Genomic DNA, 55,985 nt, shown 5'->3' with positions numbered 1-55,985 from the left:
GTGGACCGGTTCCCCGAGCCGTCCGTGCGCGCGCATGTCGCCTCGCTGCGGCCGAGGCGGCAGAGCGAGCCCACCGAGTCGCAACGGTTGCTCGGCGAGGCGATCGACGTGCGCTACAGCGACCGGATGCCGATGGATCCGCCCCCGGACTGGCCGGTGACGCGCGAGATCCTGGAGTTCCTCTGCGCTCGCACCGGCACCACGGTGAGCTTCCTTGATCCGACTGAATCCGTTGCACTGCAACATATCTCGGCGGTAGCCGCACGCCTGCGCCACTACGATCCGAAGTACCAGGCCGAACTCACCTGGTGGACCGCGGGTCCGGACACGGACGGTACTGGTGTGCCCGCGACCACTCTGCCGTCGATCTCCGATCGCCCTCGCGTTCCGGTCGGTCGTGAGTTCCCTTCGGGCAGTGCCGAAGGCGCGGGCGAGGCAGACGACGAAGCGATGGTCGCGGTGCTGTCCACCGACGGTGATGCGGCGGCCGACCTGCTCGACGGCGGTAGCGCGCTCTCGGCGGTGCTGCTCGAGTGTACGGTCCACGGCCTGTCCACCTGCACCGTCTCCCACGTCGTCGAGATCCCGGCGGCCCGCGCCGCCGTCGCCGACCTCGTGGCCCACCGGCACCCCCAGGTCCTGATCCGGATCGGTGCCGCCAGGTGCGAACCACCGCCACGGACGCCCCGGCGTCCGGTCGACAGCTTCCTGGAGATCTGAATTCCTTCGCTTTCCCTTATTCGGGGAATTCTCAGACCGGACGGTGCCGGAAACGGAGTGCCAGCACGCAGACAGAGATCCCGAGGACGCCGAAAATCGGCTGTAGCCAAAGGAACCGTCCGATGATCAACGGCTGGATCGTGACCCAGCCGACCAAGAGCACACCGGCGGCGAACGCGAGGTCGGCGGCATACCGGTCCGTCCGCAGGGTCGCGGCCGCCGTGGCCGCCATCGGCAGACCGACGACGAGAGCGAGCAGGCAACCTGCCAACAGCGGACTGTCGAACGGCAGCCGGCTCGTCACGTCGGCGCCCAGATCGGCGCCGCCGCCGGCGAGGCCGGCCGCGCCGGCGAAGGCCCACAGCGCGACGAACCCGGAGGTGCCGATCAGCGAAGCCCGCACCGCTCGATCCGATCGGCGTTCGTGCGATGTCGACATGATGTCCTCCGGCTGTCCTGGATCTCCGAGTGTCGTCGCCGAATCCGCGTCGGTCGAGGGCCTGAAAGCCGTTCTTCAGGTGACCGAGGTTGTGCGGGATTCGAGTGGAGCGCCGCCACGAACGGAGCGAATTCGCGCTCGGGACTTGCCTTTCGGCCGCAGGCGCGCGACCTCGAGGCGCACGTCGATGGTGAAGGTGGTGGCGACGGAAATCGTCTGCGGCGCGGGAAGCGCAGCAGCTACCGATCGTTCCTGCGCGCCGCGACATAGGCCGCGACGACAGCGGCCAGCACGACGATCTCCGCGCCGAGCACCAGGGTGAGCGGCCAGTTCATGATGTCCTTCCGGCGTGGGAACCCGTCGGTCAGGGATGGATGGTGCTGGCGGGCGCCCGTGGCAGGTCGAGCACGCGCGCGATCCTGCTCGACCAGGCGCGCACGGCCTGCCAGTCGCGCAGATCGCCATAGCGGGCGCCCCCGAGGAGCCGGTACATGGCGCGGGCCTGCCACGAGACGCCGGCACGTTCGTACTTCCCGGCGAAGGCGGTGTAGTTGCGGGGGCGCACGGCGTGGACGATGTCGGCGATCTTGCGGGGGATCCGGCGCCCGATCCTGCGACCGATCGGCCCGCGCAGCGCGGGGCCCAAGCCCACACTGAACAGCCAGACATCCTTGTCCGTCAGTGTGTTCAGGTTGTGGCGGATATACGCCGAGGCTTCGGGCAGCAGATCCATGTCGTGGATCGCGCTGCCGAGGACGACGGTGTCGAAACCGGTCAGCTCGGGTGCGTGTGCGATGTCGTGGAGTTCGGTGTGGGCGCCACGGGCGAGCAGGTCGTCGGCGATGAACTCGGCGATGTCGCGGGTCGAGCCCTGCGCGGTGGCGTACAGAACGGCGATGCGGTGGGAAGGGTTCGAAGTCATGGTCTCAGCGTCGCTCGAGCCGTGGCGGGTGGAGCAGAGCCGAGATACCCGCACCTCGGGGACCAAAGACACCGCAGCCGCGCAGGTGACCATCGCTGGTCGCGCCGGGACTTTCGGCTCTGCATTCCACATCCGCCACGATCGACGATTGAGCTATGACCAGTGATAACGTCTCCGCCATCGTCGTCGCGGGCCTGACGAAACGTTTCGGCCGCACCATCGCGCTGGACCAGCTGGACCTGACCGTGCGGACGGGCGAAGTCCATGGCTTCCTCGGCCCCAACGGCGCGGGCAAGACCACGGCGATCCGCGTCCTGCTCGGGCTGTTGCGCGCCGACGCGGGCACGGTGCGCCTGCTGGGCGCGGACCCGTGGTCGGATGCGGTCGCGGTGCACGCCAGGCTGGCCTATGTTCCGGGCGAGGTCACCCTCTGGCCTGGCCTGACCGGGGGCGAGACGATCGATCTGCTCGGCACGCTGCGCGGCGGCATCGACCGGCGTCGCCGCGCCGAGCTGCTGGAGCGGTTCGATCTCGACCCGACGGTGAAGGGTCGCGCCTACTCCAAGGGCAACCGGCAAAAGGTGGCGCTGGTCGCCGCGCTGGCCTCCGACGCCGAACTGTTCCTGTTCGACGAGCCGACCGTCGGCCTCGATCCGCTCAAGGAGGTCGAATTCCAGCGGTGTGTGCGTGAGCTCGTCGACGACGGCCGCACCGTGCTGTTGTCGAGCCATATCCTCGCCGAAGTGGAGGCCCTGTGTGACCGGGTGAGCATCATCCGGCACGGCCGCGCGGTGGACAGCGGCACGCTCGCCGAACTGCGACAGTTGCGCGCAACCACGATCAGTGTCGAAACCGCGCGCCCGGCCGACGGGCTCGCCGCGGTACCCGGCGTACACAATCTGACCATCGAAGGTCGTCGGGCCAGGTTCGACATCGAGACCGACCGCTTCGACGAGGTACTGCGTGCGATGTCGGGCCTGGGTGTGGTCGAGATGACCAGTACCAGACCGACCTTGGAAGACATCTTCCTGCGTCACTATGCGAGCGGGCCGGTGTCGGTGGCGGTGGGATCATGACCACCGGGACCGACACTCCGACCGACACCGGCGTAGCGGGTGCCGCGACGCTGGTGCGCTTCGCGATCCGCCGCGAACGCTGGACCGTGCCGTGGTGGCTGCTCGGCATCGGCACCCTGATGGCGGTGCAGTCGGTCAGCAGCCAGGGTTTCTACGACTCGCCCGCGAAGCTGGCCCAGCTGCGTGCCACCATGAGTGCCAATGCCGCAGCGGTCGCGATGGGCGGACCCACCAGGCTGCTCGATACGATCGGCGGCGAGATCGTCTTCGAGATCTTCGCCTATCTCGCGATCGTCGCCGCGCTGATGAACATGTTCCTGATCGGCCGCAATACCCGGTCCGACGAGGAATCCGGGCGCGCGGAGCTGATCAGGTCCGCCCGCGTCGGACGGCGCGCGCCGCTGGCCGCCGCGCTGGGCACAGCGCTGATCGCCGATGTCGTCGTCGCGGTCGTCGCCGGCGGCGCGGCGGCGGTCACCGGCCTTCCGGTCGGGGGGTCGATCCTGCTCGGCGTCGCGATCGGCGGCGTCGGGTTCACCTTCGCCGCCATGACGGCGGTCGCCGCGCAGGTGTTCGAGAATCCGCGCACGGTCTACGGTTCGGTCACCGCGCTCGTCGCGCTGGCTTACATCCTGCGCGCTGTCGGCGATGTCGGACCCGAGTACGTGTCGTGGCTGTCGCCCATCGGGTGGGGGCAGCGGACCTTTCCCTATGTCGACGATCGGTGGTGGCCGATCGTGCTGTACGTGGCAGCGGCGGCGTCGCTGATCGCGGTGGCGTTCGTGCTCGCCGAACACCGAGACTTCGGGGCAGGCCTGCTGCGGTACCGCGCCGGACGGGCCACGGCGTCGCGGCTGCTCGCCTCACCCCTCGGACTCATCTGGCGGCTGCAACGAGCCTCCGTGCTGGCTTGGTGCGTCGGGGTTTTCGTGCTCGGCGTCGCCTACGGCTCCTTCGCCGACAGCATCGAGCAATACCTTCGCGACAATCCCGAGATCGCGGCGTACCTGGCCGGGAACGCGCAGGACGCGGTGAATTCCTATCTGGCACTGACCCTGTCGATCCTGGCGCTGCCGACCGCGGCCTACGGGACCGCCGCGGTACTGCGGGCCAGGGCCGAGGAATCGGCGGGCCGGACTTCGGTGATCCTGGCCCAACCCGTCGGCCGGGCGCGATGGCTGCTCGGCTATCTGGTGGTGGCGATGACCGGCAGCGCGCTGGTGCTGATCGCCGGAGGGTTCGGCGAAGGCCTGGCTTACGGGGTGACCGTGCACGATCTGGCCCAAGCGCCGCGGATGGCGCTCGCCGCCGCCGCGTACGTGCCCGCCGTCTGGGTGATGGTGGCGGTCGGGGCCGCCGCCGTCGGTTGGTGGCCGGGGGTGGCCACGACGGTGGCCTGGGTCTACTTCGGCTACGTCGTGGTGGCGACGATCTTCGCCGACGCGTTCGACCTGCCCGACTGGTTCGGTGCGGCGTCGCCGTTGCGCCACAGCCCGTTGGTGCCGCTCGACGCGGTCGATCCGCGTGCCCTGGCCGCCACCCTGGCCGCCGCCGCGGTGATCGCGACGATCGGCGTCGCCGGATTCCGCCGCCGCGACATCGGGGGCTGACCATGCGTTCCGCCCCGCCTGACGAAACGCCCCCAGCCGGTGCACCGAGGAGAGTGATCACCATGACCGCGACCACGTTTCATATCGACGCCGTGGCGACGCGCACGGCGCGGCTGTGGCGATGCCGGCCGTGGAACACCAACCCGCTCATGCGCTGGCCCGACCGGCTGCTGGCGGTGGCCCGAGTGTGCGCGGTCGCGCTGCTGCTGGTGGCTGTGCCGGTAGCCGGCGCGGTCGGGACCATCACCTATTCCGATGACGCCGCCGACATCCAGGCCGAACGTGCCGGCGTCGACGTCGTGCAGGGGCTGGTACTGGACCGTCCAGAACGGACCTCGGGCCACCTCTATCAGGCACGGGTGAGCTGGCCCGGCACCTCCGGGCCGGTCGTCGCGACGGTGACCGTCTCCCGCAAAACCACCGAGGGCCAGGTGATTCCGGTATGGCTGAACGACGCCGGTGTCCCGGTCCGCGAACCCAGGACCACCGACGCGGCCGTGGTGAACGGTATCGGTGCCGCGGTGGTGATCCTGGTGACCGCCGGGCTCGTCGCCTGGGCCATGACTTACGGCACCGCGTTCGTCGTCGCCCGCTGTCGTTCCGCGGCGTGGGATCACCACCTCTCGGCCCTGAACGGCTGACGAGCCCGGTCGGACTACGACCAGCTCACGTCAGGTGACGGGCGAAGAAATGGTTCCCGGCGTCTGCCTCGAATCGCGGTACTCCGGTGTGCCCACCCATGTTCGCGTGCAGCGTCTTCTGTTCGGACCCGAACGCGTCGAACAGGTCGAGGGCCTGCTGCCGGTCGTTGCCCTCGTCGTCCCATTGCAGCAGGACCTGCAGCGGAATGGTGAGCTGTCGGGCTTCCTCGAACATGGTGCGGGGCACGAAACTACCGGCGAACAGCAGCGCGGCGGCGATGCGGGGCTCGACGAGCGCCAGCCGGATGCCGAGGGAGATCACCCCGCCCGAATAGCCGACCGGGCCGCCGAGTTCGGGCAGCGCGAGGAGAGCGTCCAGGGCTGTCCGCCATTCCGGGACCGCCTTGTCGACCAGCGGGAGGACGAGCCGGTCGACGATGTCGTCATCGACCGGCTCACCGGCATCCAGTGCCCTGTGCAGGTCGACGCGTGCTTGCTCGGTGACAGCGCAGCGGGGACGTTCACCGCCGCCGGGGAGTTCGATGGTGGCCGAGGCGAAGCCCGCCGCCGCGGCGTGCTGGGCGCGGGCCGCCAATCGGGGGTACATCGCGGGCAGTCCGCCCGGGTGGCCGACCAGGATCAACGGTGCCGGTGCGGATACGGATGCGGGTGTCCACAGGATGCCGGGGATCTCGTCGAGGGTGAAGTGTCGTTCGAGGACGCCGTCGTCGAGGCGGCGTGCGGAGGTGACGTGCATGGTCGTGCCTTTCGGGAGTGCTCGTGCGGCGCTCCCGGACGACCTATCGCCCGACCGTGACCCCGAAGGGGAGCACCCGTATCGATACTGCGTTCACAGGTACCACCTCCTCGTTGTCTCACACGGTCTCCGGAAAGGTAGCAGCGGCCGCCATGGTCCGCCAACAGGTTTTCTCGCGAGGGCTGCCGCGCGGTTCAGCGCAGGTAGGCCGTGAGGTGGGGGACCGCGTCGGCGACGTGCTGGGCGGTGAGCGGTTCGGCGATGTAGGTGAAGGTCCATTCGTGGTCGGTCCGGCGGAGGACGCCCAGGACGAGGCCGGTGTGGGAGTGCGCGGAGGCCAGGTCGATGCGGGCGATCTCGGTGCCGGTGACGCTGTCGAGGAGTCGGCAGAAGCCGTTCTCGATCCGGTCGAAGGGCTGACCGGTATAGCAGGTGATGAGGAAGACGACGGTGGTGACGGCGGGGTTCAGCCGGGTCAGGTCGGTGACGATGAGTTCGTCGTCACCGTCACCGACGCCGTCGACACTGTCGCCGAGGTGCCGGATGGCGCCGTCGCTCGAGGTCAGCTGTTCGTGATAGGCGATGTCGACGAAGTCGGTTCCGCTGAACGCCAACGCGGCCGCGTTCAGGTCGATGTCCTTGGCGCGCCGCCGGAACTTGCCCGAGCGCGCAGGATCCCAGCCCAGTCCCAGGGTGACGTGAGTGAGGGTGGTGCGGGGGACTGCTCCGGGCATAAGACGCTCCTGGTCGATTGGCTTCGGCCGGTTGCCGTTCGGATCCCCCGGCGCGATTCCCCGCAAACATGCCCCACGGATCCGGCCCCCGCAATCCAGGCGACGGATGCGGGGGCCGGGAGGCGATGCGCGACAGAGCGACTCGTCCCGCCCGGTCACACCTCGACCGGGAACTGCGCCTCGGTGGCCGGGCGACCAGCGCGCAGACGGGTGACCTCCGAGCGGGCGAACTCGACCCGCGGCGTCTCGGCGCCGCGCTCCGCGGCCAGCGCGTCGGCCAGGTCGAAAATCGCTTCGAGGACACGGTGGTTGCGGGCGCGTCCGGCCCGGCCGGTGCCGGTCTTGCGGAATGCCCCACGCCGCGGTGCAACGCGATCACATCACCCGTGACGGTGACGTCCTTCTCCGGGATCGCCGCATTGACCTGCGGCAGCAGTACCCCTTGCACAAAGGCCAGGGCGAACACGCTCGGCGCGGGCACGATGGTGCGCGTGTCCATGCCGAGCCACCGGCGGTCCACCGGGACACAGCGGTCGCTCGGTCTGCGGCGAGAGGGTCAGGCAGCGGGAGCGGTCGCGGGCTCGATGCTGTGCCGCTTGACGAGCAGCACGATCGCCAGCACCGGGTAGACCAGGATCGGCAGCAGGGTGCCCGGGTAGATGGCCTGATCGGCCAGGATGACGGTGCCGGTGAGCAGGGTGAAGTCGAACAGCCCATGCAGGACGGAGTTGACCGTGTTGCCGCGGCTGACCCGGCGGGTCAGGTAGAAGAAGTAGCCGGCCAGGCTGACGACGACGGCCTGCGGCAGCGCGCTGACGCCGTGCGTTATTCCGTTGGTCAAGTGCACAGCGCCGAACACGATGCTCGACCACAACGCGACCCGGCCCTCGGTCAGCCCATGATCCCGCAACACCAGCACACCGATGCCGCGGAACATGCCCTCCTCACCCCAGCCCACGAACTGGGTGGCGATCAACAGCACCAGCACATAGAGCAGGCCCTTGTCGGCCAACGCGCTGTAGTTGATACCGAAGACGATCGCGACGACGAAAACGATCGGCACGATCCGGACCCAGGACCGGGTGGGCCGGTCGTCGTGCAGGACCGGCCGCAACCAGCCCAGGTAGGTGATCACGCCGTAGGTGAAGGCCAAGGCCACACCCAGCGGGATGATCATGCCGAAGAACACCGCGCGCGTGGACAGGAAGTCGTCGGAGTCGGTGAGGGCCGCCATCAGCAGACCGCCGAGCTGGATGATCGCCAGGTAGACGATCACGATCAGCGCGAACATCGGATAGGTCAGGCGGCGACCGGGCCGCGTGACCGGCAACGCGGATTCTGGCGTGCTCATGTCGGTCAAGATATCGGTTCGGGTCCGGGCATGGTGCCGCTGGAAGGATTCCCGGCACGCCGGTGTCGATCGCCGTGGCGATCAGCCAGCTAATCGGGGGACAGCGGGCGCCTTCGGCGGGCCGAGTCCGATGTCGGAGACCGGTGCGGTGATGAAAGTTCCCGCTCGACAGCATTGTTCGCCAGCACGTGCCGATTCGCATCATGTCCGTGAGGCTTCGCGACGAACTGATCGAGCCAGTGCCTTTCCGGGGTGGGCAACATCTGGCGCCTCCGGCCGATACCCAACCGCAACCCGGCCCGGGTGAGCGACTCCCTAGGGGAGCGGACCCACCGGCTCCGGCGACGAGCCCCATCAGCACGGGCACGGCTACGGCCAACAATTCCGGCCAGGCAGCACGAACGGTACGGATGTACCACCGCCCCTAGTTTTCGAGAGGTTCTGTCGCAGTTACGTTACGTTGGCTGCGATCAAACGGAAACGGAAATACTCCGAGGTGTTCAGCCGGGAGTTGCGGCACTGACCCCCGATAATGTTCACTTATCGGGGGTCAGATGTGCGGTAAGCGGATTTGAGCCCCGAAGTGGCGACACGGTTTTCGTTTCGTCTAATTCGTAAAGAATTGACGAAACCAACGTTACGATTCTCCTGTGTCGAGCGTCTGCAACTATCCCGGCTGTGCCCGCCCCATCACCCGCGGCGGCGGTCCGGGTCGTCCCTCCGAATACTGCGACCACCCGGACCACACCCGATGGCGGGCATGGCGGGAAAGGCAACGCCTACAGCAGGAGTCGGAGGGTGGGGTCGAAAACGTCACTGTGACGACTCAAGGTCCGGTGACCGTGGCGAGGCTGCGTGCGGATGAGCTGCTCGGCCAGTTCCGGGGACTGGCCGAGCAATTGGGCACGACGCTGAACGCCGCCGTCGCGGAATTGTCGACGCTGGGCGACCCCTCGGTGGCCGAGGCCCAGGTCCAGGCCGTGCAGGCCGATGCCGCCCGACGGATCGCGGAAGCCGACATGAAGGCGGTCGCCGCCGAACAAGCCCGCCGGGAGGCGGAGGAAGCCCGGGCCAACGCCGAATCGGCGGCCGAGGACGCCGCAGGCGCTGCCGAGGACGCCGAGCAGCTGATCGCTGCCGCGCGCGCGGCGCGCGACGAGGCCTTGGCCGAGGTCGAGCGCCTGACGAAACAGGCCGCCGACGAGGTGTTCGCGGCGCGCAGCGCGGCCGAGGCCGAAGTCCGTGCCGCGCAACGAGACGCTGCCGAGGAGATCGAACGGATCCGGCAGGAAGCCGCCGACCAGACCGCGCGCGCCGAACAGCGCGCCGACACCGAGATCGCCCAGGTCCGTCGCGAGGCCGAAGCCAGGGTCAACGCGGCACAGGCCGAACGTGACCTGGCGGTGCAGCGGGCCGCCGACGCCGACCGGGCGACCGAACGGGCCGAGGCCGCGGCCGCCGAACGAGTGGAAGCCGCCAGCGAAGCGCGCGAGGAATGGCGCAGGGCCCGAAGCGAACTGGAGGCGACCCGGACCGAACTCGATCGCACGCGCGCCGAACTCGCCGACCTGCGCCGCACCGCCATCACCGACGCCGAAACCTGGCGCACCGAATCGGCCGCCGCGCTGGAACGGGTCAGGGCCGAGACCTCCGAACGGCTCGCCGCGCTCGACGATGCCCGCACCCAGACCCTCGCCCGTGCCGAACGCGCCGAACGCCAACTCGACGAACTGCTGGCCGCGACCCGATCACCCGCCGAGGCGAACGCGCTAACCGGCGCGGCGCGCGGCGCACTGGACTAGCGTCAGCGCCATGACCGACCAGCCCGGACCACTGGAGTCCACACGCGAGTTCGCCGCCGTCGACCTCGCCGCGATGCTGCACGAGGACGAGGACACCTACACGGGTCCCTCACCGAAGGTCCGGCTGATTGCGATCCTGGTGGTGGCGGCGCTGGTCCTCGGTGCGGGCGCCACCACCCTCGCGATCCTGCTGTCCTGACCCTAGGCCGGGCGGGCGAGCGGCGTGTCGGGGTCGCCGGAGTTGCGCAGCGCGACGATCTGGTCGGGAACCCAGTAGATGCGGCCGAACTCGAACTCCTGGTACCTGCCGTCGTCGTGGGTGATCTCGTCGGAGGCCGGCCAGCCCAGCTGACCGTTCTCGAATCCGGACGCCGACCAGCGCGCGCCGATCGCGCCGTGCACGCGATAGGCGGGCTGACCGGCCCGCCGATAGACGGTGCCGCCCTGGAAGGCCTGGGCGAGGCCGGGGCCCGTGCCGCGCGGGTCGGGCAACTCGGCGTGCTCGGCGATCGGGTAGCCCAGGGGACCTGCCTCCCAGCCGAGCTCGGCGTACTTGGTCATGATCGCGGTGGGGATGGCGTGGGCGTCGGTGGCCGGGTGCCAGTAGACATAGCCGTGCTCGAACTCGGCGAAGCGGCCCACTCCATCCGGGGTGGCGATCTCGCCGATGGTGCGGCGCGCGCCCAGCCACGGCGACGCCGCGGCGCGTGCGTCGATGGCGTTCGGCGCGGTGCCGGCGAATTCGGCGACGTGCGCGGCGAAGACGTCCCACGGAAAGTTCGGGCCGACATCGGTGTGACTGCCGATGCCGAGCGCCCTGGTCACGTAGTTGTGGTCGGTGATGCCGTCGGCGACGTGATAGTCGGGGGCGATGACCTCGGTCGGGTACCCGTGTCGATGTGCGCTGCGGACCGCGACATAGGCGGCGATGCGCAGATCCTCGTCGATGGACAGCCAGTCCTGGCGTGACCAGGCGACCCGGCTGCCCGCGAAGCACAGATTGACGGTGAACGGGTTGGCCGACAGCACCGACCAGGAGGCGAGTTCTTCGGACACGACCCGCACCAGCACCGCGTCGCGCAGCGTGTAGTGGTAGGAGACGCCGTTGGCCGGATTGTTCAGGTAGGCCGCCAACGATTCCGCGGTGCCGTTGCCCTCCTGGGTGTGCAGGATGAAGTTGGTGACCCGGGCGCCGTCGCGGGAGGAGTGCGAGGGACCGAGCCGGTCGAGTTCGGTGAACGCGGGAATCACCACGGAGCGGTCGATGCTCCACTGACCGAAGTCGGGGGCCAGGATGTCGTTCACATCGACGTGCGTGCCGTCGATGACGGGCCCCGGGTTGCTCGGTGTGTCGATCACCCGCTGGTAGAGCACGGCGCGTGGTTCGCGCTCGGTGCCCGACCAGGCGCGGGTCTGCCAGACCCAGCTGAATCCGCCGCGACCACCGACCACACCATCCTCGATCGCCCAGGCGCACACCCGGGAATGCCCGTAGATGCCGGTCCATTCGGTGCCGAGGACGGCGTTCACGCCGCGGAAGAACTCGACTGCGGTGCTGTTCCACTGGGACAGGGAGAGGTCCTCGTCGACGGCGAAGAAGATCGGTGCCCGGCGCGGTGCGCCGAGACTCAGATGGGTGGCCAGTGCCTGTTCGGCCATGCGCCTGCCGCCGTCGAACCCGGTGGTCCAATCCGACGGGGTGGAATCGCCGGGTTTGCCGAACTGCCAGATCGACACGATGTCCAGGCCGGCGGACTCCAGCGCGCGGGCATAGTCGACGGTGATCGGTTTGGCACCGAAGTTCGCGCCGGGCCTGCTGGGAGAGACATAGGCGAGAACCGCCGAGTGCCCGGCCGCGGCGATGGCGGCCGGATCGATGAGACGGGCGGCGAAATCGACAGCTGTGGACATGGTTGACCCCCTGCATGACTACATATCCGATGGCATGGCTCACGCTCGTACCCCGCGCGACGGCTGCAGGGTTACGCTGGTACCCGAGAATCGGTACCGGGGTGCCCGAGGATCTCACCCTGCACCCATTCTAAGCGAAACACTCAGCACCGCACCGGGATTCGCTGACGATCGGGACAGTACCCGACCGCGCCGACCGGCAAACGCGGGCGGAATCGGGCCGTACGCGGGGGCGGTGCGGAACAGCGGTTTTCGATGCGACTCGCGCGGGCTCGGCGCGTTGCGGCGCACCGGCGCGGCGTGTCGCGAATCGGGTTGCGGCGCAATGGTAGCGGCCCGGCGGCGCGGGCTGTTCACTGGTAGCCATGGCTTCCACCGCTCGACCCAGCAGGCAGCGCCGACCAGGGGTGCCCGGCCCCGCGGTGGCCCCTGTCGAACTGGTCGTTCTCACCACGGCCACCGGTACCGAGATCACGCCGATCGCGCTGCGGGAGAGCCGGTCCGTGCGGGCCCGGGTCGACGAACTGCTGCCCGCCGACACCCACCTGGTGCCGATCTTCGGACCGGATAATCGGCTGGCCGCGCGTTTGGCCGATACCTCGCAAGCATCGGTGGCGGGGGAGTACCTGCGCTACTACACGGTGCGCGGGCAGGTCGGCGACCTGGCCGCGCTCGCGGATCGACTGCGGCGAGACGACACCGTCGCCGCGGCCTACGTGAAACCGGCCGCCGAGCCGCCACTCGCACCGCTGGCGCACAACACCGTCGCGCCGGACGCGCCCGCGGTCACTCCCGACTTCCGGACCAGACAGGGCTATCTCGACGCCGCGCCGGCCGGGATCGACGCGGCCTGGGCGCACACCCGGCCGGGTGGGCTCGGGACCGGCGTGCGGGTGATCGATGTGGAGGGCGCCTGGCGATTCACCCACGAGGACCTGCGGCAGAACCAGGGCGGAGTCATCGGCGGCACGTCCTCGGCCGAACTCGGGTGGCGCAATCACGGCACCGCCGTCGCCGGGGAGATCAGCGGCGATCTCAATGCCTACGGTGTCACCGGCATCGCGCCCGAGGCGCACATCCGGGCGATCTCGATCTTCGGGGTCGGCTCGGCCGCCGCGATCCGGTCCGCGGCCGACGCGCTCGACCCCGGTGACGTCCTGCTCATCGAATTGCATCGTCCCGGACCTCGATTCGACTATCGCGGCCAGCCCGACCAGCGCGGCTACATCGCCGTCGAATGGTGGCCCGACGACTTCGCCGCCATCCGCTACGCCGTCGGGCGCGGCATCGTCGTGGTGGAGGCCGCGGGCAACGGCAACGAGAACCTCGACGACCCCGTCTACGACGCGCGCCCCGGCGACTTCCCCACCGGCTGGCACAACCCGTTCCGCGGTGGCGACGCCGATTCCGGCGCCGTTCTGGTCGGCGCGGGCGCGCCGCCGCCCGGGCTGCACGGCCGCGACCACGGCCCCGCGCGTTCCCGGCTCCCGTTCTCCAACTACGGCGTCCGCCTCGATGCCCAGGGCTGGGGCCGCGAGGTCACCACCACCGGCTACGGCGACCTCCAGGGCGGCGCCGACGAAGACTTCTGGTATACCGACGAATTCAGCGGCACTTCGAGCGCGTCCCCGATCGTCGTGGGCGCCGTCGCCGCGTACCAGGGCATGCGCGCCATCGGTCCGGGCCGGGCGACCCCGGATCAGGTCCGGGCACTGCTGCGTGCCACCGGCTCACCCCAAACCGATGCGCCGGGCCGGCCGGTGACCCAGCGCATCGGCGCCCTGCCGGACCTGCGAGCGATGACGGCACACGGGTAGCCTGCGGCATGGCTGTCATCCACCGCACCACGCTGGTTCCCAGCAAGCTCGCGTTGATCGAGACGATGTTGCCCCGGCGACCGTGGTACCGGGGCCGGGTGCCGCGCCTGCGCAAGGTCGGTGGGTTTCGGATCGACGATCCCGCGGGGGCGGTCGGCATCGAATTCGTGCTGGTCGTCGACGATTCCGCCGCCCGTCCGGTGGTGTACAACGTGCCACTGACCTATCGCGGCGCCGCACTGGCCGATGCCGAGAGCGCGCTCTTGGGAACCGCCGAGCACGGGGTGCTCGGTCGACGGTGGATCTACGACGGCGCCGCCGATCCGATCGCCGTCGCCGCGATACTGGAACTGCTGAGCGGGCGAGTGGCGGCGCAGGCACAGAATCGCAGCGACACACCCGACCCGTCGGTGTCGGTCGTGCCGACCGGGACCGTCACCGCGCAAGCCCACATCGGTACCCCTGTCGACGGCGACACGGCGACCGAGGTACCGATCGGGACCGCGGGCATCCTGCGATTTCACCGTTCACCCGCGGGGCGACCCTCCGGTGCGCCGGGAACCCTCGCCGCGCCCTACGAGCTGGACGGTCCAACGCGCCATCCGGTCGAACTGGTGAGCCTGCTTTCGCGGTAGCCCTGGAAAATGAGATGTGCGGTGCCGTGCCGCCGTGGGAGGGTACGGAGATGGCATCGGCGAAGAGCATCACCGTGCGGTCGGCTAGCAGCGTGGACGCGGACGCGATCACCGGATTGCAGGAGACCGGATTCGGGATGCGGTACGGGTCCGACGAACTCCCGTACCGGTGGGAACTGTTCCCGGTCGAGCGGTCACTGGTCGCGGTCGACGGTGACCGGGTCGTCGGGCACACCGTCGACCGGACGATGACGGTGACCGTGCCGGGGGCACGGCAGGTCCAGGCCTGTGGTGTCTCGGGCGTCGCGGTCGCGCCGACGCATCGGCGGCGTGGCATCCTGCGTGAGCTGTACACCGCGCAGCACGAGCGCACCGAAGCCGACGGGCTGCCGCTGACGATCTTCACCGCCAGCGAGGCCACGATCTACGGCCGGTTCGGCTACGACCCGGCGATCCTGTCGACCACGATCTCCATCGACCGCCGTCGAGCCGAGTTCCGCTCGACCACGCCCGATCCCGGCGGCGTGGAGCTGGCCACCCTGGCCGAGGCGGCGCCGCACATCCGGGCGATCTACGAGCGCTGGCAGCCGACGGTGCCGGGCGCGCAGGTGCGGCCCGACGCCAAATGGGATCTGTTCTTCGCCGACGTGGAACGCCACCGCGACGGCGCCACGACGCTGTTCGCCCTGGTCCACCCCGACGGTTACGCCCTGTATCGGCGGCGTTGGCGCGACGGACATTCCACCGCGTCGGTATGGGAGTACCGGGCGCTCACCCCGGACGCGCACGCCGCGCTGTGGCGGGTGCTGCTCGGGCTGGATCTGGTCGAGACGATCGACGTCGAGATCGCCGACGACGATCCGCTGCCGTACCTGCTCACCGATTCCCGGGCGGCCCGCGTGCTCGATCGCGGTGACTCGCTGTGGGCGCGGCTGATGGATGTGCCCACCGCGCTCACCGCCCGCGGCTACCGGCACGACCTCGACACGGTCCTGGCTGTGCACGACCCGTTCCGTTCCGCCGGTGGCACCTTCGCGCTGCGCGTGCGCGACGGCGTCGCCGAATGCGCACCCACCACCCGAACCGCCGCGCTCGGTCTGGATATCAATGTGCTGGGCGCGTTGTATTTCGGTGCGCACCGCGCCCGGGGCCTGGCCGCCGCGCACCGGATCCGGGTCGACGACGCGGCCGCGCTGCGCGATCTCGACGCGGCCTTCACCGCTGAGCGCGCGCCGGAGCTGGGCTGGTTCTTCTAGCGCATACCCGGATTCCCGGACCGGTCGCGTAGTCTGGGTAGCTGTGGATTCGCACGAGGTCGATCCTTCGGTTCGGGTGCGCGGCGCTCGGGTCCACAATCTGCGTGACGTCGACGCGGACATGCCACGAAACGCCCTGGTCGCGTTTACCGGGGTCTCGGGTTCGGGCAAGTCGTCGCTGGCCTTCGGCACGTTGTACGCGGAGTCGCAACGCCGCTACCTGGAGTCGGTGGCACCGTATGCCAGACGATTGCTGCATCAGGTGGAGGCGCCCGACGTCGACGAGGTGACCGGTCTACCGCCGACGGTGGCGCTGGCGCAACGACGATCCTCGCCCTCGTCGCGGTCGACGGTCGGGACGGTCACCGCCATCTCGAACTCGCTGCGGCTGCTCATGTCGCGCGAAGGCGACTATCCGACGGGCCCGGCCCGCACGGGACCCGGTCACTATCCGGCGGGCACGAATCGGCTGTACTCGGACGCGTTCTCGCCCAACACCGTCGAGGGCGCGTGCCCCCGCTGCCACGGTCAGGGCGTCGTCCACGAGGCGACCGAGGCATCGATGGTGCCCGACCCGTCGCTGAGCATTCGCGACGGCGCGATCGCGTCCTGGCCCGGCGCGTGGCAGGGCAAGAACCTGCGCGACGTGCTGGCCGCGCTCGGCTACGACATCGATCGGCCGTGGCGGCAACTGTCGCCGCAGGCGCGCGAATGGATCCTGTTCACCGACGAGAAGCCGGTGGTCACCGTGGAACCCGAGCGCGAAGCCCACCGGATCCATCGCCCGTATCAGGGCACCTACACCAGCGCCGAACGGCTGCTGCTGCGCGCGCACGCCGAGTCCAAGAGCGAGGCCACCCGCAAGCGTGCGGCGGAGTACCTGCACACGGCGACCTGCCCGCTGTGCGACGGGCGCAGGCTCAAACCCGAAGCGCTGGCGGTGACGTTCGCGGGCCACAACATCACCGAACTGGCCGACATGCCGCTCAGCGACCTGGTCGCGGTGCTGCGCCCGCACACCGAAGGCACGGGTGCGGCCGCCGTGCTCACCCAGGACCTGATCTCCCGCATCGAGGTCCTCATCGAGCTCGGTCTCGGCTACCTCAGCGTCGACAGGGAGAGCCCGACCCTGTCCGGCGGCGAGTTGCAGCGGCTGCGGCTGGCGGGTCAGTTGCGCTCGGGACTGTTCGGCGTCGTCTACATTCTCGACGAGCCCTCGGCGGGGTTGCACCCGGCCGACACCGCCGCACTGACAACGGTGCTGGGCCGGCTCAAGCGATCCGGCAACAGTGTGTTCCTCGTCGAGCACGACCTCGACGTCGTGCGCCACGCCGACTGGTTGATCGATATCGGCCCCGGCGCCGGAGTACACGGCGGGCGCGTCCTCTACTGCGGTGAGGTCGACGGGCTGCGAACCGTCACCGAGTCGGTCACCCGCCCCTACCTGTTCGACGAGGTCACTCGCGCGCCACGCGCCGACCGCACCCCCAACGGCACCCTCGACCTGCGCGCGATCACCAGCCACAACCTGCGCGAGCTCGACGCCGACATTCCGCTCGGGGTGTTCACCGCGATCACCGGCGTCTCCGGTTCGGGGAAATCGAGCCTGCTGCACGCGATCTCGACCACCGCCACCGCCGACCCGAAGATCGTGCGGGTGGTCGAGGTCGATCAGGCGCCGATCGGGCGGACGCCGCGCTCCAATCTGGCCACCTACACCGGCCTGTTCGACACCGTCCGCAAGCTGTTCGCCGACACCGACGACGCGCGGGCCCGCGGCTACGGCGTCGGCCGCTTCTCGTTCAATGTCGCCGAAGGCCGGTGTCCCGCCTGCCAGGGCGAGGGGTACATCACGGTGGAGCTGCTGTTCTTGCCCAGCACCTACACCCCGTGCCCGGATTGCCATGGTGCCCGCTACAACCCGCGCACCCTCGAGATCCGCTACCGCGACGCCACCATCGCCGAGGTGCTGGAGATGTCGGTGGATCGGGCCGCACGATTCCTCGCCGACGTCCCGGTGGTCGCGCGGGCGCTGCGGGCCCTGACCGAGGTGGGGCTCGGTTACCTGCGGTTGGGTCAGCCCGCCACCGAACTGTCCGGCGGCGAGGCACAACGGGTGAAGCTGGCCACCGAACTGCAACGGGCCCGGCGCGCGGGCACCGTCTACCTGCTCGACGAGCCCACGACCGGGCTGCACCCCGCCGACACCGACATCCTGCTGACCCAGCTGAATTCACTCGTCGACTCCGGCGCCGGGGTGATCGTGGTCGAGCACGACATGACCGTGGTCGCGCAGGCCGATCACGTCATCGACATGGGGCCGGGCGGCGGGGCACAAGGGGGACGGATCGTGGCGCAGGGGACACCGGAGCAGGTCGCGGCAGACCCGGTCAGCCGGACCGCGCCCTACCTGCGGGAGCGGTTGACATGACCGCGGCGACGACGATCGCGGCGCGCCCGGGCAAATCTACGGCTATCGGTCGGCGAGGGCCTATCGTGGGGCAATGCCCGTGACTGACGGGGAGGGGAATCCGGCGCAGGACCGAACCCGGCAGGCGATGCTGATCGCCGGCGGGTGCTCGTTCGTTCTCGGCGTCGCGACACTGGTGTGGCCCGGCCGCAGCGACGCCACGCTGGCTCTGCTGTTCGGCGTCGCGCTGCTGCTGAGTGCCGGAATCCAGGCCTATCTCGCGGTGGCGGCGCACATGGCGTTTCCGCTGCGGGTGCTGGTGCTGGTGAGCGCGGTGCTGACCGTCATCCTGGCGGCGCTGGCTTTCAGCGGCGGCAATATCGAGCTGCTGGCCCTGTGGATCGGGATCGGGTGGTCGGTGCGCGGCATCGTGCAGGCGCTGGTCGCGGCCTGGGACGACGGCGTCGTCGACGGCTGGCTGCACGAGATCTGCGGTCTGTGCACCACCGCGGTGGGGATTACCGTCATCGCGATGAAATTCGAGACCGTCACGGGGCTGGCGACGGTCGCCGGCAGTGCGCTGGTGGTGATCGGCGTGCTGGAACAGCTCGCGGGTGGGATGCTGCGTACGGTACTGCGCGGTGCGCGGCGCTCGCAGCCGGACCCCACCACCGTCCGCGGATCGGCCGCCGCCGGGCAATAGTAGTGAATCCCACACTCGCAGAGCGTGTTTCGATGTTTACGCGAACACCCGGACAACGCGACATTGCGGGCAGCGGAGCGAGTGCTGAACACTGCGTGCCCGGCCGCTCACCGCTGGGGTAACTGTGCTGCGCGCCGGTAGCGTGGCCCGCGGCGTGCGCACGGGAGGGCCCGGTCGACGCGCGCCGTCGTCCGCAGCCCGATGTGAGCCCAGGAGAAATGTGGTGTCGCGCGTAACCCCCGGCGAAGCCGCCGATACCGTCCAGCGTGAAGAGCTGGCCATGCGGCGCATGACCGAGAGTCTGGTCGAAGACCTGTCCGAGAACGTCCCCGCAGACCAGGTGACCTCGGCGGTGGGCGCCGCGCACCATCGTTTCGCGGGCAAGCCGATCCGGGAGTTCGTGCCCATTCTGGTCGAGCGGATCGTGCGCACCGAACTGGCCGACCCCGACCCGACCGTGCGGGTGCCCGCTCCGGCGGCCGCCGGCCGTGCCGTCGCCCCCGAACCGGTTCGCGCCGCCGAGGACGAGAGTTCGACTGCCGAACGGGCCCGGCACCTGGTGAGCAGGCGCGGCGTATTGCCCCTGTCGATCGGTGCGGTCACCGTCGTCGCCGCCGTCGCGGCCGCGGTGATCCTGCTCCCCGGCGGCGGCGAGACCCCGGCCGCGGCACCGACCGGGGCGCCGGTGACCGTCGTGCGTGGTGTCGTCGGGTCCGAGAAGGTGTCGTTCTTCCAGGACGAGCAGGTCGTGCGGGTGCTCGCCGACAACGGAATCCGGGTGGAGGTCGAGCCGGCCGGGTCACGGCAGATCGCGACCACCGTCGACCTGGACCGCTACGACTTCGCGTTCCCGTCCAGCATTCCCGCCGCCGAACGGATCCAGCGCCAGCGCAATGTCACCGCGAAATACACACCGTTCGCCTCGCCGATCGCCATCGCCACCTATCGGCCGATCGCGGATCTGCTCACCACGGCGGGCGTGATCAAGCCGGGCCCGGTCGCGACCTTCGACATGAACCGGTACCTGGAGCTGGCCGGTACCGGCGTCCAATGGGACGACCTACCCGACAACACCACCTACCCCGTCGAGAAGAACATCTTGGTCTCGACCACCGATCCGCGCAGCTCCAACTCCGCGGCCATGTACCTGTCGATCGCGAGCTACGTCGCCAACGACCACACCATCGTGCGCGGCGCCACCGCCGAACAGCACGTGCTGCCCGCGCTGTCGAAACTGTTCCTCGCCCAGGGCTACACCGACAACAGCAGCGAAGGCCCGTTCACGCAGTACCTGACCAACGGCATGGGCCCGACCCCGCTGGTGTGCATCTACGAGGCGCAGTTCGTCGAGGCGGCGGGCAAGGGCAAGATCAAGCCGGACATGGTGCTGACCTACCCGACCCCGACCGTCCTGTCCAGCCACACCCTGGTCCCGCTGACCGGCACCGGCGACAAGGTCGGCAAGCTGCTCACCGAGAACCCGGAACTGCGTCGCCTCGCGGCCCTGCACGGGTTCCGCACCGGCGACAACGCCCAGTTCACCGCCGTCGCCGCCGAGCGCGATGTGCCGGTGCCCGCCGACCTGATCGATGTCGTCGACGCCCCCGCCTACGACACCCTCGAGCACCTGCTCGACGGTGTCGCGAAGTCCTACAACTGACCTCGTCATCACCGCGAGTGCCGTGCAGCCGGGCCGCTGCGCGGCACTCGCGCGCTGTGATCGGGCCGAACGCGTCAAGCCGAGCACCGCGTTCCGCCCCGAACGCACCTGCCTGAATGCGTCGCCGGTTCGCCGCGATCGAATGGCGGTGGGCGAAGGCGCGTGGTCGAGGTCGCAGCATCGTCCGACGGTCGGATTTGCCGTTCCAGCAAGGAATCTGGTCATCCTCTCGCCGTGGTGGTGATACTCGGGCGCTGCACCGAGGAGGCTGATTCATGCTGGACAATCCCATCCGCACCCACGTCACGGCCGGTGTCGTCCGCCCATGGACCGTACTGGCCGTGTGTTCGCTGAGCCTGTTCGTCGTCGGGCTCGATGCCACCATCGTCACCGTGGCACTGCCGTCGATCGGGGCCGGTGTACAGGTCGGCACGCAGGGGCTGGAGTGGATCGTCGACGCCTACACGCTGGCGTTGGCGAGCTTCCTCATCACCTCCGGCGCGCTCGCCGACCGGTTCGGCAGGCGGCGGGTGTTCCGGCTCGGGCTCGTCGTTTTCGGAGTCGCGTCGGCGGTGTGCGCGGTCGCGCCCACGGTCGAGGTGCTGATTCTCGCGCGGGTCGCGCAGGGGATCGGCGGGTCGATGCTCAGTCCGGTGGCGTTGGCGATCGTGGTCGCCGCGATCACCGATGCCCGGCAGCGGGCCAGGGCGATCGGAGTGTGGGCGGCGGTGTTCGGGCTGAGCATGGCGGTCGGGCCGACGCTCGGTGGCGCGCTGGTGGATTGGTTCGGGTGGCGGTCGGTGTTCTGGATCGCGGTGCCGGTGGTGGTCGTGGCGCTGGGGTTGACAGGGCTGTTCGTGCCGGAGTCGCAGGGGCGGCCGCGTCGGATCGACCTCGTGGGTCAGGTACTGCTGGTCGTCGTGGTCGGTGGGGTGATCGCGGTGTTGATCGAGGGCCAGCGGATCGGGTGGACCTCGCCCCTCGCGGTCTCGGCTTACCTCGGAATCACGCTCGCCGTCGTCGGATTCGTCCGGGTCGAGGGCCGGGTGGCCGCGCCGCTGATGGACCTGCGACTGTTCCGGCGGCCGCCGTTCACCGCCGCCGTCTCCGGGGCTGTCGTGGTGTTCGTCGCCTTGACGACGACGCTGCTTCTCAGTACCTGGCATCTGCAACACGAACGGGGGATGAGCGCGGTCACCGCCGGTGCGTTCACACTGCCACTGGCTGTCGGCGCGACACTGTGCGCGCCGCTGTCGGGAGTGCTGGTCGGGCGGATCGGGGCCAGGGCGCCGCTGCTGTTGGCCGGTGGCTTCCTCGCCGTCGGCGGCCTGGCCCTCGTGGTCGCCGGGGCCGAGGCGGAGACCACGGTGCTGCTGATCGCGTTCGCGTCGATCGGCATCGGGTTCGGTTTCGCCAACGCGCCGATCACGAATACCGCGGTGAGCGGGCTGCCCGCCGACCGCGCCGGTGTCGCGGGCGGTATCGCCTCCACCGCCCGGCAGGTGGGCGCGGCGGTCGGGATCGCCGTCGCCGGTGGGCTGATCGCCGGTGACCATCCGGCGCGGATCGGGTGGTCGGTGGTGTGCGGCTGCGGCCTGCTGGTGTTGGCCTCGGCCCGGTTCGCGCCGACGAAACCATCCTGACCTGCGGGAGGATCTGGCGCGAAAAAGATTTCGGGCGCAGCGATGAGTTCGCCGGCTCGGCCCCGTCTCAACGAGTGCTACCTGTAGCCGAGATCCGGGAGGGTCGTATGACCGCCAGTTCCGCCGTCACCACCGGCACCCTTGTGGTGCCCGACGCCCGCCTGTACTACGAGGTCCGCGGGTCGGGGCCACTGCTCGTGCTCGTCGGCGCGCCGATGAACGCCGCCTCGTTCGCGCCCGCGGCCGAACAGCTCGCCGCCACCAATACCGTGCTCACCACCGACCCACGCGGCCATTTCGCCAGCCCCCTCGACGATCCGCGCCAGGACTCGACCGTCTCGGCCCGCGCCGACGACCTCGCCCGGCTGATCGCCCACCTCGACGCCGGTCCCGCCGTGGTCTTCGGCTCCAGCGGCGGCGCGGTCAGTGCGTTGGCCCTCGCTCAGACCAATCCCGATCGGGTCACCACTGTCGTCGCCCACGAACCGCCCCTGCGGGAACTGCTGCCCGACGCCGCCGAGCAGCGGGCCGTCACCGAGGAGATCATCGCCACCTACGATCGCGGTGACGTGGTCGGCGCGTGGCGGAAGTTCTTCGCCCAGGCCGCTCTGCCGATCCCGGACGAGATGGTCGAGCACCTGTTCGGCGGCGAGCGCGACCCCCAGCAGGTCGCCAGTGAACGCCACTGGTTCGACCACGAACTGCGCGCCACCACCGGGTGGGTTCCCGACCCGCCCTTGCTGCGCGCCGTGCCCACCCGGGTGATGGTCGGCATCGGCGCCGACTCGGCAGGCCAGTTCTGCGACCGGACCGCGCGCGCCCTGGCCGCCGAGCTGCGGACGGAGCCGGTGCTGTTCCCCGGCGATCACACCGGATTCGTCGGCGATCCCGCGGCTTTCGCGCTCCGGCTGCAGGAAGTCATCGACGAGCCGTGACCCGAGCCATCGATTCGGCAGTCGATGCAACTACGCATCAGGTGCGGCGGGAAGGGCGTCGCGGCAGCGCGCGCTCACACGCTCCAACGCAGCGAGGAGTTCGGGTGGGCCGGTGACGGTGAAATCGGTGTCGAGGCCGGTGATCATCCACGCCAGTGAAGCGGGGGAGTCGGCGCCCAGGTGTAGCAGACAGCTGACGTCGTCGACCGCTTCGAGAACCCCGGTGCCCGGCCAGAGCCGCTCGGCGACCACGGTGGCCGAACAGTGCAGGGTGACCACCGTGCGCCATGGCCATGAGGCCACCGACAGCCTGCGCGAGAGGTATGCGGCCGCGTCACCGTCGGGCGGCGGGCGCGGAGTGAAGCGCGGACCGGTCGGGACGCGCGGAACCAGCCGGTCGACCCGGAACGAGCGCCAATCCGCGCGATCGACATCCCAGGCCACCAGATACCAATGCCTGCTGACATTGACCAGCGAATCGGGTTCGGCAGCACGGCGCGAGACACGACCCGCGTGATCGGTGTAGTCGAAGCGCAGACGCTCGTGCCGGCGGCACGCCTCCGCGATCGCCAGCAGCGTCGCGGGACTCACCCGGGGCGCCTCGGCGGCGACCCGCACCATCGCCTGTTGCAAGGTGGTCAGCCGGTGCCGCAGCCGGGAGGGCAGCACCTGGTCCAGCTTGGCCAGCGCGCGCAGCGACGCGTCCTCGATCCCGGTGACCGTGCCACCCGAGGTGGTCCGCAGACCGACCGCCACAGCGACCGCCTCCTCGTCGTCGAGCAGCAGGGGCGGCATCGACGCGCCCGCACCCAGCCGGTATCCCGCCGCCCCCTGCAGCGCCTGCACCGGATAGCCCAGGCCGCGCAGTCGCTCGATGTCGCGCCGTACCGTGCGCGCGGTGACGTCGAGCTCGGCGGCGAGTTCGGCACCGGACCACGAGCGATGGGTCTGCAACAGCGACAGCAGCCGGAGCAAGCGGGCAGAGGTCTCGGACATGCCTCCAGAATGCCCGCGACTTAGGACCGATTTCGACCTAAGCGCTTCGTAGCGTGGTGGACATGAACGACATCCACCCCTTCCGGATCGACATTCCGCAGTCCGACCTCGACGATCTGCACGAGCGTCTCGCCCGCACCCGCTGGACCGACGATCTACCAGGCACCGGCTGGACCTATGGCCTGCCCACCGCCTACCTGCACGGTCTGGCCGACTATTGGCGCACCGGCTTCGACTGGCGCGCCGCCGAAGCCGCACGCAACGCACGACCGCAGTTCGTCACCGAACTCGACGGTCAACGCCTGCATTTCACCCACGTGCGTTCGCCGGAACCCGGCGCGCTGCCGCTGGTGCTGGTCCACGGGTGGCCGTTCACCGACTTCGGTGCCACCCTCGGACCCCTGACGGATCCCGCCGCCCACGGCGGCGACCCGCGCGACGCATTCGACGTGGTCGTCCCGAGCCTGCCCGGCTTCGGCTTCTCCGGTCCCACCCGGGAGGCCGGCCAGGCCGCGACCGAACAGTCCGCCGTCCTGATCGCCGAACTGATGCGCCGCCTCGGCTACCAGCGCTACGGCGCCCAAGGGGGTGACGCGGGCTCGTTCATCGCCCCGCACCTGGGCCGGATCGACACCGAGCGGGTCGCCGGCGTCCACCTCAACGCCGCCATCACCATTCCCGCCTGGGACGACGACGGCGCGGGCTACTCCGCGCGGGACCAGGAGAAGCTGGCCGCTCTGCAGGACTGGAACAGCAACCAGACCTCCTCGTACGCGAGTGTGCACAGCACTCGCCCCCAGAGCTTGGCCCACGCGCTCACCGACTCACCCGCGGGTCTGCTCGGCTGGGTCGTCGACGTCGTCAACACCTACAAGGATCCCGCCGCCGCGCTGCCCGAGGACTCCCTCGACCGCGACGCGCTGCTCGCCGAGATCGCCGTCCTCTGGTTCACCCGCACCGCGGGCTCCTCGATGCGCCTGTACAAGGAGTCCCAGCAGTGGGGCGCCGAGTTGCCCAGCTCCGGGGTCCCGACCGGTATCGCGGTCTTCCCCGGCGACACCACGATTCGCGGCATCGCCGAGAAGCAGAACAACCTCGTGCGCTGGACCGAATTCGACCGGGGCGGGCACTTCGCGGCGATGGAGACACCCGACCTGCTCGTCGACGATCTCCGGGAGTTCTTCCGGCCGCTGCGCTGACGGCGGCCCGGATCGCGGACCGTGTGTCGCCCGACGTGGTGCGCAGCAGGCCGGCCTGGGACGAGTCCCTCTGCACGATCGGTGGCGCGCTGCACTGCGGCGTGCTGATGTCGCTGGCCGACGCCACCGGCGCGGTCTGCGCCTTCCTCGATGTGGAGACCGAGATCCACGACGACGCGGGCGAACTCGTCGGCAAGACCACCCGGACGCAGGCCGTGCTGTAGGCCGGTCTACGCGTCGACGAACACGGCGCCGACCTCGGTCATCCGCTGTGCGGCGTAGCCGGGGTCGATCAAGGCCTCCGGGGTGTAGGTGCCCGGGCCGACCGGCTCGCCGCGCAGACCCAGCAGCCGCTCGACGCCGAGGACGATTCCGAGGGCGGTGAGCGGTCGCTGACCCGCGGGATGGACCAGGTGGCGGCTGCGGCGCAGCGTCGCGCCCGCAACGTCGACACCGTCGAGGTCGATGCCGATCTCGATCGAGGCCGCCACACCCCGGCGCCGGCCAGGCGACTCGCCGACCGCGAGATCCACCCGCACATCCGGTGCTCCGGTCGCCAGCGCCAGGCTCGCCACGTCGAGGATGGGAATGCTCTGCCCAGGCAGCCGGGTGCCGTCGACAGCGCGCACCTCGGCCTGCGCGTTCTCGGCGGCCACCCAGGTGAAGACGCCGTCGCGTCGCACCAGACCCGCCGAGGTCACCGCCGACCACCGTTCCAGATCGGCGATCCCGGCGGGGCCACCGGTGTCCGTCTCGTCCAGGATCGCCCCGAGCCGGACGCTGTCGACCCAGGCGAACTCGCGCGCGGTCGCCAGCGCCGCGAGCGTGGCGAGTCCGGCCAGGAAATGACTCGCCACCAGAATCGGTGCGGCGCTGGCCCGCCGGGCGCCCGCGACGACCTCGGGCCCGATATCGAGCAGCCCGCTCGAGATGCTCAGATACGGCACCGCGTGATCCTGGGCGTAGTGGAGTCCGTGGAGCCGGTCGTCCCAGAGGGTGGCGACCACCGCCGAGAAGACGACGCCGTCGGGCAGGCCGAGATCGCGGCGGCGCAGGTCGATCGTGATCGCGGTGGCCGTGCCGAGGCTGTCGGCGACTCGCTGCGCTCGGTCGAGGTCGCGGCCCGCGATCGTCAGCGGCAGGGTCGGATACCAGCGGCGCAGCAGGGCCGCCGTGTCGGAGCCTGCCTGGCCGGAACCGCCCAGGATCAGGACGGATGGTGTGTGGGCCATGGTCGTTCCTCTCGCCAGCTAAGCTACAGTTTGTAACCTACTCTTTGTAGCTAAACTGGTGACATGACGCAAGGCAGGACGGCCCGCATGCCCAAGGCGGCCCGGCGCGAGCAGCTGCTCGACACCGCGCTGGCGATGGTGCGTGACCACGGCACCGACGGGCTCACGCTCGTCACTCTCGCCGAGGCCGCGGGCGTGAGCAGGCCGATCGTCTACGACCATTTCGGCACGCGCCCCGATCTGCTGCTGGCCCTGTACCGGCGCCTCGACGAACGGCATCGGCTCGCCGCCGAGCAGGCCGTCCGTGCGGCCGTGCCGACCGCGACGGAGATCGCGCACGTGATGAGTGCCGCCTACTTCGCCTGCGCCACCGACATGCCCGAATTCGACGCGATCTCGGCCGCGCTGAAGGGCAATCCCGAGGTCCTGGCGATCCAGCAGCGGATGCTCGACAGCTATCGCGACTGGATGGCCGCCACCCTGCTACCGTTCTCCGATCTCGGAGCGGCCGCGCTGCGGCTGCGCTGCGTCGCCGTCCTCGGCGCCGCGGAAACCCTGGGTGCCGAACTGAATCGAGGAACCATCGACGCGGGGGAGGCGGTCGAGGCACTCGCCGATCTCATCGTCGGCAGCATCGGTGCCGAGCGTCGGCGGTGACCGTGGGGCGGCCGTTGGCGCCGCGCCGCTCGGTAGGATGCGGCGCGTGCCAGATACTTCCGACATAGCTCGCCTCTTCGACCGGCGACCGCGCCAGTGGGGTTCACCCGCGGATCCGATCGTGTGGGACGCAGTGCGGGACAAGGTATGTGCGGCCACGGTGCCGGCCACCGCGACGGACTTCGCGGCGTTGCTGCGGCGCGAGTTCGCCCTCGTGACCGGCGTCGACATCGACGATGCTGACGCGACCGCCCAGCCGTCCTTCGTCGTCGAGGGCCGTGCCGAGGCGGTGCACCTGCCGACCTGGCGCACCATCCTGCTGCCCCTGCTGACCACCCGTGCCCGCCAGCTCTACGGCGAGATACCCACCGAACGCCCCTGATCGGGGGTCGGGGAACATCGGCGGGTTCGGCAGGCGAGACGGGTCGGGATGCTGCCGCGGCCGGTCACCGGTGTGCGGAACGAGTGCCGTGGCATCTGCTCGACGAATCCTCCACTCGCGCCGAGGAAGTGCTGCTGCTCGACGTTCCCGACCTCGTCACCACCGACCGGTGCGCGGTGGGGTGACCCGCAGGGGCGGTGCCCGCGAGCTCATCGCATGGCAGACCGGCACGGCCCGGTTGCCGTCCAGGGTACTGGCCGGCCGCAAGTCCGGACCGGTGCTCGTTCCCTACACCGCCGGTAGTGGAATGGACTTCCGCCTCGGCGACCGGCCGACGTGCGCGGCCCCCGGGGCGGGCACGTCTCAGGCGTGGGTCGGCAGGAGTTCGGCGAGCAGGGCTTGCACGCGGACCTTGATCTCGTCGCGGATCGGACGGACGGACTCGACGCCCTTGCCCGCCGGGTCTTCCAGCACCCAGTCGCGGTAGCTGACACCGGGGAACGACGGGCAGGTGTCGCCACAGCCCATCGTGATGACCACGTCGGAGGTTTCCACGGCGTCGTAGGTGAGGATCTTCGGGGTCTGATCGGAGATGTCGATGCCGAGCTCGGCCATCGCCGCGACCGCGGCGGGGTTGATCTGATCGGCCGGAGCGCTGCCCGCGGAGCGGACCTCGATCGCGTCGCCGGCGAAATGGGTGAGGAATCCGGCGGCCATCTGGGAACGTCCGGCGTTGTGGACGCAGACGAACAGCACGCTGGGCTTGGAAGTCATGGGGCGTAGTGCCTTTCAGTGGGCGGGCAGGTCGAGTTCGGCGAGCAGGTGGCGAACGCGGGTTTCGATCTCGTCGCGGATCGGTCGGATCGCGGCCACGTCGAGGTGAGCGGGGTCGTCGAGGTCCCATTCTTCGTAGCGGCGCCCCGGATAGAGCGGGCAGGCGTCGCCGCAGCCCATGGTGATGACCACGTCGGCGGCCTGGATGATCTCCTCGGTCCAGGGCTTGGGGAACTCGGCGGTGATGTCGATACCGACCTCGGCCATCGCCGCGATCGTGGCGGGGTTGATCGCGTCGCCGGGTTCGCTGCCACCGGACCACGCCACCGCGCGGTCACCGGCGAGGTGGGTGAAGAACCCGAGCGCCATCTGGGAGCGACCTGCGTTGTGGGTGCACAGGAACAGCACGGTCGGAGTGCCGGTGTGGGCCTTGCCCTCGACGCGGGCCAGCGCGTGCAGCCGTTGGCGGGCGAAGCGTTCGGCCAGCAGCGGCAGGAAGTTGATCACTGTCGCGCGGCCGGCGAACCGGTCGTAGGAGGAGTGCAGGAACCGTTCGATCGTCTCGACTCCGAAGGTGCCGTCGAACTCGCGTTGCAAATGCGTCGCCGCGGCCGCGAGCGCGAGTTGCTGGTCGATGGTCAGGTCGTGGCGGGTGTAAGTGGGCGCGAGGGGGCTGTCGCTCATGAGGGTTTCCGTTGCTCGGCGGGTGTGGTGAGCTCGGTGAGCAGGTCGTTCACGCGGGCGGCGATGTCGTCGCGGACCAGGCGCATGCGCTCGATGCCGTCGATGCCGCGCTCGGATGGTTCGTCGGTGTCCCAGTTGATGATTCGCATCCCGGCGACGGGCTCGATGTAGGCTTCACGGCCGAGGGTGACGACCAGGCCGACGTCACTGAGCAGGGCGGGGTCGATCGGCTTCGGGGTCTCGGCGCTGATGTCGATGCCGAGTTCGCGCAGCGATTCGGCAGACAGGGCGTTGATCGCGGTACCCGGCCGGGTGCCTGCGGAGTGGACCTGCACGCGGTCGCCGGCGGCGGCGCGCATCAGACCGGCCGCCAGCTGGGATTTGCCGCCGTTCCTCACGCATACGAACAGCACCGATGGCGTCGTGCTCACCGCGCTGCCACCCCTTCGGAGGCCGTGGCCGCGGTGAACCGCTTGCGCAGGGCCAGCGATACGTACACCAGCGCGACCAGGACGGGGACCTCGATCAGCGGGCCGACGACACCGGCCAGTGCCTGGCCGGAGGTGGCGCCATAGGTGGCGATGGCCACGGCGATGGCGAGTTCGAAGTTGTTGCCCGCCGCGGTGAACGCCAGCGTGGTCGTACGCTCATAGCCCAGGCCGAGCAGCGCACCGAGGGCGTAACCGCCACCCCACATGATCGCGAAGTAGGCCAGCAGCGGGATCGCGATCCGGACCACGTCGAGCGGGTGAGAAGTGATCTGCTCGCCTTGCAGAGCGAACAGGATCACGATGGTGAACAGCAGCCCGTAGAGCGCCCACGGCCCGATCCGGGGCAGGAACGTCGTCTCGTACCAGTCGCGGCCCTTGGCGCGTTCACCGAAGCGGCGGGTGAGGAACCCCGCAAGGAGGGGAATGCCGAGGAAGATCAGTACCGACTTGGCGATCTGCCACGGCGAGGTATCGATGGCGGTCTGTTCCAGGCCGAGCCAGCCGGGCAGGACCGAGAGGTAGAACCAGCCCAGGACGGCGAACATGATCACCTGGAACAGCGAGTTCAGGGCGACCAGCACGGCGGCGGCTTCGCGGTCGCCGCAGGCGAGGTCGTTCCAGATGATGACCATCGCGATGCAGCGGGCCAGGCCCACGATGATCAGCCCGGTCCGGTACTCGGGCAGGTCCGGCAGTAGCAGCCACGCCAGCGCGAACATCAACGCGGGCCCCAGGACCCAGTTCAGGACCAGGGAGCTGAGAAGGAGTTTGCGGTCGCCGGTCACGGTGTCGAGTCGGTCGTAGCGGACCTTAGCCAGCACCGGGTACATCATGATCAGCAGCCCGATCGCGATCGGCAGCGAGATGCCGTCGATCTCCACGGCCGACAATGCGTCGCCGAGGCCGGGGATCATGCGCCCGAGTAGCAGTCCCGCGGCCATCGCCACGCCGATCCAGACCGGCAGGAACCGGTCCAGCGTCGAAAGCTTGCCCACCACCGCCGGGGCTTCGGTCGTGGCGCTCACGCGGTGACCACCGCTCCGGCCTCGATGGCGAGAACATCCGACAGGCGCGCCAGCGCCTGCGGCACGACTCGGTAGTACACCCAGGATGCCCGGCGTTCGCTGGTCAGCAACCCGGCCTCACGCAGCACCTTGAGATGGTGGGAGATGGTCGGCTGAGTGACCTCGATACCGGTCGACAGGTCGCACACGCACGCCTCGCCGTCGGCGCGTGAGGCGATCGTCGAGAGCAGCCGCAACCGGACCGGATCGGCCAAGGCCTTGAACAGCACGGCCAACTCCGCCGCGCTCTCGGCGTTCATCGGCGGGCGCGTGCGCGGCGTGGCCTCACACGAGGGTGCGGCCACGCTCAACGGCAACTCTTGATTCGACATATGTCGATATTGACCGATGTCTAATCAAGAAGGCAAGCGAACAACGGGTGAACTCGTCCGCAACCGGGTCGGGCCGGTTCAGCCGCAGCAGCTCGCCCCGGAGGCGACGGCCTTCTCCTTGGCCTCGGCGCCACAGCACGCACCCTCGGCCTCGGCTTCGGCGGCCGTGCCGCAGCACACGCTGGTGCCCTCGGCGTTCGCGAGCCCGAGGTCCGGTGCGGTACCGAAGGTCTCACTGTCGGCCAGCACGGTGTAAACCTCCCACCGCTCGCCGCCGGGACCGGTTACCCACACCTTGTCCTGGGTGGCGAAGCAACACGTGGTCGCGATCTGTTCCTCGGTGAACAGACCCGCCTCCGACAGGCGCGCGATTTCGCCGTGGACCTGGTCGGAGGACTCGACCTCGACACCGAGGTGGTTGATCGAGCCGCCCTGGCCGGCGTTCTCGATCAGCACCAGCTTCAGCGGCGGCTGGGTGATCGCGAAGTTGGCGTAGCCGGGCTTGCGCTTGGCCGGCTCGGTGTTGAACAGGGTTGAGTAGAACGCCACGGCGGTGTCGAGGTCGTCGACAGTGAGGGCAAGCTGGACGCGGGACATGGTGAACCTCCACTTGTGAGACATATGTCGAAGATGTGCTGTCGCCGAGTCTGCTCACCTTTTCGACATATGTCAATACCGCGCGTAGAGTCGGTGCCATGCCCAAGGCGCTACCCGTGATCGACATGTCCGCCCCCGTCTGCTGCGCGCCGGTCGCGGCAGGTCCGGTCGACGACGACGCCGCACTCGAGGTGGCCTTGCGACTCAAGGCCATCGCCGACCCGGTCCGGGTGAAACTGATGTCACTGCTGCTGACCACCCCGCTCGGCGAACAGAACGGCGGTGAACTCGCCGCCGCGGTCGGCCTCAGCGAGTCCACGGTCTCCCATCACCTCGGCCAGCTGCGCAACGCCGGTCTGGTCGAGTCGCAGCGGCGCGGGATGAACACCTTCCACAGCGCCCGCCGTGACGCGCTCTCGGCTCTGTGCACGGTCCTGGACCCCAACTGCTGCACCTGAAACCGAAAGCCCGTCCGCGTCCGAGCAGGTCGGTGGGCGAAATCGGTGGCCGCCCGGCGCGCGACGGTCCATCGGCTCGGCGCGACATCGACGGCTTCCATCGACAGCGAGACATCCAGGACCCACACCGCCATCGCGGGACAGATCTCACCGGCCACCGGCTGTGGGTTTCCCTGGAACGGAGCGCCCGCAGGTCGCGGCGAGGACACCGACGCCGATCAGCAAGGCGGCCAAGGCGATTCGAATCGTGGGGCGTCGCGGCGCGCCGTCACGCTACCTGCGGTGGACGGTGGCCAGCCAAGCGGGAATCGACTCGCTGAAGCGGGTGCGCAGACTCTCCTGGTCGATGGCGGCGATGTCCCACTCGACCGGATCGAAGGCCGCGGTCAGTGCCGCTCGGCTGACCGGGTGCGGACCGGGATCGTCGCCGAAGTCACCGAAGCACAGGATGTACAGGGTGCCACCCTGGGCGACGACCGCGCCCAGACTCACCGCGTAGACGGCCTGTTCGGCGCGGTCGAAGGTGTGGAACAGGCCGCTGTCGAGCACCGTCCGGAACCGGCGCTCCAGCCGTTCGAGGTGCAGGGCGTCGGCGACCCCGAAGGTGGCTGTCAGACCGCGGTTCTCGGCATGCTCGCGCGCTGTGGCCACGGCTGTCTCGGCCACGTCCACACCGTGCACCGGGAACCCGAGCGAGGCCAGATACAGCGCGTTGTCGCCGGTGCCGCACCCCGCGTCGAGGACGTCGCCGACGAAACCGCCCGCCTCGGCCAGCCGCACCATGGCCGGTTGCGGCTGGCCGATGTCCCACGGCGCGGGACCGTCACGGTAGGACGCGTCCCACGGCTGGCCGGACCGCTGCTCGTGGCTGGTGGGTGGCCGATCGCGGAGCGGCTCGTCGGCGGGCGGCACGGTCAGCGGATGAACGTGGCCGCGCGCTCGGCCAGGTCGAGGAGCGGCTGCGGGAAAACACCGAGGATGAGCGTGGCGCCCGCGCTGAACGCCACCACCAGGGTCGTCGCGAACGGGGCGGTGACGGTCGGGGCGTCGGCGGGCGGGTCGGTGAAGAACATCAGCACGATCACCCGGATGTAGAAGAACGCCGCGATCGCGCTGCAGATCACGCCGACGATGACCAGGAACGTGTAACCCGCGCCCGAGGCTGCGGCGAACACCGCGAACTTGCTGACGAAACCACTGGTCAGCGGCAGGCCGGCGAACGAGAGCAGCAGCAGCGCGAAAACCGAGGCCAGCCACGGGGATCGGCGGCCCAACCCCGCCCACTGCGGCAGCGCGGTCGCCTCGTCACCGGAGGAATCCCGCACCAGGCTGACGACCGCGAACGCGCCGACCGTCCCGAGCCCGTAGGCCAGCAGATAGAACAGGACCGCGGCCACACCGGCATCATCGGCGGCGACGAGCCCGACCAGCAGGAAACCGGCGTGCGCGATCGAGGAGTACGCCAGCATTCGCTTCACATCGGTCTGGGTGATCGCCATGACCGCGCCGACGACCATCGTCGCGACCGCGATCGCGGCCAGGACCGGACGCCAATCGTCGCGCAGCGCACCGACGGCCACCATCAGCACCCGCATGGTCGCGCCGACCGCGGCGATCTTGGTGGCCGCGGCCATGAACGCGGTGATCGGCGTCGGGGCGCCCTGATAGACATCGGGCACCCAGGCCTGGAACGGCACCGCGCCGACCTTGAACAGCAGGCCGACGGCCAGCATCCCGATACCGAGCAGGGCCAGCGTCGCGTTCTCGGGCTGCTTGTCCAGCGCCGCACCGATTCCTGGCAGCGACACGGTCCCGGTCTGCCCGTACAGCAGGGCGACGCCGTAGAGGAAGAACGCGGAGGAGAACGCGCCGAGCAGGAAGTACTTGAGCGCCGCCTCCTGCGAGAGCAGGCGCCTGCGCCGCGCCAGCCCGCACAGCAGATACAGCGGCAGCGACAGCACTTCCAGCGCGACGAACATCGTCAGCAGATCGTTGGACGCGGGGAACAGCAGCAGACCACCGAGCGCGAGCATGGTCAGCGGGAACACCTCGGTGGTCGACACCCCGGACCGCACGGCGGCGAGCTCGTGCGCACTGCCCGGCACCGCGGAGGCCTGCGGGGTGAACGCGTCGACGCCGCGATCGAGCACCGCGGCCGCCCGGCTCCAGGTGCCCGGTCCGCTGCGGGCCCGCGGCACCGCGCCCCGTTCGGCGATCAGCAGCAGACCCAGCAGCGCGACCGACAGGATCGTGCCCTGCAGGAACAGCGTCACCCCGTCGACGGCCACCGCGCCGACCACGGCCGTGCCCGTCGTGCCCGCGAGCCCGACGACCGCGACCAGCGCGCCGACCACGCCGCCGATCCCGAGAATCAGCTGCGTGAGGTACCGATACGGCCGTGGCACGAACGCCTCGACCAGCACCCCGACGACGCCGACCGCGAACACGATCAGCATCGGTGCGAGCAGGTGGTATTCGATGCTCGGTGCGGGCAGGGTGGCCGCGAGCTCGTTGATGGTCACGGAGTCCGTCCTCATTTGTGTCCGCCGGCGGGCGGGGTGGCCGAACCTGCTTCGGGAGCGGGAACCGTCGGAGCGGGGTCGTGCTTACCGATCGTCGAGAGGGTGTGCCCGACGGCGGGATCCACCAGATCGAGGATCGGTTTCGGATAGAAGCCGAGCACCAGCAGCGCGGCCAGCAGCGGGACCACCACCGCGAGCTCACGCGGCACCAGGTCGCGCAGGTGCTCGTTGCCCTGCTTCACCGGACCGGTCATCATCCGCTGGTACAGCCACAGCACATAGAGCGCGGCCAGCACCAGCGCACCGGTCGCGACGACCGCCGCCACCTTGTACTTGCCGAAAGTGCCGACGAGGACGAGGAATTCGCTGACGAATGGCGCGAGGCCGGGCAGCGACAGCGTGGCCAGACCGGCGATGAAGAAGGTACCGGCCAGGATCGGCGCGACCTTCTGCACGCCGCCGAACTCCGCGATCATCCTGGTGCCGCGCCGCGAGACGAGGAATCCGGCGATGAGGAACAGCGCGGCCGTGGACAGTCCGTGATTGACCATGTAGAGCGTCGCCCCGGATTGCGCCTGGGTGGTCATCGCGAAGATGCCGAGGATGATGAACCCGAAGTGCGAGATCGAGGTGTAGGCGATCAGCCGCATCACATCGGTTTGACCGATGGCGAGTAGTGCACCGTAGAGGATGCCGATCACCGCGAGGGTGATCACCAACGGCGCGAACGTGTCGGAAGCCAGCGGGAACAGCAGCAGGCAGTATCGGAGCATGCCGAACGTGCCGACCTTGTCGACCACCGCCATCATCAGCACCGCGCTCGAGGGGGTGGCCGAGACCGCGGCGTCGGGCAGCCAGGTGTGCAGCGGCCACAGTGGCGCCTTCACCGCGAAGGCGAACATGAACCCGAGGAACAGCGCGTTGACGACCGCGGTGCTGCCGCCGAGCTGCCCGTTGTTGGCCGCAGCGACGACGGTCCGCAGATCGAAGGTGCCCGCGGTGCCCTCGCCCAGCCCCGCCTGCGCGGTGAGCACGTACAGCCCGATGACCGCCGCCAGCATGATCAGGCCGCCGAACAGGTTGTACAGCAGGAACTTCACCGCCGCCCGCGAGCGCTGGGCGCGTATGGCGGCGTCGCTGGTGCGTGGTCCGAAGCCGCCGATGAGGAAGTACATCGGAATGAGCATGGCCTCGAAGAACACGTAGAACAGCAGGATGTCGAGGGCGAGGAAGGAGATCAGCACCATCGACTCGACCAACAGCATCAACGCCATGTAGATGTGCGCGGTCTTGCGGCCGTCACCGGCCGCGGAGTCGTCGTGCCAGCCGGCCAGGATCAGCAGCGGCATCAGCACCGCGGTCAACAGCACGAGCACGGTGGCGATGCCGTCGAGGCCGAGGGTGTAGCCGACGCCGAACGCCGGAATCCACTCGTGCGCTTCGACGAACTGGTACTGGTCCCCGCTGGGACGGAACCGCAGCGCCAGGCTCACCGCCAGCGCGAGCACACCGATCGACACCGCGAACGCCAGTGCGCGCGCCACATTCCGGCGCGCGGCGGGCACGGCGAGCACCACCGCCGCGCCGACCGCGGGGGCGAGCCAGAGCGTCGTCAGCCAGGGAAACGAGTTCACCAGTACCTCACCGCCAGCAGGGCAGCGGCCACCAGGGCCGCGCCGGTGAACATGGACAGGGCGTAGGAGCGCACGAAGCCGGTCTGGATCCGCCGGACCCGCGCCGAGAGACCGCCGATCCCGGCCGCCGTGCCGTTGACGATCCCGTCGACACCACGCGCGTCGAGGAACACCAGCGCGCGGGTGAGGTGACGACCTGGCCGCTCGAAGGCGGCCTCGTTGATCGCGTCGCCGTAGAGGTCCTTGCGCGCGGCTGTCGTGAACACCGTGACCGGCTCGGGCGCGGTCTCGGGGACCGGACTCTCGGCGTACTTGCGGTAGGCGATCGCGACACCGATGGCGACCGAGGTCAGGGCCAGTCCGGTGACCACGCCCGCGGGCACGACGGGTTCGCCGTGATGGGAGCCGACGACCGGGGCGAGCCAGTTCTGCAGCGCCGAACCCCACACGAACAGGCCGCCCGCGAACACCGAGCCGAACGCGAGCAGGATCATCGGCCCGGTCATCACCGCGGGAGCTTCGTGCGGGTGGGTGTCGGGCTTCCAGCGGCGTTCACCGAAGAACGTCATCAGCATGACGCGGGTCATGTAGAACGCGGTGAGTCCGGCACCGACCAGAGTGACCACCCCGAGCAGGATTCCCGTCGTCCCCCCGTGGTCGAACGCCGCCTCGATGATCTTGTCCTTGGAGAAGAACCCCGAGAACGGTGGCACCCCGATGATGGCGAGATAGCCGAGACCGAAGGTGGCGAAGGTGATCGGCAGCAGGGTGCGCAGACCGCCGTAGCGGCGCATGTCGGTCTCGTCGTCCATCGCGTGCATCACCGAACCGGCGCCGAGGAACAGCCCGGCCTTGAAGAACCCGTGGGTGAGCAGGTGCATGATTGCGATCGCGTAGCCGGCCGGCCCGAGCCCGACGGCCAGGATCATGTAGCCGATCTGGCTCATCGTCGAGGCGGCGAGCGCCTTCTTGATGTCGTCCTTGGCACAGCCGACGATCGCGCCGAACAGCAGTGTCACCGCGCCGACGGCGATCACCGCGGTTCGCGCGTCGGGGGCGAGATCGTAGATGGGGTTGGAGCGGGCGATCAGGTAGACGCCCGCGGTGACCATGGTGGCCGCGTGGATCAGTGCCGAGACCGGGGTGGGGCCCTCCATCGCGTCACCGAGCCAGGACTGCAGCGGTACCTGGGCCGACTTGCCGCACGCGGCCAGCAACAACAGCAGGCCGATCGCGGTGAGCGTGCCCTCGCTCGCACCCGGCGTCGCCGCGAACACCGTGCGGAAATCGAAGGAGCCGAAGGCGGCGAACATCGTCATCATGGCGATGGCCAGGCCCATGTCACCGACCCGGTTGACCAGGAATGCCTTCTTGGCCGCCGTTGCGGCCGAGGGCTTCTCGTACCAGAACCCGATCAGCAGGTAGGACGCCAGGCCGACGCCTTCCCAACCGAGGTAGAGCACCAGGTAGTTGTCGGCCAGGACCAGCACCAGCATGGCGGCCAGAAACAGGTTGAGGTAGCCGAAGAATCGGCGTTTGCCCGGATCGTGGCTCATGTAGCCGATCGAGTAGACGTGGATCAGCGAGCCGACGCCGGTGATGAGCAGCGCGAAGCACACCGAGAGCTGATCGAGTTGCAGCCCGAACCCGACCCGCAGGTCACCCACCGCCACCCACTCGAACAGCTGCTCGTGGATGGCGCGGTCGGCGTCGGAGCGGCCGAGCATGCCGAAGAAGGCGACCACGGCGACGACGAACGAGGCCACCGCGGCGCCGGTGCCCAGGTAGATACCCCACCGGTCGGCGAACCGGCCGAGCAGGAGCAGCAGGATCGCGCCGGCGAGCGGGAAGGCGGGCAGCAGCCACAACGTTGCGGTGCCCATGTCAGAACTTCAGCAGGTTGGCGGCGTCGACCGAGGTCGACCGGCGGGCACGGAAGATCGTCATGATGATGGCCAGACCGACGACGACCTCGGCGGCGGCCACGACCATGGTGAAGAACGCGATCACCTGGCCGTCGAGATTGCCGTGCAGGCGGGCGAAGGTGACGAAGGCCAGGTTCACCGCGTTGAGCATCAGTTCGATGCACATGAACACCACGATGGCGTTGCGGCGCAACAGCACTCCCGCGGCGCCGATAGTGAACAGCAGGGCGGACAGGAACAGGTAGTTCTGGGGGTTCACCGGTTGCCTTCCTCGTCGGCCGTCGGGGTGACGTCGCTGCCGGCGCCGACCGAGAGCGCGGCGGCCTCGGTGTGCGCGCGGGTGCGGCGGTGACGCAGGATCGTGCTCACCGAGAGTTCGGCGAAGCTGCCGTCGGGGAGTTGGGCCGGGCTGTCCACGGCGTTGTGCCTGGCGTAGACGCCTGGAGTCGGGAGCGGAGTGGCGCGTTCGCCCGCGGTGCGGAAGCGGTCGCGCGACATCTCACGCTGCCCCCGCCGTGGCGTGAAGTGTTCGCGATGCGCGAGCACCATCGCGCCGATGGTCGCCGTGATCAGCAGCGCGCCGGTCAGCTCGAACGCCCACACGTAGCGCAGGAAGATCAGCTCGGCCAGTTCGGCGATCACGTCGCGACCACCGAAACCGCGGCCGGGGAAGGTGATTCCGCTGCCGCGCAGCGCCGCGCCGATCCCGCCGATCAGCAGGAACCCGAACCCGACGCCGACGACGGCGGCCGCGATCCGCTGGCCGCGCAAGGTCTCCCGCAGGGACTCGGCCGAGTCGACGCCGACGAGCATGAGCACGAACAGGAACAGCATCATCACCGCGCCGGTGTAGACCACGATCTGCACGACGCCGAGGAACAGCGCGCCCTGGGCGATGTAGAACACCGCCAGCGCGATCATGGTGGCGGCCAGGCACAGTGCCGAGTGCACGGCCTTGGCTGCGGTCACCATGCCGAGCGCGCCGAGCACCGCGATCGGGGCGAGCACCCAGAACAGCACCGCCTCCCCGGTGGAGGTGGACGCGACTTCGGCGGCCAGGAGTGCGGTGGTCATCGCAGTACCTCTTCCGACGTGGTGGGACGGACCCGGCCCAGGTAGTAGTCGGCCTCGTCGGTGCCGGGCGCCATGGCGTGCGGCGGGGCGACCATGCCGTCCTGCAGCGGCGCCAGCAGGCGGTCCTTCTCGTAGATGAGGTCGGCGCGATTGTCGTCGGTGAGTTCGTACTCGTTGGTCATCGTCAAGGCGCGGGTCGGACACGCCTCGATGCACAGTCCGCAGCCGATGCAGCGCAGGTAGTTGATCTGGTAGACGCGGCCGTAGCGTTCCCCGGGGGAGAAGCGTTCGTCCTCGGTGTTGTCGGCGCCTTCGACGTAGATGGCGTCGGCGGGGCAGGCCCAGGCGCACAGTTCGCAGCCGATGCACTTCTCCAGGCCGTCGTCGTACCGGTTGAGCTGGTGGCGGCCGTGGTAGCGCGGCGCGGTCGGCACCTTCTGCTCGGGATAGGACTCGGTATTGGGCTTCTTGAACATCGTCGCCGCGGTGACCGCGAACCCGGCGAGCGGCTCGAACAGGCCGATCTCGGGCTGATCACCGGCGGGGCGCGGTGGCATCGGCGGAACCGGGAAGCCGAGGAACACCGGCGATTTCGTGGGCTCCTCGGGCAGCGGCGGCAGGCCTTCGGCGCGGCCGGCCCGCAGGAACATCGCGATCATCGCGGCGGTGATGACGAGGCCGACGGTCACCAGGATCGGGGTCTGACCGGTGACGCCCTCGAGGTCGAGGACCCGGGCGGTCGCCACGATCATCACCCACACCAGCGAGGTCGGGATGAGCAGCTTCCAGCCGAGGTTCATGAACTGGTCGTAGCGCAGACGCGGCAGGGTGCCTCGCAGCCAGACGAAGACGAACAGGAACGTCCACACCTTGAGGGTGAACCACAGCAGCGGCCACCAGCCGGAGTTCGCGCCCTCCCAGAGGCTGATCGGGAACGGAGCCCGCCAGCCACCGAGGAACAGCGTGGTCGCCAGCGCCGACACCGTGGCCATGTTGACGTACTCGGCGAGCATGAACATGGCGAACTTGAGCGAGGAGTACTCGGTGTGGAAGCCACCGACGAGCTCGCCTTCGGCTTCGGGCAGGTCGAACGGCGCGCGGTTGGTCTCGCCGACCATGGACACGCAGTAGATGAGGAACGAGGGCAGCAGCAGGAAGACGTACCAGGTGCCCTCCTGCGCGGTGACGATCCCGGAGGTGGCCATGGTGCCCGAGAGCAGGAACACCGTCGCGAAGGTCAGCGCCATCGCGATCTCGTAGGAGATCACCTGCGCGGTCGAGCGCAGGCCGCCGAGCAGCGGATACGTCGAGCCCGACGACCAGCCGGCGAGCACGATGCCGTAGACGCCGATGGAGGTGATGGCCAGGATGTAGAGAACACCGACGGGCATATCGGTCAGCTGCAGGGCGGTGCGCTGGCCGAAGATCGACACCTCGGGGCCGAACGGGATCACGGCGAACGCCATGAACGCCGGGATGACCGAGATGATCGGGGCGAGCACGAAGATCGGCTTGTCCACGATGGCCGGGATGATGTCTTCCTTGAGCGCCATCTTCACGCCGTCGGCGATGGACTGGAACATGCCGCCGGGACCGATCCGGTTGGGGCCGACGCGCATCTGCATCCACGCGACGACTTTGCGTTCGGCGTAGACCGCGATGAGCGGCACCAGCATCAGGTAGACGAACACACCCAGTGCCTTGACGAGCACCAGCCAGAGCGGGTCGGTGCCGAAGACAGGTGCGGCGTCTGCTGCCAGGTGCAGCACGGGATCACTCATGACGGTGTTCCTTCATCCTGTCGTCGGCGCGGCGCAGGCGCACCACGGCGCCGGGTGTCACGCCGAGCGTGGCGGCGACCGTCGAGCCGGGGGAGTGCAGCGGCAGCCACACCACCCGGTCGGGCAGGTCGGTGATCATCAGCGGCACGGTGATCTCACCGCGATCGGTGTAGACGATGACGTGATCGGCCTCGGCCGCTTCGATCTCGGCGGCCGTCGCCGCCGAGAGCCGCGCGACCGGCGGGCGGGCGACGCCGGCGAGGTTCGCTTCCCCGTCCTGCATCCGGCCCGCGTCGAGCAGCATCCGCCAGCCGGCCAGGACCGCGGTGCCGACGCCGGGCGCCGGGCGGGTCTGGCTGGTCAGCTCCGGCGCGGAGATCGGTGTTCCGTTCCAGGTGCCCAGGACGTCGAGTTCGCGACGCGCGGAAGCGATGTCGGGCAGGTTGATCGGCGTGCCCATCTCGGCGGCGAGCGAGTGCAGCACCCGCAGGTCCGACAGCGGTGCGGCGACGCGACGGGTGGTGTCCAGCGGCGCGGCGGCGAACGGGCGCGGCCTGCCCTCCCAAGTGCGGAAGGTGCCGGACTTTTCCATGACGGGCGCGATCGGGAAGACCACGTCGGCGCGCTCGGTGACGGCGCTGTGCCGCAACTCCAGGCTGACGACGAACCGCGCGGCATCGATGGCGGCCAGCGCGGCCGCCGGGTCGGGCAGGTCGTCGGGGTCCACACCACCGACGACCAGCGCACCGAGCTGCGACGCGCTCGCCAGGATGCCAGCGGTGTCGCGGCCGAGCGTGACGGGCAATTCCTCGGCCTGCCAGCGGTGCCGAACCTGTTGCCGCGCGGCGGGATCGACCACCGGTCTGCCGCCCGGCAGCAAGCTGGGCAGGGCGCCCGCTTCGAGCGCACCGCGTTCCCCGGCCCGGCGCGGCACCCAGGCGAGTCCGGCGCCGGTGGCATCGACGAGGCGGACCACGGCCGAGAGCGCGCCGGGGCTGCCCGCCAGCCGTTCACCCGCCAGCACGACCGCGCCCGGGCTGCGCAGCAGCGCCATCAGCTCGGCCGCGTCCGCCGACGTCTCGGCGGCGATCGCGTCGAGGACATCGGCTTCACCGCACGGCGGGGTCTGGATCAGTGCGCCCGACATCCGTTCGAGCCCGCGCGAGGCGAACGGCGCCAGCGACACCACGCGCAGCCCACGGGTCCTGGCGGCCTTGCGCAGCCGCAGGTAGACGATCGGGGATTCCTCTTCGGGTTCGAATCCCACCAGCAGCACGACCGGTGCGGCGGCCAGCGCCGCGTAGTCGACGGTCACGCCGTGCCCGGCGACGCGGGCGGCGAGGAAGCGCTCCTCCTCCTCGGAATGCACGCGGCTACGGAAGTCGATGTCGTTGGTGGCGAGCACCATCCGCGCGAACTTGCTGTAGGCGTAGGCGTCCTCCTCGGTGACCCGGCCGCCGACGAGCACGCCCGCGTTGCCGATCGCCGCTCGCAGCCCCGTGGCCGCGGCGGCCAGCGCCTCGGACCAGGAGGCCGGGGCCAGCACACCGTCCCAGCCACGGACCAGCGGCGTGGTGAGGCGGTCGCGTTCGGTCGCGTAGGTGAAGGCCCAGCGGCCCTTGTCGCAGTTCCATTCCTCGTTGACCTGCGGATCGTCACCGGCCAAGCGGCGCAGCACCTTTCCGCGCCGGTGGTCGGTGCGCTGGGCACACCCGGAGGCACAGTGCTCGCACACGCTCGGGGTGGACACCAAGTCGAACGGGCGGGCCCGGAAGCGGTAGGAGGTGCCGGTGAGCGCGCCCACCGGGCAGATCTGCACAGTGTTGCCGGAGAAATAGGAGTCCAGCGGTTCGGCCTGGGCGATGCCGACCTGTTGCAGGGCACCGCGATCCATCAGCTCGATGAACGGGTCACCGGCGACCTGCTGGGAGAATCGCGTGCACCGCGCGCACAGGACGCAGCGTTCGCGGTCCAGCAGCACCGCCGCGGACAGCGGGATCGGCTTGGGATAGGTGCGCTTGTCGCCGTCGAAGCGGGATTCGGCGCTGCCGGTGGACATCGCCTGGTTCTGTAGCGGGCACTCGCCGCCCTTGTCGCAGACCGGGCAGTCCAGGGGATGGTTGATCAGCAGCAGCTCCATCACCCCGCGCTGTGCCTTCTCGGCGACCGGCGAGCTGAGCTGGGTGCGCACGATCATGCCGTCGGTGACCGGAATCGTGCAGGAAGCCACGGGCTTGCGCTGCCCCTCCACCTCGACCAGGCACTGCCGGCACGCGCCGACCGGGTCGAGGAGCGGGTGATCGCAGAAGCGGGGGATCTGCACGCCGATGAGTTCGGCGGCGCGGATCAGCAGTGTGCCCGCGGGTACCTGGACGGTGGTGTCGTCGATGGTGACGCTCACCAGATCCGCGGGGACCAGGCCACTGCTGTTGCCTGGTGCGATGGCTGTCATCGGTCCTCATTCCCTGCCGAGGCCCACACCGTGGCGCGGGCCGGATCGAACGGGCAGCCGCCGCGGCGCTGATGCTCGAGGTACTCGTCGCGGAAGTACTTCAGCGAGGAGAAGATCGGGCTGGCCGCGCCGTCACCGAGCGCGCAGAACGATTTGCCGTTGATGTTGTCGGCGATGTCGGCGAGTTTGTCCAGGTCGGCTTCGGTGCCCTGGCCCGCTTCGAGTCTGCGCAACAACTGCACGAGCCAGTAGGTGCCCTCGCGGCACGGTGTGCACTTGCCGCAGGACTCGTGGGCGTAGAACTCGGTCCAGCGCAGGACCGCCCGTACGACGCAGGTCGTGTCGTCGAAGATCTGCAAGGCCTTGGTGCCCAACATGGACCCGGCGGCGGCGACACCCTCGTAGTCCAGGGGGACGTCGAGGTGCTCGGCGGTGAACAGTGGCGTCGAGGACCCGCCCGGAGTCCAGAATTTCAGCGTGTGGCCTGCGCGCACGCCGCCGGCGTAGCCGAGCAGCTCCCGCAGCGTGATGCCCAGTGGCGCCTCGTACTGGCCGGGCCTGGCGACATGTCCCGACAGCGAGTACAGGGTGAACCCGGGCGACTTCTCGCTGCCCATCGACCGGAACCATTCGGTGCCCTTGCGCAGGATCGACGGCACGCTGGCGATGGATTCGACGTTGTTGACGACTGTCGGGCACGCGTAGAGCCCGGCCACGGCCGGGAACGGCGGCCGCAGTCGCGGCTGACCCCGCCGGCCTTCGAGCGAATCGAGTAGCGCGGTTTCCTCGCCGCAGATGTAGGCGCCCGCACCGGCGTGCACGATCAGTTCCAGGTCGAAGCCGGAGCCCAGGATGTCGCGGCCGAGATAGCCCGCGGCGTAGGCCTCCGCGACGGCGGCCTGGAGTCTGCGCAGGACCGGCACCACTTCGCCGCGCACGTAGATGAAGGCGGTGGCCGCGCGGATCGCGTAGGCGGCGATCACGACCCCTTCGATCAGAGTGTGCGGGGTGGCCAGCATCAGCGGGATGTCTTTGCAGGTGCCGGGTTCGGACTCGTCGGCGTTGACGACGAGATAGTGCGGCTTGGTCGTGCCGTCGGGACCGGGGCCCTGCGGGATGAACGACCATTTCATGCCGGTCGGGAAGCCCGCGCCGCCGCGTCCGCGCAGGCCGGCGTCCTTGACCGTCAGGATCACGTCGTCGGGTGCCATCCGCAGGGCGGCACGCAGTCCCTCGTAACCGCCGGTGGCCTGATAGCTGTCGAGGGTCCAGGACCGCGGACGGTCCCAGTGTTCGCTGAGAACCGGGGTGAGAGTCGTCATCTCATTCCCCTTGTCCGACGGAATCAACCTCTGCGGCACCGGTTTCCGCGGCCCGCAAGCCGGCCAGCGTGGCGGCGCCCGGAGCGCCGTCGAGCGCGCCGGGACGTTCGTCGGGGAATCCGGCCAGGATGCGGGCGGTCTCCCGGAAGGTGCACAGCGGCGCGCCCCGGGTGGGACGCACCTGGTGCCCCGCGCGCAGCGCGTCGGTGATCGCGCGCGCCGATTCGGGGGTCTGGTTGTCGAAGAACTCCCAGTTCACCATCATCACCGGGGCGTAGTCGCAGGCGGCGTTGCACTCGACGTGCTCGAGGGTGATGGCGCCGTCGGCGGTGGTCTCGCCGTGGCCGACACCCAGATGCTGTTGCAGCGCTTCGTAGATGGCATCCCCACCGAGGACCGCGCACAGCGTGTTGGTGCACACGCCGACGTGGTAGTCCCCGGTCGGGGTACGCCGGTACATGGAGTAGAAGGTGGCCACCGCCGTCACTTCGGCGCCGGTGAGACCGAGATGGTCGGCGCAGAAGTCGATCCCGGTGCCGGTCACGTAACCCTCCTCGGCCTGCACCAGGTGCAGCAGCGGCAGCAGCGCCGAGCGGGGATGCGGGTACCGGGCGATGATCTCCTTGGCGTCTACTTCGAGTCGCTGCCGCACATGCGGCGGATACGGTTCCGGCCTGGTGGTGAGGTTCAGTTCGATCTTCATCGGTCCACTCCGCCCATGACAGGGTCGATGCTGGCGACCGAGGCGATGACGTCGGCGACCATGCCGCCCTCGCACATCGCGGCCACCGCTTGCAGATTGGTGAACGAGGGATCGCGGTAGTGCACCCGGTACGGACGGGTGCTGCCGTCGCTGACCATGTGCACTCCGAGCTCGCCGCGCGGCGACTCCACCGCCGCGTACACCTGGCCCGCGGGCACCCGCATGCCCTCGGTGACGAGCTTGAAGTGGTGGATCAGCGACTCCATCGAGGTGCCCATGATCTTGCCGATGTGCTGGGGCGAGTTGCCCAGTCCGTCGGGACCCAGTTGCAGATCGGCGGGCCAGGCGATCTTCTTGTCGTCGACCATGACCTGGCCGGGCCGCAGCCGGTCCAGACACTGTTCGACGATCTTGAGCGACTCGCGCATCTCGGCGACGCGGATCAGGTAGCGGCCGTAGCAGTCGCAGCCGGTGGTCGTCGGGATGTCGAATTCGTAGTTCTCGTAGCCACAGTACGGTGCCGATTTGCGCAGGTCGTGGGGCAGACCGGTGGCGCGCAGGACCGGGCCGGTGATGCCTAGGGCCATGCAGCCGGTCAGGTCCAGGTAGCCGATGTCCTGGGTGCGCTTCTTCCAGATCGGGTTGGCGCTGAGCAGATGCTCCATGTCGCGCAAACGTCCCGGCATGATCTCCAGGAGTTCGCGCACCTTGGTGACGCCGTCGTCGGGCAGGTCCTGGGCCAGGCCGCCGGGCCGGATGAACGCGTGGTTCATCCGCAGGCCGGTGATGGTCTCGAACACGTCCAGGATCAGTTCGCGTTCGCGGAAGCCGAACAGCATCGGGGTGAGCGCGCCCAGTTCCATGCCGCCGGTCGCCAGAGCGACCAAATGCGAGGAGATCCGGTTGAGCTCCATCAGCAGGACACGCACGACGGTGGCGCGTTCGGGGATCTGCTCGGTGATGTCGAGCAGCTTCTCCACGCCGAGGCAGTAGGCGGTCTCGTTGAAGAACGGAGACAGGTAGTCCATCCGGGTGACGAAGGTGACGCCCTGGGTCCAGGTGCGGAACTCCAGGTTCTTCTCGATGCCGGTGTGCAGGTAGCCGATGCCGCAGCGGGCTTCGGTGACGGTCTCGCCTTCGATCTCGAGGATCAGGCGCAGCACCCCGTGTGTGGACGGGTGCTGCGGCCCCATGTTGACGACGATGCGTTCCTCGCCGCCGCCCTCGATCACTTCGCTGACCTGGTCCCAGTCCTGGCCTGCGACGGTGACGACCTGTGGCTCGTCGCGGCGGAAATCGGTGTCGGTCATCAGCTGTAGGTCCTCCGCTCGTCGGGCGGCGGTATCCGCGCGCCCTTGTACTCCACCGGGATCCCGCCGAGCGGGTAGTCCTTGCGCTGCGGATGGCCGCGCCAGTCGTCGGGCATGGTGATGCGGGTGAGGGAAGGGTGCCCGTCGAAGAGGATGCCGAAGAAGTCGTAGGTCTCGCGTTCGTGCCAGTCGGTGGTCGGGTAGACCGCGAACAGCGAGGGGACGTGCGGATCGGCGTCGGGGACAGAGACTTCCAGCCTGATCCGCCGGTTGTGTGTGATCGACATCAGGTGATAGACCGCGTGTAGTTCCCGACCCTCGTCGTCGGGGTAGTGCACGCCGTTGACGCCCAGGCACAGTTCGAAGCGCAGCGAGGTGTCGTCGCGCAGCGCGCTCGCGACGGCGACCAGGTGTTCGCGCCGCACGTGCAGAGTGATCTCGTCGCGGAAGACGACGATCTTCTCGATCGCGGTATCGAACGCGATCACCCGGTGGGTCAGCGCGGCGCGCAGGGTGCCGACGAACGCGTCGAACCAGCCACCGTAGGGCGGTGGAGTGCCCGCGGGCAGGGCGACGGGGGTGACCAGGCCGCCGTAGCCGGAGGTGTCGCCGGTGCCCGTGACACCGAACATGCCGCGACGGGTGCCGATCACCTCGTCCTCGGGTGCCGCGGGCGGGCGCGGGGCGGCCGGGGTCTCGTCCGGAATATCCTGTCCCGCTGTGCTGTCGGCGTTGTCGGGAGCGTCGAAGGTCATCGCAGCAGGCCCTCCATTCGGATGGTCGGCGTGCTGGCCAGCGCGGCCTGTTCGGCAGCGCGGATCGCTTCCTCGCGGTTGACACCCATCGGTGTCTCGGCGATCTTCGCGTGCAGCGCGAGGATCGCGTTGAGCAGCATCTCCGGGCGCGGCGGACAGCCCGGCAGGTAGATGTCGACCGGCACGATGTGGTCGACGCCCTGCACGATCGCGTAGTTGTTGAACATGCCGCCCGAGGAGGCGCACACGCCCATGGCGAGCACCCATTTCGGCTCGGTCATCTGGTCGTAGACCTGGCGCAGGACCGGGGCCATCTTCTGGCTCACCCGGCCCGCCACGATCATCAGATCGGCCTGGCGCGGAGAGGCGCGGAACGCCTCCATACCGAAGCGGGCGATGTCGAATCGCCCCGCGCCGGTGGCCATCATCTCGATCGCGCAGCAGGCCAGGCCGAACGTCGCGGGCCAGACCGAGCCCTTACGCAGGTAGCCGGCGAAATCTTCGACGGTGCTCAGCAGGAACCCGCTGGGCAGTTTCTCTTCGAGACCCATTATTTCCCACTCATTCCCAGCTGAGGCCGCCGCGCCGCCACTCGTAGGCGTAGGCGACCGACACATTGACGATGAACAGCGCCATCGCGGCGAGCCCGAACAGACCCAGCGCATCGAAGTGCACGGCCCACGGGTAGAGGAACACGATCTCGATGTCGAAGATGATGAACAACATCGCGGTGAGGTAGTACTTCACCGGAAAGCGCTGTCCCGTGGCGTTTCCGGGGCCGCCCGCGATGGCGTGCGGGGTCGGCTCGATGCCGCATTCGTAGGGTTCCAGCTTGGCCCTGTTGTATCGCTTCGGGCCGATCAGCGCCGCCATGATGACGGAGAACACCGCGAACGCGGCGGCGATGGCGCCGAGAACGAGCGCGGGCACCTCGATATTCACGACTGCTTCCCCTCCTCGCTGGAGCAGGTCGAGCCGTGTGGCCCGGCCGCGGACGGCAGCTTTGGCGAGACGGGGCCGACAACGTTGTCCGCCGATACGGGGCTCGCGCAAGGCTGTGCAGCGATGGCGGAGCGTTATACAGGAGCCCGCGCTCGTGTGAGCTAGAGCACAGAGTACCGCCGTTCCGAGGGTGCGCCGCGCGTTTCCGGGACGGGGTTTGATCGATTTCGATACACGGATTCATGAGCGATCCGGGGGTAATCCTGGATCGGCGCACGCCACGGAACCACTGGTGTTACCAGTGGTGATAGGCAGAACTGTGGGGCACGGGACTATCCGAAGGGGCGGGACGATGTCCGGCCGTCGCCGATCAGCGGGCGAGTAGGATGCTGGTCACCGCGTGCGTGAGCTGCATGGGATCGATCGGGTGCGAGACCGCGGCCTCGGCGCGCGACCAGTTCGCCAGCCAGGCGTCGTCGGGCCTGCCGGTCAGCACGACCACCGGCGGGCACTCGTCGATCTCGTCCTTGAGCTGCTTGGCGATGCCGAGCCCGCCCGCTGGCGCGGACTCCCCGTCCAGGATCGCCAGATCGATCCCGCCGGCATCCATCTGCTCGATGACCACGGGCGCCGTGGCGACCTCGAAGAAATCGAGCTCGGGCAGATCGGGGCGCGGCCTACGGCCCAGCGCCAGGATCACCTGTTGCCTGGTGTCGGCGTCGTTGCTGTAGACCAGCACACGCAGCGGGGTGGAACCATTCGATTCGGCCACGCTCGGATCGTACGTCCGCGCGGGCGCGCGGCGTGGCAGGTTCGCCGGATCGGCCGGTTGGCCTGCGGGGGCAAGCGAGTCCGGCGCGGCTACCAGTCCCCGTCCTGGACCTTCTTGCCGCCCAGCGGGATCACCGGAAGTGGTTGTCCGATAGGCGGATTGGGCTGCTCGTCGGCCAGCCAGTCGCCGGTGGGCTTCACCTCGGCGAGCTCGGAGGACGGCGCCAGGTCGTCGGCGTCGGCGGCGTAGTAGTCGAACCACGGCAGATTGTGCTGGGCGTAGGCCTGGGCGGTGATCGGCGTCGGCGGCGCTGGTTCGCCGGTGATCTGCTGCCATTCGGCGGCGGAGGCGAGGTGGACGAAGACGCGACCGTCGGCCTCGGTGCGATAGTCCTCGATCGGCCTGCGGTCGGCGAAGATCTCCTGCCGCATGGTGCCGCCCGCGCCGAGTCCCATCTTCCGCGCCGCGCCACGCATCCGGGCGGCGCTGGTGGGGGCCGCGGGCGGGGCCGAGCCCGGTGCCGGTCCGGAGTACATCGCGCCGGGCGGCGGCGCACTGACCGGCATCGGCGCGCCGTAGACCGGCCCCCCGGACTGCCAGGGCGGGGTGGGCATCGCGCGCAGCGCACGCTGTCGCGCCTCCGCGGCGGCGAGCCAGGCGGCGTGCGCGGTGTCGGTGAGCCCGTGGACGGCGAGCTGGACGCCACCCCACTGCTCGACGCCGGTCACCTGACCTTCGACGGTCGCGCCGAGCCCGAGCGGTACGGCGACGAACTGCCGGACGGTGCCGTCGCCGGAGTTGATGCCGTCCATCCACGGCTGTTCGGGCAGCGCGAGATAGTTCTGCGGGTCCTGGCTGAGGGCGTCGCTCCACGGCTTCCCGGAGACCGCGCAGACCTTGCCGACGCCGACCTTCAGCGCCGCGGGCACGGTCGCGGAGAACCGCAACCACATCGCCTCACGCTGGTACACCGGCAGCATCACCCCGCCGCGTCGGCGCCACTCCTCGGGCACGGTATCGGGGTAGTCGGCGACTCGGCGCAGTGGAAAGCTGCCGAGGCCCGGTGGCAACGGATAGGTGCCGGTCTCCGGCAGCCGCAAGGTGCGCACGAACGTCACCCGCACCCCGCCCGGCAGTTCGAGCGCGTCTCCCGACAGCGTCACTTCCGTTGCCATGTCCCACCCCTTCGTTCGTGGGTGCGTACCCGATGGACCCGCCCCTGTCGACGACCGTACCCGCGGTGACCGGGACCGTCCACGATGTCGTCCTCAGCGCCGGGGCGGTAGCCTGAACTCGGCGCGGATGCCCGCGAACAGGACCTGGACCCGGGGGCGCACCTGTTCGGCCGACGTGGAGTCGTCGGAGGTGCCGGTGATCCGCGACGATCGGGGCGAGCTGGCCGAGCCCTTTCCGGTCACCTTCCTGACCTCGCCCGCGCCCAATGCCGGCGAACTGGCGCGCCGGGCCGATACCGTCGACCTGCCGGTGCTGCCGGCCGAGCGGGCCGAGCGCGCGGCCTTCGAAGCGCGCTTCGGGGTCACGCGCTAGCGACCGAGAATGGCCCGCTACGGCCCGATCGCGGCGTGAAAAGCGTCGGTTCCGGTCTCGAGCGGGTCGATCAGGTGCGCCAGGAACAAGCGAGTCGCGGGGGTGGGCGTCGGTGTCGTGACCGCGTGCCAGGCCCGATCCAGCGGGGTGCCCGGCACGTCGATCGTGTGCAGCGCACCGGATTCCAGATGCTCGCCGACGGCATCGGAATGGATGAGGGTGATGCCGAGGCCTTCGCGGGCGGCGGCGATGACCGCGCCGTGCGACCCCAGCGTCAGGGTGGGCGGGTCGATCTGGAGACGGTCGATCAGCGCGAGAGTCGCTTCGCGGGTGCCGGAACCGTTGCCGCGCAGTAGCCAGGTGTCGTGGCGCGGGTCGTGAGCGTCGTTCGCGCCGACGACGACGAGGGTGCTCGGCCGCCGCGCCTGGATGACCAGGTTGGCCTCGTGCGGGGGCCGACCGGCGATGACGAGATCGGTCTCGTGGTGCTGCAATTCGAGAAACAGCACGTCACGGGGCTGGATCGACAGACTCAGTTCCACATCGGGGTAGCGGTGCCGAAACGACGCCAGCGGACGCAGCACCACCGATTCGCCCGCCGTGGCGACGACGCCGATCCGGAGCCGGCCCGCCTCGGCCTGGCGGACCGCGGCGTGGGCTTCCTTCATCAAGCCCAGGATCCCGCGGCAGTACTCGGCGTAGACCCGCCCCGCCTCGGTGAGCGCGATCCCGCGCCCCGCGCGGGTGATGAGTTTGGCGCCGAGCTGCTTCTCGACATGGGCGACCGCGGCGGAGACGGCCGCTTCGGTGACGTGCAGCTGGGCGGCCGCGCGGCGGATGCTGCCCAGCCGGGCGACCGCGAGGAAGGTTTCCATCCGCCCCGCGCTCACCCTGCCCATTACCCGACGGTAGCAAACTCAACGTTTCGGTTGAGCGTTCCCTGAAACATTCACATTGTTTGCCGCCCGGCCGGGCCTCATCCTGGAATTCGCAAGGCGTACACCGGATTCCACAGGAGGAACGATGGCGGAAGAAACCGAACGGGATCGTTGGGATCCGGGCGTACAGTCCTACGCGTCGATGGGATATTACGCGCCGGACTACGTGCCCGCCGATACCGATGTGCTCGCGGTGTTCCGGGTGACTCCGCAGCGGGGCGTCGATCCGATCGAGGCGGCGGCCGCTGTCGCCGGTGAATCCTCCACTGCGACTTGGACTGTCGTGTGGACCGACCGGCTCACCGCCCACTCGAAGTATCAGGCGAAGTGTTACCGGATCGACGAGGTGCCGGGCAGGCCCGGCGAGTACTTCGCCTACATCGCCTACGATCTGGATCTTTTCGAGGAAGGGTCGATCACCAACCTCACCTCCTCGATCATCGGTAATGTGTTCGGATTCAAACCGCTGCTCGCGCTGCGGCTCGAGGACATGCGTATTCCGGTGGCCTATGTCAAGACCTTCCAGGGCCCGCCGCACGGCACGGTGATGGAGCGCGAATATCTCAACAAATACGGCAGGCCGCTGCTGGGCGCGACGGTGAAACCGAAACTCGGTTTGTCCGCCCGGAATTACGGCCGGGTGATCTACGAGGCCTGCAAGGGGGGTCTCGACTTCACCAAGGACGACGAGAACATCAACTCCCAGCCGTTCATGCGCTGGCGCGACCGGTACCTGTTCGCGATGGAGGGCGTGAACCGGGCGATGGCCGAGACCGGCGAGATCAAGGGCCACTACCTCAATGTCACCGCTGCCTCCATGGAGGACATGTACGAGCGGGCCGAGTTCGCCAAGGAACTCGGGTCGGTGGTCATCATGATGGACCTCACCGTCGGCTACACCGCCATGCAGTCGATGTCGAAGTGGGCGCGGCGCAACGGGGTGCTGCTGCACCTGCACCGGGCGGGACACTCGACGTTCACCCGGCAGAAGACGCACGGCGTGAGCTTCCGCGTGCTGGCGAAGTGGTGCCGGCTGATCGGTGTGGACCATGTGCACGCCGGCACCGTGGTGGGCAAATTGGAAGGCGATCCGGCGACCACCCGCGGTTTCTACGACACGTTGCGGGAGAACCACATTCCGACCGACCTCGGCAACGGCATCTTCTTCGATCAGGACTGGGCGAGCCTGCCCGGTGTGATGCCGGTGGCCTCGGGTGGTATCCACGCCGGCCAGATGCATCAGCTGCTCGATCTGTTCGGTGACGACGTCATCCTGCAGTTCGGTGGCGGCACCATCGGCCATCCGCTCGGCATCGCGGCGGGCGCCGAGGCCAACCGGGTCGCGTTGGAAGCGGTCGTCAAGGCCCGCAACGAGGGTCGCGATCTGCTCAAGGAAGGCCCCGACGTGCTGCGCACGGCGGCCTCGACCTGTCGTCCGCTGGAGGTCGCGCTGTCGACCTGGGGTGATGTCACCTTCGATTACACGTCCACCGACGCACCCGACGCGGTGCCGACACCGAGCCTGTAGGGAGCACCATGTATCTGCGACACGGGACGTTCTCGTATCTGCCCGAGCTCACCGACGCCGAGATCGCGGCCCAGGTGCGCTACGCGCTGCTCAACAACTGGCCGGTCTCGATCGAGTACACCGACGACCCGCACCCACGCAACACCTATTGGGAGATGTGGGGGCTGCCACTGTTCGACCTCGACGAACCCGATGGGGTCATGGCCGAGATCAACGCCTGCCGGGCCACGTTCCCCCGGCACTACGTGCGGGTCACCGCCTACGACGCGACCTACACGAAACAGACGACGGCGCTGAGCTTTCTGGTGCAGCGCCCCGCGGAGGAGCCCGGTTTCGAGCTGGCGCGCACCGAGGGGCCGGATCGGCGCCAGATCTACAGCGTGCGGTCCTACGCCACCGGTCGTCCGCAGGGACAGCGGTATGGCGGCTGACGGGTCCGCTTCGGGATTCCGGTTGCCGCGGCCGGGCGTCGGTGACGCCCGGCCGTCGCGCCCGCCCGCCGAGGGCGCCACCGCGACCGAGGAACTGCTGAGCGAGGACGCGCTGTTGGATCTTTCCCTCGACCTGGCCGGGCACGACGTGGCCGAAACACTGGCCGCGCTCGACGCCGAGCTGATCGGCCTGGCGAATGTGAAGGAGCGGGTGCGCGAGATCGCCGCACTGCTGATGATCGACCGGGCGCGGCGGCGCTTCGGGCTCGAATCCTCGCGCCCGACCATGCACATGAGCTTCACCGGCGGGCCCGGCACCGGCAAGACGACGGTGGCGTTGCGGATGGCCCAGATGCTGCACGCGCTGGGCTACATCCGCAAACCCAAGGTGCACACGGTGACCCGCGACGACCTGGTCGGCCAGTTCATCGGCCACACCGCGCCCAAGACCAAGGAGGCGATCGCCAAGGCCGCGGGTGGGGTGCTGTTCATCGACGAGGCCTACTACCTGTTCCGGCCGGAGAACGAGCGCGACTACGGGCAGGAGGTCATCGAGATCCTGCTGCAGGAAATGGAGAGCGAGCGGGCGAACCTGGTCGTCATCTTCGCCGGCTACCCGGACCGGATGGACCGGTTCTTCTCCGCCAACCCGGGCCTGTCTTCGCGGGTGGCCCACCACCTGGAGTTCGCCGACTACACCCACGGTGAACTGATGGGCATCGCCGAACTGATGGTGGCGGGGGAGAACTTCCGGTTCGACGCGGCGGCCCACGTCGCGTTCGCGGAGTACCTGACCGTGCGGATGACCAAACCGCGATTCTCCAACGCGCGCAGCGTGCGCAACGCGATCGACCGGTGCCGGCTGCGGCAGGCCAAGCGGCTGGTCGAGGCGGCGCGACCGCTGTCGAGGACCGACCTGATCACACTGTGCGACCGGGACGTCTATGGCAGCAGCGTGTTCGACGAGACGGTGCAGGAGGTGGCCACGACGCCATGCCCAACGGATTGAAGACCCTCACCCGCTACACGATCGAGGAGGAACACCGTCATCCCGGTTCGTCGGGGGAGTTCTCGGCGCTGGTCAACGTGGTGGCCACGGCGACGAAGATCATCGCCAATCAGGTGACGCGCGGCGCGATCATCAGCTCGACCAGCGACGCGGAACCGTTGTCGGTCAGTGCCCGCCTCGACGTGCTGACCGATGAGATCATGGTGGCGCAGACCCAGTGGACGGGGCATCTGTCGGGGTTGCTGTCCGAGCAGCGCGCCACCGCGCTGCCGGTGCCGGCGACACAGCGGCGCGGGAAGTATCTGCTGGCCTACGACGCGCTGGACGGGTCGAGCAATATCGACGTGAATCTGCCGGTCGGTTCGATCTTCAGCATTCTGCGCGCGCCGCAGGCGGTGCTCGACGGGACGGCCGAACCGGTCGACGCCGATTTCCTGCAGCCGGGGGTGCGGCAGGTCTGTGCGGGGTTCACCCTGTACGGGCCCGCGACGATGCTGGTGCTCACCACCGGCAGCGGCGTGGACGGGTTCACCCTGGACCGCGAGATCGGCGCGTTCGTGCTGACCCATCCGCGCATGCGGATTCCCGAGGACACTTCAGGTTTCGCGATCAACGCCGCCAACGAGCGGTTCTGGGAGCGGCCGGTGCGCCGCTACGTGCAGGAGTGCCTGCAGGGGCTGGACGGGCCGCGGGGGCGTGATTTCAATATGCGCTGGGTCGCGTCGCTGGTGGCCGACACCTTCCACATCCTGACCAGGGGCGGGGTGTACCTCTATCCGCGCGACACCCGCAATCCGGCGCGGCCGGGGCGGGTGTCACTGCTGTACGGGGCGAATCCGATCGCCTTCATCGTCGAGCAGGCGGGCGGGGCGGCGACCACCGGGCACGACCGGGTGATGCTCGTGCCGCCGGCGGAGGTGCATCAGCGGGTGCCGTTCATCTTCGGCTCCCGCACCGAGGTTCTGCGCATCGAGCGCTATCACTCTGAGCCGGACGCGGGCCCGAGCTTCGACAGTTCGCTGTTCGGCACGCGGTCACTGTTCCGTCCGGCCAAGCACGACCAGCGCACTTAGGAGTCGCCCATGTCGGTCAAGCATCCCGTTGTCGCGATCACCGGGTCCTCCGGCGCGGGAACGACGAGTGTCACCCGTACGTTCGAGGAGATCTTCCGCCGCGAGGGGATCAGCGCGGTGGTGGTGGAAGGTGATTCGTTCCACCGGTTCGACCGCGCGGAAATGAAGATCGCGATGGCCGAGGCCGAGCAGCAACGCAATACGACGTTCTCCCATTTCGGCGAGGACGCCAATCTGCTGCCCGAATTGGAAGCGCTGTTCCGGGAATACGGCGAATCCGGCGTCGGGCAGGTCCGCAAATATCTGCACGACGACGAGGAGGCGAAACCGTACGGGCAGCCCGCGGGTACCTTCACCCCGTGGGAGGATCTGGCGCCC

56 protein-coding genes and 1 pseudogene (2 of these 57 cut by a window edge) are annotated in these 55,985 nt (G+C 69.3%); 25 read left to right on the top strand and 32 right to left on the bottom strand.

Annotated features, from left to right (window positions below):
• Positions 1-720: the 3' portion of a hypothetical protein gene (locus V8688_RS00795; protein ID WP_218720121.1), read on the top strand. It extends 249 nt beyond the left edge of the window; the window shows 720 of its 969 coding nt (coding positions 250-969); its start codon lies beyond the left edge, outside the window; it ends in the stop codon at positions 718-720.
• Positions 721-751: 31 nt separating this feature from the next.
• Here the strand turns inward: V8688_RS00795 and V8688_RS00790 are convergent, their stop codons facing one another.
• Both V8688_RS00790 and V8688_RS00785 read right to left on the bottom strand, forming a co-directional pair.
• A complete protein-coding gene (locus V8688_RS00790; protein WP_342799904.1) occupies positions 752-1,159 on the bottom strand; it encodes a hypothetical protein in 408 nt (135 codons plus the stop codon).
• A 364-nt stretch (positions 1,160-1,523) separates the two neighbouring features.
• Positions 1,524-2,081 carry a flavodoxin domain-containing protein gene (locus V8688_RS00785; protein WP_218720123.1) on the bottom strand — a complete coding sequence of 186 codons (558 nt, stop codon included), beginning with the start codon at positions 2,079-2,081 and terminating at the stop codon, positions 1,524-1,526.
• A 155-nt stretch (positions 2,082-2,236) separates the two neighbouring features.
• On the opposite strand from V8688_RS00785, the gene V8688_RS00780 reads away from it, so the two are divergent.
• The 3 genes from V8688_RS00780 (at position 2,237) to V8688_RS00770 (ending at position 5,408) form a co-directional block, all read left to right on the top strand.
• Positions 2,237-3,157, top strand: coding sequence for an ABC transporter ATP-binding protein (locus V8688_RS00780; RefSeq protein ID WP_218720124.1), 921 nt, complete (start codon positions 2,237-2,239; stop codon positions 3,155-3,157).
• The gene (locus V8688_RS00775) at positions 3,154-4,767 is read left to right on the top strand and encodes an ABC transporter permease (protein WP_342799903.1); all 1,614 of its coding nucleotides are present in this window, start codon (positions 3,154-3,156) and stop codon (positions 4,765-4,767) included. The genes V8688_RS00780 and V8688_RS00775 overlap by 4 nt, the downstream gene beginning before the upstream one ends.
• 62 nt (positions 4,768-4,829) lie before the next feature.
• Complete coding sequence (locus V8688_RS00770; protein ID WP_342799902.1) at positions 4,830-5,408, top strand: hypothetical protein; 579 nt, start codon at positions 4,830-4,832, stop codon at positions 5,406-5,408.
• 25 nt (positions 5,409-5,433) lie between these two features.
• On the opposite strand, the gene V8688_RS00765 is transcribed toward V8688_RS00770, so the two are convergent.
• The 3 genes from V8688_RS00765 to V8688_RS00755 all read right to left on the bottom strand — a co-directional run bounded on the left by V8688_RS00765 (position 5,434) and on the right by V8688_RS00755 (position 8,250).
• Positions 5,434-6,165, bottom strand: coding sequence for an alpha/beta hydrolase (locus V8688_RS00765; RefSeq protein ID WP_342799901.1), 732 nt, complete (start codon positions 6,163-6,165; stop codon positions 5,434-5,436).
• A 194-nt stretch (positions 6,166-6,359) separates the two neighbouring features.
• Positions 6,360-6,899, bottom strand: a complete 540-nt coding sequence (locus V8688_RS00760; protein WP_342799900.1) for a TerD family protein — start codon at positions 6,897-6,899, stop codon at positions 6,360-6,362.
• Positions 6,900-7,455: 556 nt separating this feature from the next.
• Entirely contained in the window at positions 7,456-8,250 is a 795-nt protein-coding gene (locus V8688_RS00755) for a CPBP family glutamic-type intramembrane protease (RefSeq protein ID WP_218720129.1), read from the bottom strand.
• An 842-nt stretch (positions 8,251-9,092) separates the two neighbouring features.
• Here V8688_RS00755 and V8688_RS00750 point away from each other — a divergent pair.
• Entirely contained in the window at positions 9,093-10,052 is a 960-nt protein-coding gene (locus V8688_RS00750; protein WP_342799899.1) for a hypothetical protein, read from the top strand.
• A gap of 10 nt (positions 10,053-10,062) precedes the next feature.
• A complete protein-coding gene (locus V8688_RS00745) occupies positions 10,063-10,251 on the top strand; it encodes a hypothetical protein (RefSeq protein WP_316574776.1) in 189 nt (62 codons plus the stop codon).
• Between the two features lie 2 nt (positions 10,252-10,253).
• Here the strand turns inward: V8688_RS00745 and V8688_RS00740 are convergent, their stop codons facing one another.
• On the bottom strand, positions 10,254-11,963 hold the full coding sequence (locus V8688_RS00740; protein ID WP_342799898.1) for a glycoside hydrolase domain-containing protein: 1,710 nt from the start codon (positions 11,961-11,963) through the stop codon (positions 10,254-10,256).
• A gap of 365 nt (positions 11,964-12,328) precedes the next feature.
• On the opposite strand from V8688_RS00740, the gene V8688_RS00735 reads away from it, so the two are divergent.
• From V8688_RS00735 to V8688_RS00700, 8 genes are all read left to right on the top strand, one after another.
• Positions 12,329-13,780: a S8 family serine peptidase gene (locus V8688_RS00735; RefSeq protein WP_316574778.1), complete on the top strand. Its 1,452-nt coding sequence runs from the start codon at positions 12,329-12,331 to the stop codon at positions 13,778-13,780.
• An 8-nt stretch (positions 13,781-13,788) separates the two neighbouring features.
• Positions 13,789-14,415, top strand: a complete 627-nt coding sequence (locus tag V8688_RS00730; RefSeq protein WP_342799897.1) for a 1,4-alpha-glucan branching protein — start codon at positions 13,789-13,791, stop codon at positions 14,413-14,415.
• A gap of 50 nt (positions 14,416-14,465) precedes the next feature.
• Positions 14,466-15,671, top strand: a complete 1,206-nt coding sequence (locus V8688_RS00725) for a GNAT family N-acetyltransferase (RefSeq protein ID WP_342799896.1) — start codon at positions 14,466-14,468, stop codon at positions 15,669-15,671.
• A 43-nt stretch (positions 15,672-15,714) separates the two neighbouring features.
• Positions 15,715-18,102: an excinuclease ABC subunit UvrA gene (locus tag V8688_RS00720; protein ID WP_316574780.1), complete on the top strand. Its 2,388-nt coding sequence runs from the start codon at positions 15,715-15,717 to the stop codon at positions 18,100-18,102.
• A gap of 73 nt (positions 18,103-18,175) precedes the next feature.
• A complete protein-coding gene (locus V8688_RS00715) occupies positions 18,176-18,784 on the top strand; it encodes a DUF308 domain-containing protein (protein ID WP_342799895.1) in 609 nt (202 codons plus the stop codon).
• Between the two features lie 223 nt (positions 18,785-19,007).
• A complete protein-coding gene (locus V8688_RS00710; RefSeq protein ID WP_342799894.1) occupies positions 19,008-20,444 on the top strand; it encodes a hypothetical protein in 1,437 nt (478 codons plus the stop codon).
• Positions 20,445-20,719: 275 nt separating this feature from the next.
• Entirely contained in the window at positions 20,720-22,087 is a 1,368-nt protein-coding gene (locus tag V8688_RS00705) for an MFS transporter (protein ID WP_342799893.1), read from the top strand.
• Between the two features lie 107 nt (positions 22,088-22,194).
• On the top strand, positions 22,195-23,022 hold the full coding sequence (locus V8688_RS00700; RefSeq protein WP_342799892.1) for an alpha/beta hydrolase: 828 nt from the start codon (positions 22,195-22,197) through the stop codon (positions 23,020-23,022).
• Positions 23,023-23,052: 30 nt separating this feature from the next.
• Here the strand turns inward: V8688_RS00700 and V8688_RS00695 are convergent, their stop codons facing one another.
• Positions 23,053-24,018 (bottom strand): WYL domain-containing protein, encoded by a 966-nt coding sequence (locus V8688_RS00695; protein WP_218720138.1) that lies wholly within the window; start codon positions 24,016-24,018, stop codon positions 23,053-23,055.
• A 62-nt stretch (positions 24,019-24,080) separates the two neighbouring features.
• Here V8688_RS00695 and V8688_RS00690 point away from each other — a divergent pair, with 62 nt between their 5' ends.
• Both V8688_RS00690 and V8688_RS00685 read left to right on the top strand, forming a co-directional pair.
• Positions 24,081-25,217 carry an epoxide hydrolase family protein gene (locus V8688_RS00690; protein WP_218720139.1) on the top strand — a complete coding sequence of 379 codons (1,137 nt, stop codon included), beginning with the start codon at positions 24,081-24,083 and terminating at the stop codon, positions 25,215-25,217.
• Between the two features lie 23 nt (positions 25,218-25,240).
• Positions 25,241-25,441, top strand: coding sequence for a hypothetical protein (locus V8688_RS00685; RefSeq protein WP_342799891.1), 201 nt, complete (start codon positions 25,241-25,243; stop codon positions 25,439-25,441).
• A 6-nt stretch (positions 25,442-25,447) separates the two neighbouring features.
• On the opposite strand, the gene V8688_RS00680 is transcribed toward V8688_RS00685, so the two are convergent.
• Complete coding sequence (locus tag V8688_RS00680) at positions 25,448-26,449, bottom strand: saccharopine dehydrogenase (protein WP_342799890.1); 1,002 nt, start codon at positions 26,447-26,449, stop codon at positions 25,448-25,450.
• A gap of 63 nt (positions 26,450-26,512) precedes the next feature.
• On the opposite strand from V8688_RS00680, the gene V8688_RS00675 reads away from it, so the two are divergent.
• A complete protein-coding gene (locus tag V8688_RS00675; protein WP_255588258.1) occupies positions 26,513-27,106 on the top strand; it encodes a TetR/AcrR family transcriptional regulator in 594 nt (197 codons plus the stop codon).
• Positions 27,107-27,227: 121 nt separating this feature from the next.
• The gene (locus tag V8688_RS00670) at positions 27,228-27,488 is read left to right on the top strand and encodes a hypothetical protein (RefSeq protein WP_218720141.1); all 261 of its coding nucleotides are present in this window, start codon (positions 27,228-27,230) and stop codon (positions 27,486-27,488) included.
• Positions 27,489-27,851: 363 nt separating this feature from the next.
• Here V8688_RS00670 and V8688_RS00665 read toward each other — a convergent pair whose 3' ends face one another.
• The 6 genes from V8688_RS00665 to V8688_RS00640 form a co-directional block, all read right to left on the bottom strand.
• On the bottom strand, positions 27,852-28,262 hold the full coding sequence (locus V8688_RS00665) for an arsenate reductase ArsC (protein ID WP_218720142.1): 411 nt from the start codon (positions 28,260-28,262) through the stop codon (positions 27,852-27,854).
• Positions 28,263-28,277: 15 nt separating this feature from the next.
• Positions 28,278-28,946 carry an arsenate reductase ArsC gene (locus tag V8688_RS00660; RefSeq protein WP_316574788.1) on the bottom strand — a complete coding sequence of 223 codons (669 nt, stop codon included), beginning with the start codon at positions 28,944-28,946 and terminating at the stop codon, positions 28,278-28,280.
• Positions 28,943-29,377 carry a low molecular weight phosphatase family protein gene (locus V8688_RS00655; protein WP_316574789.1) on the bottom strand — a complete coding sequence of 145 codons (435 nt, stop codon included), beginning with the start codon at positions 29,375-29,377 and terminating at the stop codon, positions 28,943-28,945. The genes V8688_RS00660 and V8688_RS00655 overlap by 4 nt, the downstream gene beginning before the upstream one ends.
• The gene (gene arsB, locus V8688_RS00650; protein ID WP_342799889.1) at positions 29,374-30,462 is read right to left on the bottom strand and encodes an ACR3 family arsenite efflux transporter; all 1,089 of its coding nucleotides are present in this window, start codon (positions 30,460-30,462) and stop codon (positions 29,374-29,376) included. Before arsB ends, V8688_RS00655 begins: the two co-directional genes overlap by 4 nt.
• Positions 30,459-30,833 (bottom strand): metalloregulator ArsR/SmtB family transcription factor, encoded by a 375-nt coding sequence (locus V8688_RS00645; RefSeq protein ID WP_218720145.1) that lies wholly within the window; start codon positions 30,831-30,833, stop codon positions 30,459-30,461. The genes arsB and V8688_RS00645 overlap by 4 nt, the downstream gene beginning before the upstream one ends.
• 78 nt (positions 30,834-30,911) lie before the next feature.
• Entirely contained in the window at positions 30,912-31,430 is a 519-nt protein-coding gene (locus V8688_RS00640) for an ArsI/CadI family heavy metal resistance metalloenzyme (protein ID WP_342799888.1), read from the bottom strand.
• Positions 31,431-31,528: 98 nt separating this feature from the next.
• Here V8688_RS00640 and V8688_RS00635 point away from each other — a divergent pair, with 98 nt between their 5' ends.
• Positions 31,529-31,888: an Rv2640c family ArsR-like transcriptional regulator gene (locus V8688_RS00635; RefSeq protein WP_218720147.1), complete on the top strand. Its 360-nt coding sequence runs from the start codon at positions 31,529-31,531 to the stop codon at positions 31,886-31,888.
• Between the two features lie 273 nt (positions 31,889-32,161).
• Here the strand turns inward: V8688_RS00635 and V8688_RS00630 are convergent, their stop codons facing one another.
• From V8688_RS00630 to V8688_RS00550, 17 genes and pseudogenes are all read right to left on the bottom strand, one after another.
• Positions 32,162-32,800, bottom strand: a complete 639-nt coding sequence (locus V8688_RS00630) for a class I SAM-dependent methyltransferase (protein WP_342799887.1) — start codon at positions 32,798-32,800, stop codon at positions 32,162-32,164.
• A gap of 2 nt (positions 32,801-32,802) precedes the next feature.
• Positions 32,803-34,425 carry an NADH-quinone oxidoreductase subunit NuoN gene (gene nuoN, locus V8688_RS00625; RefSeq protein ID WP_218720148.1) on the bottom strand — a complete coding sequence of 541 codons (1,623 nt, stop codon included), beginning with the start codon at positions 34,423-34,425 and terminating at the stop codon, positions 32,803-32,805.
• Positions 34,422-36,044, bottom strand: a complete 1,623-nt coding sequence (locus V8688_RS00620; RefSeq protein WP_342799886.1) for an NADH-quinone oxidoreductase subunit M — start codon at positions 36,042-36,044, stop codon at positions 34,422-34,424. Before V8688_RS00620 ends, nuoN begins: the two co-directional genes overlap by 4 nt.
• Positions 36,041-37,927, bottom strand: coding sequence for an NADH-quinone oxidoreductase subunit L (gene nuoL, locus V8688_RS00615; protein ID WP_218720150.1), 1,887 nt, complete (start codon positions 37,925-37,927; stop codon positions 36,041-36,043). The genes V8688_RS00620 and nuoL overlap by 4 nt, the downstream gene beginning before the upstream one ends.
• A gap of 1 nt (position 37,928) precedes the next feature.
• Positions 37,929-38,228, bottom strand: a complete 300-nt coding sequence (gene nuoK / locus V8688_RS00610) for an NADH-quinone oxidoreductase subunit NuoK (RefSeq protein ID WP_218720151.1) — start codon at positions 38,226-38,228, stop codon at positions 37,929-37,931.
• A complete protein-coding gene (locus V8688_RS00605; protein ID WP_218720152.1) occupies positions 38,225-39,043 on the bottom strand; it encodes an NADH-quinone oxidoreductase subunit J in 819 nt (272 codons plus the stop codon). Before V8688_RS00605 ends, nuoK begins: the two co-directional genes overlap by 4 nt.
• Positions 39,040-39,600 carry an NADH-quinone oxidoreductase subunit NuoI gene (gene nuoI, locus V8688_RS00600; RefSeq protein WP_255588307.1) on the bottom strand — a complete coding sequence of 187 codons (561 nt, stop codon included), beginning with the start codon at positions 39,598-39,600 and terminating at the stop codon, positions 39,040-39,042. The genes V8688_RS00605 and nuoI overlap by 4 nt, the downstream gene beginning before the upstream one ends.
• Positions 39,595-40,824: pseudogene (gene nuoH / locus V8688_RS00595) on the bottom strand (NADH-quinone oxidoreductase subunit NuoH); the annotation flags it as partial. The gene nuoI and the pseudogene nuoH, both read right to left, overlap by 6 nt.
• On the bottom strand, positions 40,817-43,276 hold the full coding sequence (locus tag V8688_RS00590; protein ID WP_342799885.1) for an NADH-quinone oxidoreductase subunit G: 2,460 nt from the start codon (positions 43,274-43,276) through the stop codon (positions 40,817-40,819). The pseudogene nuoH and the gene V8688_RS00590, both read right to left, overlap by 8 nt.
• A complete protein-coding gene (nuoF, locus tag V8688_RS00585; protein ID WP_218720155.1) occupies positions 43,273-44,598 on the bottom strand; it encodes an NADH-quinone oxidoreductase subunit NuoF in 1,326 nt (441 codons plus the stop codon). Before nuoF ends, V8688_RS00590 begins: the two co-directional genes overlap by 4 nt.
• A 1-nt stretch (position 44,599) precedes the next feature.
• On the bottom strand, positions 44,600-45,301 hold the full coding sequence (nuoE, locus tag V8688_RS00580) for an NADH-quinone oxidoreductase subunit NuoE (protein ID WP_342799884.1): 702 nt from the start codon (positions 45,299-45,301) through the stop codon (positions 44,600-44,602).
• Positions 45,298-46,611, bottom strand: coding sequence for an NADH dehydrogenase (quinone) subunit D (gene nuoD, locus V8688_RS00575; RefSeq protein ID WP_342799883.1), 1,314 nt, complete (start codon positions 46,609-46,611; stop codon positions 45,298-45,300). The genes nuoE and nuoD overlap by 4 nt, the downstream gene beginning before the upstream one ends.
• Positions 46,611-47,366: an NADH-quinone oxidoreductase subunit C gene (locus tag V8688_RS00570; protein ID WP_255588259.1), complete on the bottom strand. Its 756-nt coding sequence runs from the start codon at positions 47,364-47,366 to the stop codon at positions 46,611-46,613. The genes nuoD and V8688_RS00570 overlap by 1 nt, the downstream gene beginning before the upstream one ends.
• A complete protein-coding gene (locus V8688_RS00565) occupies positions 47,363-47,917 on the bottom strand; it encodes an NADH-quinone oxidoreductase subunit B (protein ID WP_218720158.1) in 555 nt (184 codons plus the stop codon). Before V8688_RS00565 ends, V8688_RS00570 begins: the two co-directional genes overlap by 4 nt.
• Before the next feature lie 10 nt (positions 47,918-47,927).
• Positions 47,928-48,308: an NADH-quinone oxidoreductase subunit A gene (locus V8688_RS00560; RefSeq protein WP_189028737.1), complete on the bottom strand. Its 381-nt coding sequence runs from the start codon at positions 48,306-48,308 to the stop codon at positions 47,928-47,930.
• A gap of 370 nt (positions 48,309-48,678) precedes the next feature.
• Entirely contained in the window at positions 48,679-49,080 is a 402-nt protein-coding gene (locus V8688_RS00555) for a hypothetical protein (RefSeq protein ID WP_218720160.1), read from the bottom strand.
• Positions 49,081-49,169: 89 nt separating this feature from the next.
• On the bottom strand, positions 49,170-50,255 hold the full coding sequence (locus V8688_RS00550) for a hypothetical protein (RefSeq protein WP_342799882.1): 1,086 nt from the start codon (positions 50,253-50,255) through the stop codon (positions 49,170-49,172).
• Between the two features lie 127 nt (positions 50,256-50,382).
• Between V8688_RS00550 and V8688_RS00545 the strand changes: the two genes are divergently transcribed.
• Positions 50,383-50,628, top strand: a complete 246-nt coding sequence (locus tag V8688_RS00545) for a hypothetical protein (RefSeq protein ID WP_342799881.1) — start codon at positions 50,383-50,385, stop codon at positions 50,626-50,628.
• A 17-nt stretch (positions 50,629-50,645) separates the two neighbouring features.
• Here V8688_RS00545 and V8688_RS00540 read toward each other — a convergent pair whose 3' ends face one another.
• Entirely contained in the window at positions 50,646-51,527 is an 882-nt protein-coding gene (locus V8688_RS00540; protein ID WP_255588260.1) for a LysR family transcriptional regulator, read from the bottom strand.
• A gap of 124 nt (positions 51,528-51,651) precedes the next feature.
• Between V8688_RS00540 and V8688_RS00535 the strand changes: the two genes are divergently transcribed.
• The 5 genes in view from V8688_RS00535 to V8688_RS00515 are tightly spaced (at most 9 nt apart) and all read left to right on the top strand, a layout consistent with a single transcriptional unit that may run on beyond the window.
• Positions 51,652-53,094: a form I ribulose bisphosphate carboxylase large subunit gene (locus tag V8688_RS00535; protein ID WP_218720165.1), complete on the top strand. Its 1,443-nt coding sequence runs from the start codon at positions 51,652-51,654 to the stop codon at positions 53,092-53,094.
• Positions 53,095-53,102: 8 nt separating this feature from the next.
• Positions 53,103-53,525, top strand: coding sequence for a ribulose bisphosphate carboxylase small subunit (locus V8688_RS00530; RefSeq protein ID WP_218720166.1), 423 nt, complete (start codon positions 53,103-53,105; stop codon positions 53,523-53,525).
• The gene (locus V8688_RS00525) at positions 53,515-54,534 is read left to right on the top strand and encodes an AAA family ATPase (RefSeq protein WP_218720167.1); all 1,020 of its coding nucleotides are present in this window, start codon (positions 53,515-53,517) and stop codon (positions 54,532-54,534) included. The genes V8688_RS00530 and V8688_RS00525 overlap by 11 nt, the downstream gene beginning before the upstream one ends.
• The gene (locus tag V8688_RS00520; RefSeq protein ID WP_218720168.1) at positions 54,519-55,607 is read left to right on the top strand and encodes a class 1 fructose-bisphosphatase; all 1,089 of its coding nucleotides are present in this window, start codon (positions 54,519-54,521) and stop codon (positions 55,605-55,607) included. The genes V8688_RS00525 and V8688_RS00520 overlap by 16 nt, the downstream gene beginning before the upstream one ends.
• A 9-nt stretch (positions 55,608-55,616) precedes the next feature.
• Positions 55,617-55,985 carry the beginning of a phosphoribulokinase gene (locus tag V8688_RS00515; RefSeq protein WP_218720169.1) on the top strand. 510 nt of this gene lie beyond the right edge of the window, so 369 of the gene's 879 nt are visible here — the first part of the coding sequence; the start codon lies at positions 55,617-55,619; its stop codon lies beyond the right edge, outside the window.

The sequence above is a fragment of the Nocardia sp. No.11 genome (genome assembly GCF_038752175.1).
GTDB lineage: Bacteria > Actinomycetota > Actinomycetes > Mycobacteriales > Mycobacteriaceae > Nocardia > Nocardia canadensis.
This window is presented reverse-complemented; position numbering and strand designations above follow the sequence as displayed.

Excerpts from the sequence above, each read along its gene's own strand:
- V8688_RS00790 (WP_342799904.1), bottom strand. The coding sequence starts at position 1,159 with ATGTCGACATCGCACGAACGCCGATCGGATCGAGCGGTGCGGGCTTCG.
- V8688_RS00785 (WP_218720123.1), bottom strand. The coding sequence starts at position 2,081 with ATGACTTCGAACCCTTCCCACCGCATCGCCGTTCTGTACGCCACCGCG.
- V8688_RS00780 (WP_218720124.1), top strand. The coding sequence starts at position 2,237 with ATGACCAGTGATAACGTCTCCGCCATCGTCGTCGCGGGCCTGACGAAA.
- V8688_RS00775 (WP_342799903.1), top strand. The coding sequence starts at position 3,154 with ATGACCACCGGGACCGACACTCCGACCGACACCGGCGTAGCGGGTGCC.
- V8688_RS00770 (WP_342799902.1), top strand. The coding sequence starts at position 4,830 with ATGACCGCGACCACGTTTCATATCGACGCCGTGGCGACGCGCACGGCG.
- V8688_RS00765 (WP_342799901.1), bottom strand. The coding sequence starts at position 6,165 with ATGCACGTCACCTCCGCACGCCGCCTCGACGACGGCGTCCTCGAACGA.
- V8688_RS00760 (WP_342799900.1), bottom strand. The coding sequence starts at position 6,899 with ATGCCCGGAGCAGTCCCCCGCACCACCCTCACTCACGTCACCCTGGGA.
- V8688_RS00755 (WP_218720129.1), bottom strand. The coding sequence starts at position 8,250 with ATGAGCACGCCAGAATCCGCGTTGCCGGTCACGCGGCCCGGTCGCCGC.
- V8688_RS00745 (WP_316574776.1), top strand. The coding sequence starts at position 10,063 with ATGACCGACCAGCCCGGACCACTGGAGTCCACACGCGAGTTCGCCGCC.
- V8688_RS00740 (WP_342799898.1), bottom strand. The coding sequence starts at position 11,963 with ATGTCCACAGCTGTCGATTTCGCCGCCCGTCTCATCGATCCGGCCGCC.
- V8688_RS00735 (WP_316574778.1), top strand. The coding sequence starts at position 12,329 with ATGGCTTCCACCGCTCGACCCAGCAGGCAGCGCCGACCAGGGGTGCCC.
- V8688_RS00730 (WP_342799897.1), top strand. The coding sequence starts at position 13,789 with ATGGCTGTCATCCACCGCACCACGCTGGTTCCCAGCAAGCTCGCGTTG.
- V8688_RS00725 (WP_342799896.1), top strand. The coding sequence starts at position 14,466 with ATGGCATCGGCGAAGAGCATCACCGTGCGGTCGGCTAGCAGCGTGGAC.
- V8688_RS00715 (WP_342799895.1), top strand. The coding sequence starts at position 18,176 with ATGCCCGTGACTGACGGGGAGGGGAATCCGGCGCAGGACCGAACCCGG.
- V8688_RS00705 (WP_342799893.1), top strand. The coding sequence starts at position 20,720 with ATGCTGGACAATCCCATCCGCACCCACGTCACGGCCGGTGTCGTCCGC.
- V8688_RS00700 (WP_342799892.1), top strand. The coding sequence starts at position 22,195 with ATGACCGCCAGTTCCGCCGTCACCACCGGCACCCTTGTGGTGCCCGAC.
- V8688_RS00695 (WP_218720138.1), bottom strand. The coding sequence starts at position 24,018 with ATGTCCGAGACCTCTGCCCGCTTGCTCCGGCTGCTGTCGCTGTTGCAG.
- V8688_RS00690 (WP_218720139.1), top strand. The coding sequence starts at position 24,081 with ATGAACGACATCCACCCCTTCCGGATCGACATTCCGCAGTCCGACCTC.
- V8688_RS00680 (WP_342799890.1), bottom strand. The coding sequence starts at position 26,449 with ATGGCCCACACACCATCCGTCCTGATCCTGGGCGGTTCCGGCCAGGCA.
- V8688_RS00675 (WP_255588258.1), top strand. The coding sequence starts at position 26,513 with ATGACGCAAGGCAGGACGGCCCGCATGCCCAAGGCGGCCCGGCGCGAG.
- V8688_RS00665 (WP_218720142.1), bottom strand. The coding sequence starts at position 28,262 with ATGACTTCCAAGCCCAGCGTGCTGTTCGTCTGCGTCCACAACGCCGGA.
- V8688_RS00660 (WP_316574788.1), bottom strand. The coding sequence starts at position 28,946 with ATGAGCGACAGCCCCCTCGCGCCCACTTACACCCGCCACGACCTGACC.
- V8688_RS00645 (WP_218720145.1), bottom strand. The coding sequence starts at position 30,833 with ATGTCGAATCAAGAGTTGCCGTTGAGCGTGGCCGCACCCTCGTGTGAG.
- V8688_RS00640 (WP_342799888.1), bottom strand. The coding sequence starts at position 31,430 with ATGTCCCGCGTCCAGCTTGCCCTCACTGTCGACGACCTCGACACCGCC.
- V8688_RS00635 (WP_218720147.1), top strand. The coding sequence starts at position 31,529 with ATGCCCAAGGCGCTACCCGTGATCGACATGTCCGCCCCCGTCTGCTGC.
- nuoN (WP_218720148.1), bottom strand. The coding sequence starts at position 34,425 with ATGAGGACGGACTCCGTGACCATCAACGAGCTCGCGGCCACCCTGCCC.
- nuoL (WP_218720150.1), bottom strand. The coding sequence starts at position 37,927 with ATGGGCACCGCAACGTTGTGGCTGCTGCCCGCCTTCCCGCTCGCCGGC.
- V8688_RS00605 (WP_218720152.1), bottom strand. The coding sequence starts at position 39,043 with ATGACCACCGCACTCCTGGCCGCCGAAGTCGCGTCCACCTCCACCGGG.
- nuoI (WP_255588307.1), bottom strand. The coding sequence starts at position 39,600 with ATGCCACCGCGCCCCGCCGGTGATCAGCCCGAGATCGGCCTGTTCGAG.
- V8688_RS00590 (WP_342799885.1), bottom strand. The coding sequence starts at position 43,276 with ATGACAGCCATCGCACCAGGCAACAGCAGTGGCCTGGTCCCCGCGGAT.
- nuoF (WP_218720155.1), bottom strand. The coding sequence starts at position 44,598 with ATGACGACTCTCACCCCGGTTCTCAGCGAACACTGGGACCGTCCGCGG.
- nuoE (WP_342799884.1), bottom strand. The coding sequence starts at position 45,301 with ATGAAGATCGAACTGAACCTCACCACCAGGCCGGAACCGTATCCGCCG.
- nuoD (WP_342799883.1), bottom strand. The coding sequence starts at position 46,611 with ATGACCGACACCGATTTCCGCCGCGACGAGCCACAGGTCGTCACCGTC.
- V8688_RS00570 (WP_255588259.1), bottom strand. The coding sequence starts at position 47,366 with ATGACCTTCGACGCTCCCGACAACGCCGACAGCACAGCGGGACAGGAT.
- V8688_RS00565 (WP_218720158.1), bottom strand. The coding sequence starts at position 47,917 with ATGGGTCTCGAAGAGAAACTGCCCAGCGGGTTCCTGCTGAGCACCGTC.
- V8688_RS00550 (WP_342799882.1), bottom strand. The coding sequence starts at position 50,255 with ATGGCAACGGAAGTGACGCTGTCGGGAGACGCGCTCGAACTGCCGGGC.
- V8688_RS00545 (WP_342799881.1), top strand. The coding sequence starts at position 50,383 with ATGCCCGCGAACAGGACCTGGACCCGGGGGCGCACCTGTTCGGCCGAC.
- V8688_RS00540 (WP_255588260.1), bottom strand. The coding sequence starts at position 51,527 with ATGGGCAGGGTGAGCGCGGGGCGGATGGAAACCTTCCTCGCGGTCGCC.
- V8688_RS00535 (WP_218720165.1), top strand. The coding sequence starts at position 51,652 with ATGGCGGAAGAAACCGAACGGGATCGTTGGGATCCGGGCGTACAGTCC.
- V8688_RS00530 (WP_218720166.1), top strand. The coding sequence starts at position 53,103 with ATGTATCTGCGACACGGGACGTTCTCGTATCTGCCCGAGCTCACCGAC.
- V8688_RS00525 (WP_218720167.1), top strand. The coding sequence starts at position 53,515 with ATGGCGGCTGACGGGTCCGCTTCGGGATTCCGGTTGCCGCGGCCGGGC.
- V8688_RS00520 (WP_218720168.1), top strand. The coding sequence starts at position 54,519 with ATGCCCAACGGATTGAAGACCCTCACCCGCTACACGATCGAGGAGGAA.